This is a genomic window from Acidiphilium multivorum AIU301, from assembly GCF_000202835.1.
Taxonomy (GTDB): domain Bacteria; phylum Pseudomonadota; class Alphaproteobacteria; order Acetobacterales; family Acetobacteraceae; genus Acidiphilium; species Acidiphilium multivorum.
The window spans coordinates 3,617,944-3,673,138 of record NC_015186.1 but is presented as its reverse complement, the minus strand read 5'-3'; the positions used below and the strand labels follow the sequence as shown (position 1 = coordinate 3,673,138).

The following is a 55,195-nucleotide window of genomic DNA, read 5'->3' as shown; positions in this document are numbered from 1 at the left end:
CTGCCAGCGGGGATGATCGAAGCGATGGTCATTGTCGCAGGGCGGCGTCACCGCCTCCTCGAGGCCAAAGGCGACGCGCCAGACCGCCGCCCAGTCCTCCATCGCGCGGCGGGCAAGGTCCATCCGCCTTGTCGGCTGGTTGGCGAGATGCACGGCCCAGTCGCGCCAGGCGAGCGCGATGCCGGCCGGGGCGAGGCCTGCGGTCAGCCGTGCTTCGGCCGCATGCAGCGAGCGGTCGAGCGCATCGGTGGTGGAGACCGGCTCGTTCGGCGCCACCGAGGCGGGCGGCGCCGGCGGCGGCAGGGCCGAGACCCGGGCCCGGGCGGCTTCGGCCGGCGGTTTCGCGTGGCCGGTGGTGCGGGAGCGGCTGGTTTCGGTGGTCACTTTACACGTATCCTCGCAGGGTGGAGATCATCAGGCCATGATGTGCTGGCCGCCATCGACCGGGACGACCGTGCCGGTGATGCGGCCGGCGGCAGGACTGGCGAGGAAGGCGGCGAGGCCGCCGACATCCTCGATCGTCACCAGATGGTGTTCGGGCGCGAGGCGCGCGGCCTCGGCCAGAAGATCGTCGAAATGGTCGATGCCGCTGGCCGCGCGTGTAGCGATCGGACCTGGCGAGAGGGCGTTCACCCGGATGCCCTGCGGGCCGAGTTCAGCCGCGAGATAGCGTACGCTCGATTCCAGCGCTGCCTTCACCGGCCCCATCAGGTCGTAATGCTCGACCACGCGGATCGACCCCTCATAGGAAACGCAGAGCAGTGCCCCGCCGGCGCGCATCAGCGGCTCGGCAAGGCGCGCGCAGCGGATGAAAGAGTGGCACGAGACATCCATCGCCTGGGCGAACCCGGCGGTGGAGGAGTCGATCAGCCTGGCGTGCAGGTCGGCCTTCGGTGCGAAGGCGATGGAATGAAGAAGGAAATCGAGCTTGCCCCAGCGGCGCGCGATCGTGTCGAAAACGGTCTCGAGCGACCCCTCCTGTTGCACGTCGCAGGGCAGCAGCATCTCGCAGGGCAGGCCGCGCGTGACCGGTTCGACGAAGGGTTTCGCCTTGTCGTTCAAATAGGTTGCGCAGAACCGCGCGCCGGCGGCGGCAAAGGCGCGGGCACAGCCGGTGGCGATCGAATGCTCGTTGGCGATGCCGAGCACGAGCCCGACCTTGCCGGAAAGATCGACGACGGGAGGCGCCATCGGTTCAGGCCGCAGTCCGGTCGGTCTCCCGGCGGGCCGCGGTCGGCGGCTGCTGGCCGCCCGAAGACGGAATGCCGGCGCGGAGCATGGCCTCCATCACGCCGAACTGGGCCTGGAAAATCGCCTGCATCAGCGCGAATTCAGCTTCGGCCACGCGCATCATGCTGCCGGCCATCGTCTCGAACAGGACGGGCGAAAAGCTCGATGCGAGGAAGGCGCCCGAGGGTTCGCTCGCATGCTTCGAGTTGAGAGTGCTGGTCATTGTGAACCTCCTTCTTCCCCGAGGCGTCACTGGTGGCACGCAGTCTGGCTGGCGTCGTTGATGCAGGTCAAGCCGGGAACGGGCCTGTCCCGATATGTTCATATCGTCATGTTACACGAGTCCGCGGGACGCTCCGGCGGGCCGGCTGAAAGGAGGCATGATGGGGTGGCGCGCCGGGCTGCGGCGATTGGCGCCGGTCGTGGTGGGGCTGGGTCTCGGGCTCGGCTTCGCGGCACGGCTCGCGGGACAGGAGCGGCTTGCGGCCGGTCTGTGGATCGCGCCGGCCATTCTGGTCGCCGCCGAGGTCGCCGTCGATTTCGCGGCCGGGCTGCTGCGCGGCGCGCTGGGTGTCGACCTGATCGCGCTGCTCGCCATCATCGGCTCGATCCTGCTCGGGCAGAATCTGGCGGGCGTGATCATCGCGGGGATGGTGGCGGGCGGCGCGGCGCTCGAGGATTATGCCGGGGCGCGCGCCCGGCGCGAACTTGCCGCCCTGGTCGGACGCACACCCACCACGGCGCATCGCCACACGGATGGCACGATCGAGGACATTCCGGCCGGCGCCGTCGTCATCGGCGACAATCTGCTGGTCAAGCCCGGCGAGGTGGTGCCGGTGGACGGCGCGCTGGGTGACGCCGCGACGCTCGACGAATCGGCGCTGACCGGCGAGCCGCTGCCGGTGACACGGCACGCCGGCGATGCCGTGCGCAGCGGCGTGCTGAACGCGGGCGGGCCGTTCTCGCTCCGGGCGACGGCGACCGCGGATGCCAGCACCTATGCCGCGGTGATCCGGCTCGTCGCCGCCGCCGAACGCGAACGCCCGCCGATGGCCCGGCTGGCCGATCGCTGGGCGCTCGGCTTTCTCGGCGTGACCCTCACGGTCTGCATCGCCGCCTGGCTGGCGAGCGGCGATCCGGTGCGCGCGCTCGCCGTGCTGGTGGTCGCGACCCCCTGCCCGCTCATCCTGGCCACGCCCGTCGCGCTGATCTGCGGCATTTCGCGGGCGGCCGGGCGAGGTGTGATCGTCAAGGGGGGCGGCGCGCTGGAACGCCTTGCCCGCGCCGACATCGCCCTCTTCGACAAGACGGGCACGCTGACCGCCGGCACCCCGTCGATGACCGGGCTCGCGGCGCTGGACGGGTTTTCTCCGGCCGAGGTGCTCCGCCTCGCAGCCTCGCTCGAACAGGTTTCGCAGCACGGCGTGGCCGAGGGAATCGTCACCGCGGGGCGCGCGGCCGGCCGGCTGGTCACGCCCGTCAACGTGACCGAAACGCCGGGTCTCGGCCTCTCCGGCCTGGTCGGCGCCGACCAGGTGATGGTGGGCGGCGCCCGGATGTTCGAGACGGCGGGAATATCGCTGCCGCAAGACGGGCATGTCGCGGCGCGGGCCAATGGTGCCGAGGCGACCGCCTGGGTCGCCGTCAACGGCCAGCCGGCGGGCGCGATCACGCTGACCGACGCGATTCGGCCGGATGCGCGGCCGCTGATCGCATCGCTCCGCAATCTCGGCTTCCGCCGGCTGGTGATGCTGAGCGGCGATCGGCCGGAACCGGCGGCGCGGGTCGGCGCCGAACTCGGGCTCGATGCCGTTTATGCCGCGCTGTCGCCGGCGGAGAAGATCGGAAGGGCGCGGGAGGAACGCGCTCACGGCATCACGATGATGATCGGCGACGGGATCAACGATGCGCCGGCATTGGCGGCGGCGGATATCGGCATCGCCATGGGCGCGCGCGGCGCCGCGGCGGCGGCAGAAGCGGCAGAGGTGGTGCTGATGCTCGACCGGCTCGACCGCGTCGCCGAGGCGGTGTCGATCGCACGGCGCACGCGGTTCATCGCGCTGCAATCGATCGTCGCGGGCATGGGACTTTCGATGCTGGCGATGACGGTGGCGGCGGCCGGCTACCTGCCCCCGGTTGCCGGCGCGTTGCTGCAGGAGGCAATCGACGTGGCGGTCATCCTGAACGCGCTGCGCGCGCTCGGCGGCGGCGGGCGATAGCGGCCGGGCCGGATTGCCGCGCAGCCGGCCCGCCCTTCGGGTGCGTGATCCTTTGCGCGATCGCCCGAATTGTGGATCATGATATCTCCTGAACGGCGGAGCACCGATCGCGGGATCTGGGCGGAGACATGACGTGACGGCAGATGCGGGGCGATCCTCGGCGATGGGGTGCGACGTTGCGGCCGCCGGCACGCCGGCCGGGCCATGACCCTGCCCGCGCGCGAGGATCTCGAATTGCGGGTCGGCGGACGGCGCATCGCCGCGGCGCGCTGGCGGGGTCGTGACGACGCGCCGTCCATCGTCTTGCTGCATGAAGGGCTCGGCGCCATCACGCTGTGGCGCGATTTCCCGCCCGCCCTCGCGGCCGCGACCGGCTGTACGGTGCTCGCCTATGACCGGTTCGGCTATGGCCGTTCCGATCCCGCGCCGCTGCCCTGGCCGGTGCACTACATGCACGATGAGGCACTCGGCGTGCTGCCGCGCCTGCTCGACGCCGTCGGGATATCACGCGCAATCACGCTCGGGCATTCCGACGGCGCGTCGATCGCGCTCATCCATGCCGGGGGCATGCAGGATGGCCGGCTGTGCGGAACGATCCTGATCGCGCCGCATCTCTTCGTCGAGGATATCGCGATCGCGCGGATCGAGGCCGCACGCGGGTCCTATGAAACCACCGATCTGCGCGACCGCCTCGCCCGGCACCATCGCGACCCGGACAACGCCTTTTACGGCTGGAACCGCACCTGGCTGAGCCCGGCATTCCGCGCCTGGCGGATCGACGATCATGTGCCGGCGATCGGGGTACCCGTCCTCGCCGTCCAGGGCAGCGACGACGAATACGGCACGCCGGCGCAACTCGCGCTCCTGGCGGCGAATGCGCGCTGCCCGGTCGAGACCCATCTGATCGCCAGGGCAGGACACGCTCCCCACCTCTCGCAGCGCGACGAGGCGTTGCGCCTGATCATTCGCTTCCTGATGCGGATTTTCCGTCCGGAAAGGTGAACCCGCCGCGACAGCGACCATGCTGCGCGACGGTTTTCATTATGATATCGACACGTTACTGGGGCGGTCCATTAGGGCTTGATATAGTCAAAGCCGGCCTTTTCCAGTTGCATGATCCGGACAAGACCGCCCGGAACAATCATCGCCGTGGGCTCCAGTTTCGGCATGTGACCAAGCTTGCGCGCCATCGCCTCCATCGTCTTGTGGCATGCATCGAATTCGATTCCCTCCTGATCCATCGCCGCGACCCGCTTCGCAACGGGCGAGTGCGGAAACAGCATCTTCAATCCCGGGCCGTAGGTGACCACGACGATTTGCACCTTGTCATTACCGAATGCTTCCAGCAGGTTCTGTGCATTGTTCAGCACGAGATTCCAGCGTGCCAGATCGCCCTGGCTGACCTGGATCACCACGTGATGGGTGGCAAAGGCGTGCGGATGTTCGAAAGTCGGATGATCGAAGTTGAAGTTGTTCAGCATCGAGGGATTCGCCCGAGCAATGCCGCGCGACGCGAGAACGGCACAGGCGACGGCAAGCACGAGACCGAAAGCGGATTTCATGGACTGTTCCTCCCAATCCGTTTGTTGATGGAGAACTGTTCCGCCGAGGCAAAACTGTTCTGTTGTGGATCATAGGCGCAACATCGCCGGGGGAACAGCTTAATTGACGCTCCGGCTGGAGCAGTTTCTTATCGGCAAAAACAGGAACGGAATGGAGGAATGCCCATGGACGCAATGGTTTCACCCGCTGCAACCGCGGTTTCCGGCTGGCTCGCCGATTTCGAGGCCGCCCTGGCCAGCGGCGATGCGGCCAAGGTCGCCGCCCTGTTCGGGACCGAATGCTACTGGCGGGATCTGGTCAGTTTCACCTGGAACATCAGGACGATGGAAGGGCATGACGGCATTGCCGACATGCTTCAGGCGAAACTGAGCGAGGTGCAGCCACGGCATTTCGCGATCGACGACATCGCGACCGAGGCAGACGGCGTGACCGAGGGCTGGTTCACCTTCGAGACGGCAGTGGCGCGCGGGCGGGGTCATCTGCGCCTGAAGGGCGGCAAGTGCTGGACGCTGCTGACCACCATGACCGAACTGAAAGGCCATGAGGAACGGCACGGCCGCACGCGCCCGATGGGCGCCGAGCACGGCGTGCATCGCGACCGCAGCTCCTGGCTCGACCGGATCGAGGCCGAGCGCGCCAGCCTCGGCTACACCGAGCAGCCCTATGCCCTGATCATCGGCGGCGGCCAGGGCGGCATCGCCCTCGGCGCGCGGCTCCGCCGGCTCGGCGTGCCGACGATCATCATCGAGAAGAACGAACGCGCCGGCGATTCCTGGCGCCGGCGCTACAAGTCGCTCTGCCTGCACGATCCGGTGTGGTACGACCATCTGCCGTACCTGCCCTTCCCGGATCACTGGCCGGTCTTCTCGCCCAAGGACAAGATCGGCGACTGGCTGGAAAGCTACGTCAAGATCATGGAGCTGAACTACTGGACCCGCACCGAGGCGACCTCCGCGCGCTATGACCAGACGGCGGGCGAATGGGTGGTCGAGGTGATGCGCGAGGGCCAGCCTGTCACGCTGCGGCCGAAACAGCTCGTGCTGGCCACCGGCATGTCCGGCGTGCCGAACCTGCCGGACTATCCGGGCATGGACGAGTTCAGGGGCCAGCAGCACCATTCCAGCAAGCATCCCGGCGGCGAGGCCTGGCGCGGCAGGAAATGCATCGTCATCGGCTCGAACAACTCAGCGCACGACATCTGCGCCGATCTCTGGGAACACGGCGCGGACGTGACGATGATCCAGCGCTCGTCCACGCATATCGCACGCTCGGAAACACTGATGGATCTCGCTCTCGGCGGGCTCTATTCCGAACAGGCGCTGGCGAACGGCATCACCACGGAAAAGGCGGACCTGATCTTCGCCTCGATCCCGTACCGGATCATGGCCGACTTCCAGAAGCCGGTCTATGCAGAGATGAAGCGGCGCGACGCCAGCCTCTACGAACGGCTGGAGAAGGCCGGCTTCATGCTCGATTTCGGCGAGGACGGATCGGGCCTGTTCATGAAATACCTGCGCCGCGGCTCCGGGTATTACATCGATGTCGGCGCATCGGAGCTGATCGCCAATGGCAGCATCAAACTGAAATCGGGCGTCTCGGTGAAGGAAATCCGGCCCCATTCCGTCCTGTTCAGCGACGGCAGCGAATTGCCCGCGGACCTGATCGTCTACGCAACCGGATACGGCTCGATGAACGGCTGGGCCGCTCAGCTGATTTCGCAGGAGGTGGCGGACAAGGTCGGCAAGTGCTGGGGCTTCGGCTCGGACACGAAGAAGGATCCCGGCCCGTGGGAGGGCGAGTTGCGCAACATGTGGAAGCCGACGCAGCAGGACGCGCTATGGTTCCATGGCGGCAACCTGCACCAGTCGCGCCACTATTCGCTCTATCTCGCGCTGCAGCTCAAGGCGCGGATGGAAGGGATCGCCGGCAAGGTCTACGGGCTGCAGGAAGTCTACCACAAGGGCTGAGCCGGCTCCGGCACACCGGTGAATCGCCCGGACCGGGTCCGGACGGCTCACCGGCTGCGCCGTTTGCGGGAGGTCAATACCCCATCATGCCGGGACCATACCCGCCATAGCCGCCCATCATGCCCCAACCGCCACCGCCGAAGCCGGGATGGCCATACCCCATGCCGAAGCCGTAGCCGATGTTCGAAAGCCCCGGCAGCAGCACGCTGGCCTGGCCTTTCTGATAGTCGGTCAGATGCGGCAACAACGCCTTCGCGGCCGCCTGCTCTCTTTCATAAGCCTTCTTCCGCAGGTCGAACATCTGTTGCATCAAGGCAAGGCGCTGGTCCGGCGAGAGCGACCACATCATGCCTGGCCGCATCACCCCCCGCACGCCGTTCCACACGTTCTGCTGCGCGTCGGTCACGGCCTTGGCGTAGGCATCCCAGGCGGGGCGCTGGCCATCGGTGATCTTGAGCGTCTCGCGCAGCACGTCGAGCCTTGCGCCGGCGAACTGCCGCCCGGCCTTGCCGCTCAAACCGCCGCGCGCCCAGCCGTAGCCCTGCATCATGCCGGGTCCGTAGCCGCCTCCGGGGCCGTAACCGGCGCCCGGACCAGCGCCGGGCCCCTGCGCCACGGCCATCGCCGTGCCCGCCGCCAGCAGGCCTGCGGCGGCCATGGTCTTCCATACCTTGAACATGGACATGCTCCTTCATCGGATGCGGGACGCCAACGGCGTCCATCAACGCGAACAGGCTAGGAGCAAGATGATTTGCGGTCGTTGACCTCGATCAAGCGGCCGTGAGCGGGCGGTTGGCGCGGGCCAGAACCACGTCGAACAGGATCTGCGCGCCGGTCTCCGCCTGATCCTCGGTGATCGATTCCGCCTCGTTGTGCGACAGCCCGTCCTTGCAGGGCGTGAAGATCATGGCGCTCGGCACCACGCGGGCGATATGCACGGCATCGTGCCCCGCCCCGGAGACCATCTCCCGCGCCGCCAGCCCGCGCCGCCGGCAGGCCTCGCGGACGAGATCGACGCAGGCGGCGTCGAACGGCGTCGCCTCGACGCGGAAAACCGGGGTCACCACGATCCCGAGCCCGCGTGCCGCGGCGAGCGCCGCCGCCTGTTCGGGGAATTCCCGCGCGAGGCGGGCGATCTCGGCATCCGACGGGTTGCGGAACTCGGCGGCGAAACGCACCTCGCCGGGAACCACGTTGGGCGAGTTGGGATGAACGCTCAGCCGCCCGACCGTGCCGCGCCCCAACTCACCGCATTCGCGCATCAGCCGCTCGACCAGGAGAACGATCTCCGCGGCTCCGGCCAGCGCATCCCGCCGGGCGGCGGGCGGCGTGGTGCCGGCATGGGAGTCGCGGCCGGTCAGCACGATATCGAACCAGACCTGCGCCTGCGCGCCGGTGACGATGCCGACCGCCTCGCCTCCCGCCTCGAGCAGCGGCCCCTGTTCGATGTGCAGTTCGAAGAACGCATCGGCCGGGCGATGGGTCGCTGGTTCCGCTCCCTCGGCGCCGATCGCGGCCAGTGCCTCGGCGACGGTCACGCCCGAAGCGTCGCGCAGGGCACGGATCGCCGCCTCGGGCTGCACGCCGGCCCAGACCGCGCTGCCCATCATCGCGCGGCCGAAGCGGCAGCCTTCCTCATCGGTCCAGTTGACCAGCTCGAGGGGCGCCTCGGTGACGATGCCGAGCTCATCGAGCGTGCGCATCACCTCGAGCCCGGCAAGAACGCCGAGCGCGCCGTCGAACTTGCCGCCGGTAGGCTGGCTGTCGAGATGCGAGCCGAACATCACCGGCAAGCGGTTCGGATCGCGCCCTTCGCGGCGGGCGAACATGTTGCCCATCGTGTCGGTGCGCAGGCTGAGCCCGGCGGCGGCGCACCATTCGGCGAAACGGGCGCGTCCCGCGCGGTCCACCTCGGTCAGCGTCACGCGGTTGACCCCGCCTTTCGGCGTCGCGCCGATCTCGGCCATGTCCATCAGCGCGCGCCAGAGGCGGGCGCCATCGATCCGGTAATTCGTGCCTTGCGTCATGCCGGCATGATGGCCTCCGGCGCCGCCCGCGCGCAAGACCGCCCCTTGCGCAGCCGCGCCGACACGGAACATTATGACGCAACGGAAAACGGGGATACGCCATGAAAACAATCGGTCATTTCATCAACAACGAGACCGTCGCGGGCACGGGGGCGGAGCGTCTGCCCGTCTTCAACCCGGCGACCGGGGCGCAGACCGGCGCGGTGGCGGTGGCGACGGCGGCGGAAATCGAGGCGGCGATCGCCGCGGCGCGCGCCGCCTTCCCCGCCTGGGCCGCCACCCCGCCGCTGCGCCGGGCGCGGATCATGTTCCGCTTCAAGGAACTCGTCGAGCAGCACAAGGACGAGCTGGCGAAGGCGATCACGCTGGAACACGGCAAGGTCATTTCCGATGCCGGCGGCGAAGTGGTGCGCGGCCTTGAAGTGGTGGAATTCGCCTGCGGCATTCCCGAACTGCTGAAGGGCGATTATTCACGCAATGTCGGCACCAACATCGACAGCTACTCGTTCCGCGCGCCGCTCGGCGTCGTTGCCGGCATCACGCCGTTCAACTTCCCTGTGATGGTGCCGATGTGGATGTTCCCGATGGCGATCGCCTGCGGCAACTGCTTCATCCTCAAGCCCTCGGAAAAGGACCCCTCGCCCGGCCTGTTGCTCGCCGAACTGCTGAAGGAAGCCGGGCTACCGGCAGGCGTGTTCAACGTGATCAACGGCGACCGTACCGCCGTCGACGCGCTGCTGACCGACCCGCGCATCGCCGCCGTCAGCTTCGTCGGCTCGACGCCGATTGCCGAGCACATCTACCGCACCGCCTCGCATCACGGAAAGCGCGTGCAGGCGCTGGGCGGCGCCAAGAACCACATGATCGTCATGCCCGACGCCGATCTCGACCAGGCGGTCGACGCGCTGATCGGCGCCGCCTACGGCTCGGCCGGCGAGCGCTGCATGGCGATCTCGGTCGCCGTCGCGGTGGGCGGCATCGCCGACCCGCTGGTCGAGCGCATCGCGAGCCGGGCGCGCAGCCTGAAAGTCGGCCCCGGGCTCGACCCCGAGGCCGAGATGGGGCCGCTGATCACCAGGGAACACCAGGCGAAGGTCGAATCCTATATCGAGGCCGGCATCGCGGAAGGGGCGCGCCTCGTCGTCGATGGCCGCGGCCTGAGATTGCAGGGCCACGAGGACGGCCATTTCGTCGGCCCGACCCTGTTCGACCATGTCCGGCCCGGGATGAAGATCCACCGCGAGGAGATCTTCGGCCCGGTGCTCTCGGTGGTGCGCGAGGCGAATTTCGATGGCGCGGTGAGGATCATCAACGAGCACGAATTCGGCAACGGCACCTCGATCTTCACCCGCGATGGCGACGCCGCGCGCAGCTTCGCCGACCAGATCGAGGTCGGCATGGTCGGCATCAACGTGCCGATCCCGGTGCCGATGGCGTTCCACTCCTTCGGCGGCTGGAAACGCTCGGCCTTCGGCGATCACGGCATGCACGGCCATGAAGGCGTGCATTTCTACACCAAGCTGAAGACCATGACCTCGCGCTGGCCGACCGGCATCCGCGCCGGCGCCGAATTCGCGATTCCGACCATGCGGTAAGCAGAGCCACCAGCCCGATTGTTGCAGGGCCGGCCCTGTGCCGGCCCATCCGCGGCTTAACCAGCCTCAGATGACCGACGCGAAATCGGTCCGGTCAGGCGGACCGGGAGCAAAAAGGAAGCGCGCGCGTTCGCCGCCGAGACCGATCAGCGCCGAGGACACGGTGCCGAACCCGCCACGCGGGCCGACATTGAGCGCAGTGTCGGCGGGCGGGGCGCGATCCGCCAGCAGCGCCCGCCAGGCGGTCCACGCATCGGCGGCGGGATCGGGGCGGGGGGCAGCCTCGAACGCACCGCGATAGCGGGCAATGCGCGGGCTGTCCGGATCGTTCGGGTCGTGCGCGGTGATCATGGTGATGCCGGGGTCGAGCCGCATCGTCTCCGGCGCGCCGCGTTCCAACCCGCGCAGGACGTATCCGCCGGCGGCATCGGCGACGAGCAGGTTGAAGCTGCGGTAGCGCCCGGCATCCAGCCGGGCGAGCCGCGCCGCCGCCGCCGCCGCCGAGCGCTCCTCCAGTGCCATCAGCGGCAGCGCGCCCCGGCTCGCCTTGCCCGGCGTGGGGCCGAGGCTGCCGGTGCGGTTGAGCAGGGCGGCGACCACGCCGTGGCGGTTCAGGCCGAGCCAGGTGCCGCCGGCGGTGCGGTCGCGCCCGGCGATCACGCCGGGACGCTCCGGCCAGTGCGCGGCCGGCGGGTCCCACGGCCGCGCCAGCATCTCGTCGCGATTGGCGCCGATCACGACCGGCCAGGCATCGCCCGGCAGGAACGACAGGATCAGCGAGCACATCGCGCGCCGCCGGTCAGTGCGAGCCGAACACCCGGTCGAGAATGGAATCGACCCGGGCGAGATGCAGGCGCGGGTCCATCGCCGCGTCGATCGCCTCCGGGCTGATCCGGCCGGCCACGTCCGGGTCGGCCAGCAGATGGTCGCGGAAGCGGCGGAAATCCGGCTTGCCGAGCGCGGTCCAGGTCGCCATCGCGTTGCGCTGGATGATCCGGTAGGCATCCTCGCGGGAGATGCCGGCGCGGGCGAGCAGCAGCAGCACCTCGCCCGAATGCACGACGCCGCCGAGCGATTCGATATTTTCGGCCATCCGCTCCGGATAGACCGTCAGCTTCTCGATCATGCCGGCCAGCCGGTGCAGGGCGAAATCGAGCGTGATCGTCGCATCCGGCCCGATCACCCGCTCGACCGAGGAGTGGCTGATGTCGCGCTCATGCCAGAGGGCGACGTTCTCCATCGCCGGCACCACGTAGCCGCGCACGATGCGGGCAAGGCCGGTGAGGTTTTCCGACAGCACCGGGTTGCGCTTGTGCGGCATCGCCGACGAGCCCTTCTGCCCGGGGTGGAAGAATTCCTCGGCCTCGCGCACCTCGCTGCGTTGCAGGTGGCGCACCTCGGTCGCCAGCCGCTCGATCCCGGAGGCGATCACGCCGAGGGCGGCGAAGAAGGCGGCGTGGCGGTCGCGCGGGATCACCTGGGTCGAGACCGGCTCGGGCCGCAGGCCGAGCTTCTGCGCCACATGCGCCTCGATCGCGGGGTCGAGATGCGCGAAGGTGCCGACCGCGCCGGAAATCGCGCAGGTGGCGATCTCCTCGCGCGCGGCGAGCAGGCGGGCGCGGTTGCGGGCGAATTCGGCGTAGTGACCGGCGAGCTTGAGGCCGAAGCTGGTCGGCTCGGCATGGATGCCGTGGCTGCGGCCGATGGTCGGCGTGAGCTTGTGCTCGATCGCCCGGCGCTTGAGCGCCGCCATCACCGCGTCGATCCCCTCCAGCAAAAGATCGCTCGCCTGGGTGAGCTGCACGGCGAGGCAGGTATCCAGCACGTCCGACGAGGTCATGCCGAGATGGACGAAGCGCGAGTCCGGCCCGATTCCCTCGGCCAGCCAGGTGAGGAAGGCGATCACGTCGTGCCGCGTCTCGCGCTCGATCTCGGCGATACGCTCGACATCGGCCTCGGTCATCGCGGCGATCCGCGCGCCGCCCTTCTCGCGGATGGCGCGGGCGGCCTCGGCCGGCACGTCGCCGGTGGCGGCCATCGCCTCGGCGGCCAGCGCCTCGATCTCGAACCAGATCCGGTAGCGGTTCAAGTCCTGCCAGATCGCGACCATCTGCGGGCGGGCGTAACGCGGAACCATCGAATTCTCCCATCTTCCAGGCCGGCAGGCGGCGCGGCGCCGTTTTGGGCCGGGGCGGTCCGGTTGACAAGATGGGCCGGCTCCGCGAACCCGATGCAATGGAATTCATGCTCGCCGATGCGCTGGTGCTCGCGCAGGTCCTGATGATCGACCTCGTCCTCGCGGGCGACAACGCGATCGTCATCGGTCTCGCCGTGGCGCGGCTGCCCAAGGCGCAGCAGAAACAGGCGATCCTGATCGGCGTCGCGGCGGCCACCGTGATCCGCATCGCCCTCGCGCTGGTCGCGCTCCGGCTGCTGGCGATCATCGGGCTGACGCTCGCGGGCGGCATCCTGCTGCTCTACGTGGTCTGGAAATCCTGGCGGGAGTTCAACCACCAGCCGGAGGAGGCAGCGGGAGAAGCCCCCGGCAAGCTGCGCGACGCGGCGCTGCGGATCATCATCGCCGATATCTCGATGAGCCTCGACAACGTGCTGGCGGTCGCGGGGGCGGCGCGCGACCACCCCGCCCTGCTTGCCGCCGGCCTGCTGGTTTCGGTGGTGCTGATGGGCATCGCCGCCAACCTCGTCGCGCGCCTGCTCACGAAACGGCGCTGGCTGGTCTGGGTCGGGCTCGCGATCGTCCTATATGTAGCGCTTGAGATGATCCATGGCGGCATCCTTCAGGTAGCGGCGCGTCTGGGCTGGCACCTTCCGGCCTGGTTCGGATGAGCGAGGCCGCGGTCGAGATCGCGGGCGGCGCGGACGGGCCGGTGATCGCCCTGACCGGGCCGCTCACCGCCGCCGCGCTGACCGAGGCCTGGCCGCGCGCCATCGCCGTCGCCCGCGCGGCGCAGGGGGTGATGACGCTCGACCTCTCGCGCGCGGCGCGGATCGACACCTCGGGCGCGGCGCTGCTGCTCGCCCTCGAACGCGGCCATGACGGGGAAACCCGCTGGCAGGGGCTGACGCCGGCGGCCGAGGGCCTGATCGCCCGGCTGCGCGCCGCCCTGCCCGAGACCGGCGCGCCGCCGCCGCCGCCGCGCACGGTGCGAGGCCCCGGGCCGCTGCGGACGCTGGGCGTGCGCATCGCCTTCTTCGGCGAGACCATCCTCGCCACGACCGGCCTGCCGGCCCGGCGGCGCTTCCTGCGCGGCGGCAATTTCTTCCGCATCGCCGAGCGCGCCGGCGCGCAGGCGCTGCCGCTGGTGATCATGCTCGGCTTTCTCATCGGCATGATCCTCGCCTTCCAGTCGGCGATCCCGATGCGCCAGTTCGGCGCCGACATCTACGTCGCCGCCCTGGTCTCGCTGTCGCTGTTCCGCGAGCTCGGCCCGCTGCTCGCCGCCGTCATCCTCGCCGGGCGCACCGGCTCGGCCTTCGCCGCCGAACTCGGCACGATGATGGTCAACGAGGAAGTCGCGGCACTGACGACGATGGGAATCGACCCCGGCACCATGCTCGTCATCCCCCGAATGGCGGCGGCGATGCTGGTGATGCCGGCCCTCGCCCTCGGGATCGACGTTTCCGGCGTGCTCGGCATGGGCTTCGTGATGGGCATTCTCGGCTTTCCGCCCTCGGCGATCGTCGCGCAGATGCAGATGGCGGCTAGCCCGCACGACGTGCTGCTCGGGCTGATGAAATCGGTCGTCTTCGGTGCCGCGGTCGGGCTGATCGGCTGCCGCGCCGGGCTGACCGCCGGCGGCGGGCCGCGCGCGGTGGGCGAGGCCGCGACCTCGGCGGTGGTGGGCGGCATCGTCGCGACCATCCTGATCGACGGACTGTTCGCGGTGGTCCTCTACAGGCTTGGCCAGTGAACGGCGAGCCCTCCGCCATTCGCGTCGAAGCCGTCGCGCAGAGCTTCGATGCGCGGGTGATCTTCCAGGACGTGAGTTTCGAGGTCGCGCGCGGCGAGGTGTTCGTCGTGCTCGGCGGCTCGGGTTGCGGCAAGTCAACGCTGTTCAAGCAGATGATCGGGCTGCTCCGCCCCACCGAGGGGCGGATCACCGTTGCCGGGCACGACACGGTGGCCGAGGTCGAGGCGGTCCGCCGCGAGATCGGGGTGATGTTCCAGTCCGGCGCGCTGTTCGGCTCGATGACCCTGCTGGAGAACGTGATGCTCCCGCTCACCGTCTTCACCGACCTGCCTTCCGCCGCCCGCGCCGAGATCGCGCGGGTGAAGCTCGCGCTGGTCGGCCTCGCGGAAGCGGCGAACCGGCTGCCGGCGGAGATTTCCGGCGGCATGGCCAAGCGCGCCGCGATCGCCCGCGCGCTGGCGCTCGACCCGCCGATCCTGTTTCTCGACGAGCCTTCCGCCGGGCTCGACCCGATAACGGGCGCCGGGCTCGACCGGCTGATCCTCGACCTGCGCGCTGCCCTCGGCTGCACCTTCGTCGTGATCACCCACGAGCTCGCCTCGATCTTCGCGATCGCCGACCGCTGCCTGATGCTCGATCGCGAGGCGCGCGGCATGATCGCGCTTGGCGTGCCGCGCGAGCTCAAGGCCGCGGCCACGCATCCGCGCGTGCGCGCGTTTTTCAACCGCGAGGAGGATCCCGCATGAGCCGGATCACGGGAGGGCGCTGATGGAACCCAGAGGCGCCGCACTGCGCACCGGGCTGTTCGTGATCGGCGCCATCGTCGTGCTGGTCGGGCTCGTCTTCCTGCTGTCGGGCAACATGTTCCGGCCGGGCGCGGTCTATGAATCCTATTTCCGCGAATCGGTGCAGGGGCTCGATGTCGGCTCGGCGGTGAAGTTCCGCGGGGTGACGATCGGCAAGGTGAGCGAGATCGGCCTCGTCGCGGCGGACTATCCGCCACCCGACCCGAAGAACCTGAACGAGAAGGTCTATCACCAGGTCGTGGTCCAGTACCGGATCGACCCGCGCAAGCTCGGGCGCGATGCCGACATCCTCGAAGCGATCCAGCACGGGCTGCGCGTGCAGGTCGCGCCGCAGGGAATCACCGGCCTCGCCTATCTCGAACTCAGCTTCGTCAACCCGCAGAACAACCCGCCGCAGTCCGTGCCCTGGACGCCGCATCATCTCGTCATCCCCTCGGTGCCGAGCACGCTGACCGAGGTGCAGGACGCGGTGCAGGGCTTCCTCAACAACATGCGGCACGTGAAGCTCGGCCGGACGATCGACACGCTGACCTCGATGATCGACACCGTGAACCGCGAACTGACCACCGGCAGCGCTCACGAGGCGCTGGCCAATGTCAACGGGCTGCTGGTCGAGCTCAAGCACCAGGTCAGGCAGGCCGACCTGCCGGCGACGACCCGCTCGATGCGCACCCTGGCCGACGGCACGCAGACCCGCGAGATCCTGCAGCAGCTCGAAACCACGAGTGCCGCACTCGCGAAGGCGAGTGCGGCGATGCCGGCGCTGATCGCCCAGTCGGAGGCGACGATCCGCCACGCCAACGAGGCGACGGCGATGGTCGAGCGGCAGATGCTGCCGATCCTGCAATCGCTGAAGCAGGCCTCAGCCAATCTCGAAGACCTGTCCGACACGCTGAAACGCAATCCCGCCGCCGCGTTGCGCGGCAGGGAACCGCCGAGAGAGACGCCATGACCCCGATCTCCCGCCGCCTCGCCCTCGCCGCCCCGCTGGCCCTTGCCGGCTGCGGCACGGTGCTGTCGGAACAGCCCTACCGCCCGCGCACCGACTGGCCGCTCGCCCCGGCGCCGGATCTCCACCCGGCATCCCGCCCCTCACGCAAGGTGGTGAAGGTTCATGGCCTCGATGCCGGCCCGGCGCTGACCGATCGCGGGCTGATCACGCTCGAAGCCGATGGGAGCATCCATCGCGGCTATTACAACCGCTGGGCCACGGCGCCGGCGGATGCGGCGACCGCGGCGCTGATGACCTGGCTGCAGGCCTCGGGCGATTTCGCCGCGGTGGTGGGGGATGGATCGTCGGTGACCTCGGATCTGACGGTCGGCGGCACGCTCGACACGCTGCTCGCGGCACCCGCGCGGGGCGAGGCGCGGGCGGCGCTGACCCTGGTGGTCGCGAAGCCGGTCGGCATCGGCGAGCGGCCGCTCGCGCAGAAGCGCCTGACCGCGACGGCACCGCTCGCGGGCGCTGCCCCGGCCGACCTGGTGGCCGCCCAGCGTGCCGCCCTTGCCGGCGTGCTGCGCCAGGCGGTCGCCCTCGTCGCGCGGTTCCGGTAGGCCCGGCCGGTCAGCCCTCTTCCGCGGTATTGGGATCGAGCGTCGCGGCGATGGGCGTGGTGCGCGGCAGGATCTGGTAGGGCTGCTGCTGCTCGTTGGGCACCGGCTCGCGCACGCGCTGGCGCCAGACGCCGAAACCCACCGCCGCCGCGGCCGCGAGGGCCAGGAAATAGAACAGCCCGCCGGGGCCGATCCGCGTCATCGCCATCGCCGCGATGATCGGGCCGATTGCCGCGCCGATGGAATAGACCAGCACGAGGCCGCCGCTGGCCCCCACCCGCTGGTCGGGCTCGAGAAAGTCGTTCGTATGGGCGACGCAGAGCGGGTAGAGGGTGAAGACGAGGCCGCCGAACAGCAGGCCGAGCGTATCCACGATGTCCGGCCGCCGGGCCAGGAGGCCGAGCACGAGGCTGACCAGCCCGGTGCCGGCAAACGTGCCGATGATCACCTTGCGCCGGTCGAACCGGTCGGAAAGCCGCCCGATCGGGATTTGCAGCACCACGCCGCCCAGGATCACGAGGCTCATGAACAGCGCGGTCTGCGGCCTGCCCATGCCGAGCCCGTGCGCGTAGATCGCGCCGAGCGCGTAGAAACCGCCGAGCATCACGCCGGTCACCGCCGCGCCGATGATGCCGAGCGGCGAGATCCGGTAGAGACGGACGAAGGAGAGCGGCGTCGCCCCCCCCAGCGCGGGGCCGGGGATCCGCGTCAGCGCGATCGGGATCACCGCGAGCGAAAGCAGGATCGAGGCGGCGATGAACGGCAGCGCCGGGACGCGGTTGCCAAGGTCGAGCAAAAACTGTCCCGCCCCCTGCCCGGCATAGAGCGCGACCATGTAGAAGGCGAGGATGGCGCCGCGGGTCTGCGGCGTCGCCCGCTCGTTCAGCCAGCTTTCGATGCAGATGAACACGCCGGCAAGCGACAGGCCCTCGATAAAGCGCAGCACCGCCCAGAAGCCGAATTCCTGCCAGACCGTGCAGGCCAGCGTGCTCGCCGAGAACAGCGAGACGAAGGCGGTGAAGGCGCGGATATGGCCGACCCGCTCGATGATCCGCCCGGCGCGCAGCGCGCCCAGCGTCAGCCCGGCGTAATAGGCGGTGCCGATCAGCCCGATGAGCAGCTGCGTCGTGCCCGCGGCTTCGAGCCGCAGGCTCATCAGCGTCGCGAGGAAGCCGCTGCCGGCCATCAGCATGAAGATGGAGAACAGCAGACTGCGGACGGAAAGCAGCGAGGAGACCATCAGAACCTCATCCTGCCGCAAGGCAAAGGAGACGCCAAGGCGACCGACGATCCGTCCCGGACCGGCCCACCGCCTGGAGCACTTCCCGATCCTTCCGGGTCGGCTTTCGTGCTCTATTGTATTGATAAATAGAGCATCATCCGATCAGATGACTCCACCCGACCGGATGTTGCTCTAGGCGGTGGGCCGGCTGCGGTCAATGCCGCCGGTGCGGGTCAGCTTCGCCCGCATGCACGATCAGGCGGCGGTGCGTAGCGTCCCGCCCTTGCCATCCTGCGTCGCCCGGCATTCGACCAGGGCGGCGTGGAGCGCGCGGATCGCGTCGTCGAAGCGGTCGGTATCGAGAATGAACTGGATGTCGACATTGCGCATCTGGTGCTGCATCGCCTTGACCCCGATTCCCGCCGCGCCGAGCGCGTCGAGCGCGCGGCCGACACAGCCCTCCGCGCTGAGATCGCTGCCGATCAGCGCGACCATGGCGAGGCGCGGCGCCGAGACCTCGGCGTTCGGAAATCGCGCCTCCAGATCGGCGATCACCCGGCGCACCGTCGGCCCGCCGGCGGCGAGGTAATGGGTGATGGCGTTGGCGTTGGACGACTTGCTGACGATGCGCGCGCGGTGCTTCGTCAGCGTGTCGAGGATCGCCGCGTCATAGCCCTTCTTGCCGACCATGTCCTGCTCGAAGAACTGAAGCGCGCGCAGCTCGCGGATGCCGGTGACGATCTCGATGCGCGGCGCGGCTGAAACGTAGTCGGCGCAGATCAGCGTGCCCTCGTCGTGCCGGTCGAAGGTGTTGCGCACCCGCAGCGGAATGCCCGCCTGGCGCAGGCCGCGCGCCGCACCGGGATGGATGACCTCGACGCCGAGATTGGCGAGCTGGTCCGCCACGTCGTAATTCGTGCGGCCGATCTTGCGCGCCTTGCCGACGCCGACGACCTTCGGATCGGCGCTGGAGAGATGGAACTCCTTGTGGATGATTGCCTCGCGCGCGCCGGTGAGCACGGCGAGCCGGGCGAAGGTCATCTCGGTGTAGCCGCGGTCGTATTTGCGGACCATGCCGTCGCTGCATTTCGCATAGCCGGTGACGATCGGCAGGGTGGTCGCTGAGTCGATCCCGTCGAGCCCGGTGCGGATCCGCTCGTCGAGATCGAGGTTGCGCCCGTCCTGCCAGCCGGTCAGGTCGACGAAGGCCGCATTGACGCCGCGGGCACGCAGCAGCAGCGCGGTGTTGTACGCGCTGTGCGCCTCGCCTAGCCCGGCGAGCAGCTCGCGCAGGGTGGCGAGCGGTTCGTCGAGCCGGAAATGGCCGTGGCCGCGCAGGCGGTCGAGATCGTCGAGGCAGGCGCGGGTCTCGCCGATCCGGGCGGCGACGAAGTCATCCGCCACGGCGCGCTCGGGCGACGTGCCGAACACCTCCTCGTTGCGGGCGCGCATCGCGGCGGCGACCGCATCGAGCGCATCGCGCCAGTCGCCCTTCTCGCCATCGGCGGCGAAGCTGGCATACAGCCCGGGCGGTTTTGCGGCGTCGGTCTTCTTTTTCGGCTCCAGCAGCAGGTCGGTGATCCCGCCATAGGCAGAGACCACGAAGATCCGCCGGTAGAGATCGCGGCCGGCGCGGCCGGCGATCAGCACGTTGCCGACAACCGCGTCCATCGCCGCGATCGACGTGCCGCCGATCTTCTCGACACTCGGAGCCATGCTCATGCTGCGCGCTCGCGCCGCACCAGCGGGCCCTTCACGATGTCGACGGTCGTGAACGCGCGGTCGGCGATGAAGTCCGGCCGCCGCGATTTCGGGCCGAACGGCTCGACCAGGCTGTTCGCCTTCGCGTTGAACACGAAGAACGCGTTCGAGCGCGGGAACGGCGTGATGTTGCCGTTCGAGCCGTGCATCGTGTTGCAGTCGAACAGCACCACGGTGCCGGCCTTGCCCGTCGGCGCGACGATGCCGTGATCGCTGGCGAGCGCGGTCAGCATCTCGCGGTCGGGCACGCCGTATTCCTGCTTCTTCAGCGAGGAGCGGTAATGGTTCTCTGGCGTCTCGCCAACGCAGGTGAGATATTTGCGGTGCGAGCCGGGGATGACCATCAGCGGCCCGTTATTCGCGGTATTCTCCGCCAGCAGGATCGACATCGACAACGCGCGCATCCGCGGCATGCCATCCTCGACATGCCAGGTCTCGAAATCGGAGTGCCAGTAGAACTCCTTGCCATCGAAGCCCGGCTTGTAGTTGAGCCGCGACTGATGGATGTAGACGTCGTCATCCAGCAGGAAGCGCGCCACCCCGGCAATCCGCGAATCCGCGGCGAGACGGCCGAGCAATTCGTTCTGCGCGTGGATCGCGAAGATCGAGCGCACCTCGTCGCTGCCGCGCTCGGTGATGATGGTCTCGCGGTCGAGCCCGGCGGGGTTGGCCAGCAGATCCATCGACCCCGACTGCAGCAGCGCGATCTCGGCGGGGTCGAACACGTTCTCCAGCACGAGATAGCCGTTGGTGTCGTAGAACCGCGTCTGCTCGTCGCTCAGCGGCGCGCCGGGCGCCCAGCGCCCATGCACCACCGGATCGTGGCGCGGCAGCAGCGACGGGGTGGGTTCGCGGCGCGACGGATAGAGATCGTCCATTGTCTGTTCTCCCACGTTTCGTTCGTTGCGGACCGGGACCTCAGGCCGCCTCGCCGACCGGGGCGGGCGGATAGGCGCCGGACGCGTCATGCACCTCCTGCCCGGTGACCGGCGGGTTGAACACGCAGGCGGTGACGATATCGGTCTTCGGGCGCACCACATGGCGGTCGTGCCTGTTGAGCACATAGAGCACGCCCGGCTTCAGCTGGTGCGTCTCGCCGGCGTCGAGATCCTCGATGGCGCCCTCTCCGCTCAGGACGAAGACGGCTTCGTAATGATGCTTGTAGTGCATCGGCAGCTCCTTGCCCGCGTACATCGTGGTGATGTGGAACGAGAAGCCCATGCCGTCGTCGCGCAGCAGCATGCGCACGCTGTCCCAGCCATCGGTGACGACCTTTCGCTCCGAGGCCTGCGCCTCCTTCAGAGTCCGGATGATCATGTTTCTGCTCCTTGTTTCGTGTCGCGGCCCGTCACTCGGCGGCGACGCCGTAGGTGGGCGCGGTGGCCTCGTTCACGGCACGTTCGAGAATGTCGAGCCCGGCCGCCAGCAGGTCGTCATCGATGGTGAGCGGCGCCAGCACCTTGACGATCTCGCCATCGGCGCCGCTGGTCTCGATCACCAGCCCCTCGCGGAAGGCGATGCCGGTGATGCGCTCGGCCATCGCGCCGGTGCCGGCATCGATGCCCTGCATCATGCCGCGGCCGCGCGTGCCCATCCCATGCCGCGCCGCGATCGCATCGAGCCGGCGGCCAAGCAGGTCGCCGCGCCGGGCGATGTCGGCGGCGAAGGCGTCATCGCTCCAGAAATGGCGGATCGCCGCGGCGGCGGTGACGAAGGCGTGGTTGTTGCCGCGGAACGTGCCGTTGTGCTCGCCGGGCTTCCACTGGTCGAGTTCCGGGCGGAACAGGGTCAGCGCGAACGGCGCGCCGATGCCGGAGAGCGATTTCGCGAGGGTGATGATGTCGGGGCGGATGCCCATCTCCTCGAAGCTGAAGAAGCGGCCGGTGCGGCCGCAGCCGGCCTGGATGTCATCCACGATCAGCAGCGCGCCGTGGCGCTTCGCGAGCGCGGCGATCTTGCGCATCCATCCGGCGGAGGCGGCGTTCAGCCCGCCCTCACCCTGCACCGTCTCGACCAGGAACGCCGCCGGCGCGTCGAGGCCCGAGGAGCCGTCGGCAAGGCGCTGCTCCAGCAGGTCGGCGGTATCGATCTCCGGGCCGTAATACCCGTCATAAGGCTCGTGGCTGACATGGGCGAGCGGCACGCCGGCGCCGCCGCGCTTGCCCTCGTTGCCGGTGCAGGCGAGGGCGCCGAGCGTCATGCCGTGGAAGCCGTTGGTGAAGGCGATCACGGTCTGCCGGCCGGTCACCTTGCGGGCGAGCTTGAGCGCGGCCTCGACGGCATTGGTTCCGGTCGGGCCGACGAACATGGCGCGATAGTCCATGCCTCGCGGCTTCAGGATCACGGTTTCCAGCGCGTCGAGGAACTCGGCCTTGGCGTCGGTATGGAAGTCGAGTCCATGAGCGATGCCGTCGCGGGCGACATAGTCGATCAGCGCCCGTTTCAGCACCGGATGATTGTGGCCGTAATTCAGCGACGAGCAGCCGGCGAGGAAATCCAGGTAGCGGCCGCCGTGGCTGTCATGCAGCCAGGCGCCTTCGGCCCGCGTGAACTGGCGCGGGATCGCGGTGCAGTAGCTCCGCACCCGGGACTCCATGCGCTCGTAGATCGCGGTATCCGGCTTGCGCCGGGAGGGGCGCGGCAGATCGGTCATGAGATGTCCTTTCGTGCTGGTTCGGCGACGGGCTGGGGAAGGCCGATCGTCACCTCGAACTCGGTGTCGTGCAGGCCGGCGAAATGGGCGGCGCGGTCGAAGCGCACCGCCCGGGCGAACGAGCTGCCGCGCCGGCGGGCAAGGCTTTCGAACAGCCGCCACGACGCGGTGTTCGCCTCGGTAATGGTGGTGGTCAGGGCGCGAACGCCGGCCGTGGCGGGACGGTCGAGCAGCGCATCGAGCATCTGCCCGCCGAGGCCGATGCCCCGCGCCGCGGACGAGACCGCGACCTGCCAGACGAAGATGCGCGAGAGGTCTGACGGCGGGCGGTAGCCCGACATCCAGCCGACCACCGCGCCCTCGCGCTCGGCGAGCACGCAGGTTTCGGCGAAATCGGTGCATTGCAGCAGGTTGCAATAGGCCGAATTGGCATCGAGCGGCGGGCAATCCGCGATCAGCGCGGTCACCGCCGGACCGTCGGCCGCGGTCGGCCGACGCAGCGCCACCGCGCTGCCGCACGGTGCCGCCAGATTGTCGATATGGCCCGGAATTATTTCATCCTCCGAAGCAGATTTGTCCCGTATCGCGCCACCTCAGGCAGCGACATGAAACCAGAGATACGAAAATCTTTGAAAATATCAAGTTTTTTATGAATGTTTTTACCGGAGCGCCCATATGCCCATGAAATATCTTTCGATTATTAAAATATACTCCCGTTGCAAACGGCGCCGTTCTGAGGCTCCATGCGGGCATGGACGAAGATCTCACCAGCGCGACGCTGCGGGCCATCCGCCGCATCCTGCGGGCCACCGACCAGGGCAGCCACCGCCTCTACGCGGCGACGGGGCTGACCACCTCGCAATTCCTCGTGCTGCAGGAAATCGACCGCCGGGGCGACGCCACGCCGGGCACCATCGCCACGGCGCTGCAATTCGGCCAGGCGACCATCACCAATATCGCCGACCGCCTCGTTGCCGCCGGGCTGATCACCCGCCGCCGCGGCGAGCGCGACAAGCGCCAGGTGATCCTGGCGGCGACGGATGCGGGCCGCGCCGCGCTCGGGCGCGCGCCGGACCTGTTGCAGGAGCGCTTCCGCGACCGCTTCCAGGGCCTGCCGCTCTGGGAGCGGGCGATGATTCTTGCCGCGCTCGAACGTGTCGGCTCGCTGCTCGACGCCAGCGGAATCGACGCCGCGCCACTGATCGCCGCGGGTGCGATCGACCGCGCCGCCGGCCCTCCGGCGGAGGCCGAACCGGCGCCCCGCCAGGACGCGGCCCCGGCAATCGGGCATCCGTCCTGACTTTTTTCGGTCTCCGCCGGCGCCTGCCGGTGAAACAAGGTGATACAATCCATAGATGAGGGTGCGATACGCGGCCCCGGGTCTCGTCGGGCGCCGCTCCGGTCAACCAAGGAGGGGCCATGACCCGGAAGCTGGAACTCCACGTCAACGGGCGGGTGCATACGGTCGAGGCGGAGCCCGACAGCATGCTGCTCTACGCATTGCGCGACAATCTCGGCCTGCACGGTCCGAAATTCGGCTGCGGGCTTTCGGAATGCGGCGCCTGCACCGTCATCCTGAACGGCAACGCCGTGCATTCCTGCGTAACACCGCTGCAGGCGGCCGTCGGCCAGAAGATCACCACGCTCGAGGGGCTGTCCTCCGACGGCAAGCCGAACAAGTTGCAGCAGGCTTTCATCGACGAACAGGCCGCGCAGTGCGGCTACTGCATCAACGGCATGATCATGACCGCGCAGGCCCTGATCGATCGCAAGCCGCACGCCACGCGCGACGAGATCAAGACCGCGCTCGAAGGCAATCTCTGCCGCTGCGGCACGCACATGCGCATCCTGCGCGCGGTCGAGCGCGTCACCACGGGTCATGCCGCCCAGGGAGGCACCCCATGAACGCCGTCAACGGCGTCGGCCGCCGCGTCTTCCTGCAGGGCAGCGGCGGGCTGTTCATCGCCTTCAGCCTGTTCGGCCGCGCCGAGGCCGCCGAGGCGCCGCAGAAGATCGGCACCGTCCATGCCCCGCCGCCGGCAGATCGCCTCTATGCCTGGCTCGCCGTGCACCCGGACAACACGGCAACATTGTTCACCGGCAAGGTCGATGTCGGCACCGGCACCGAGACCGCCCTTGCCCAGATCGCGGCCGAGGAACTCGACTTTCCGGTCGATCGGCTCGGCGTGGTGATGGGCAACACCGCGGAAACGGTCAATCAGGGCCCCAGCTATGGCAGCCGCACCATCCGCTATGCCGGCCCGCAGATCCGCCAGGCCGCCGCCGCCGGCCGCGCCGCGCTGCTCGACCTCGCCGCCCGGCATTTCGGCACGAAGGCTGACGCGCTCACGGTGAAGGACGGCGTGGTGTCGGTGAAGGGCGCGCCCGGCAAGACCGTGACCTATGGCAAGCTCGTCGACGGCAAGCGGCTCGACATGAAGATCGGCGCCAGCGGCACCTCGTTCGGCATGAAGGTGGCACCGCAGGCGAAGCCCAAGAACCCGGCGGACTATACGGTCGTCGGCCGTTCGGTTCCGCGCAAGGACATTCCGGGCAAGATCCTCGCCGACTTCACCTATATCCAGGACGTCCGGGTGCCGGGCATGCTGCATGGCCGCGTGGTGCGCCCCTATGGCGTGCATGCGAAGCTGGAAAGCGTCGACGTCTCCGCGGTGAAGGACATTCCCGGCTTCGTGCAGCTTGTCCGGCGCGACAATTTCCTCGGTGTCGTGTGCGAGACCGAGTGGGGCGCCATCCAGGCCGCGGCGAAGCTCGGCTCGGTGCTGCATCCGAAGGGCCCCGATGCCTACCCGGCGAAATGGTCCAAATGGGACGGCCTGCCGCCGATGGACCGGATCTGGGACGTGGTGCGCGACGCCCCCGGCAAGACCACGATGGTCGCCAACCGCGGCTCGGTCGACAACGCGATGGCAACCGCCGCGAAGACGCTGAAGGCCACCTACCAGACGCCGTTCCAGATGCATGGCTCGATCGGCCCCTCCTGCGCGGTGGCCGATGTGAACAAGGAACGGGCGATCTTCTGGTCCGGCACGCAGATGCCGCACGAGGCGCGGCGCGACATGGCGAAGCTGCTCGGCATGAAGCCCGACCAGATCGAACTGCGCTGGTTCGAGGCTGCCGGGGCCTATGGCCGCAACGGGCTCGAACACGCCGTGGCCGACGCGGCGCTGATGTCGCAGGCGGTGGGCCGGCCGGTCCGCGTGCAGTGGATGCGCTGGGACGAGCACGGCTGGGAGCCCAAGGGGCCGCCAATCGCGCAGGACCTCGAAGCGGCGATCGACGCCAAGGGCAACGTCACCGCCTGGCGCCACCGGATGTGGATTCCGACCTTCCTCGACACCACGCTGATCGCCGCCGAGCTGATCGGCCGCCCGGATCTCGTTGGCTCGGTCGGCCACGGCCTGCCGGCGATCACCTATGCCTACCAGTTCGAGAACGCCGAGGTCTCCTCGCATGGCGATGGCAAGGTCGCGCTGCGCACCGCGTGGCTGCGCTCGCCCGCGCAGTACGAGACCACCTTCGCGATGGAATCCTTCATCGACGAACTCGCCGCCGCCACCGGGCAGGATCCGCTGGACTTCCGCCTCAAGCACCTCAAGGATCCGCGCGCGATCGACGTGCTGAAGGCGGCGGCGAAGCAATATGGCTGGAAGCCCCGCCCCGCGCGCGGCCGATCGCCACAGGGCGGCAAGCCCATCACCGGGCGCGGCATCGCCTGGGTGAACCGCGACGACAGCCGGGTCGCGACCATCGCCGATGTCACGGTCGATCCGCAGAGCGGGACGATCCGGGTCGAGCGCGTCGTCGTCGCGCATGATTGCGGGCTGGTGGTGAACCCCGACGGAATCCGCAACCAGGTCGAAGGCAACGTGATCCAGTCGATCAGCCGCACGCTGCACGAGGAGGTCACGTTCGACCGCTCGCACGTGACCAGCCGCGACTGGGTGGGCTACCCGATCCTGCGCTTCAGCGAGGTGCCGGACAGCATCGAGGTCGTGATCGTCAACAACGATCCGAAATACCCGATGCACGGGGCTGGCGAGCCCGCCACCTGCCCGACCGCGGCGGTCATCAGCAACGCGGTCTATGACGCGGTGGGCATCCGGCTCCGCGAACTGCCGTTCCGGCCGGACCGGGTGAAGGCAGCACTCGGCCGGGCCTGACCGCCGGCGCTTCCGCGAGGGCGGCGGGGCGGCCTAGCCGCCCTCCTCCTCCTCGCGGAAGATCGCCTTCGCCATGCGGAAGGCGGAATTCGCCGCCGGCACGCCGGCATAGACGGCAACCTGCATCAGCGTCTCGGCGATTTCCTCCCGGGTCGCTCCGGTGTTGCGGGTCGCGCGCAGATGCAGCTTGAACTCCTCCTCGCGCCCGAGTGACGCGGTGATCGCCAGCACCAGCAGCGAGCGCATCGCCCGCGGCAGGCCCGGCCGGGTCCAGACCTTGCCCCAGGCGGTTTCGGTGATGAAGCGCTGGAAGTCGCGGTCGAACTCCGTCGCCCCGTCCAGCGAACGGGCGACATGGGCGGGGCCGAGCACCGCACGGCGCACGCCGAGACCGGCCTCATACGCATCGCCGCCGCCGCGGGCGGCGAGGAAGTCGAGCATCGCGCGGGTAACGTCCGCTGACTTCTCGACGGTGGGAATATGCGCGGCATTCTCGATGACGGCGAAGCGCACATCCGGCGCCCCCGCCTCGACCAGCGCCGTCATCAGCGCCTGCGCGCTGGCCACCGGCGTCGAGACATCGCCATCGCCGACCAGCACCAGGGCCGGCACCTTGAGCCGGCGCGTCGTCGGCCCGAGATCGGCCATCGCGATCGCCATCGCGCAGCCCGCATAGCCATCGATGCTGGTGCCGCGCAGCATCGCGCGCAGGCCGCGCGCCGGCGGCGCGTCGATGAAGCCGGGCGTCACCCAGCGCGCCAGCACCCCGTCCTCGATCGCGCCGATTCCCTGCCCGCGCACGCTCGCCACCCGCTCGCGCCACGATTCGAGCGAGGGGATCGCCATCGCGGTGTCGCAGAGCATCAGCGCCTCGGTGCGGCCGGGATGCCGCGCCGCGAATTCCTGGGCGATCATCCCGCCGATCGAGATGCCGCCGATGACCGCGGCGCCCACGCCGAGGGCGTCGAGCACCGCGGCGACATCGCCGGCGAGTTGCGCCATGGTGTAATCGCCCGGCGTCGACTCGGTCAGGCCATGGCCGCGCATGTCCGGGCGGATGACCCGGAAGCTCCGCGCGAGCGCCGCGGCCTGGTCGTCCCAAACCCGGTGGTCGGTCCCGAGCGAATGCAGCAGAGCCAGCGGCGGCGATCCATCCCGCCCGTCGATCCTGACATGAACATTGATGTCACCCGCCATCACGAACATCGCCCGCTCCTTCCCTCGCGCCGTTGCCCGGACCATAGGGCCGGCGCGCGGCTCCCGGCAACCGCGGACGGGGCTTGATCGCCGCCGCGCCACGTGATCTTGTCATCAATGTGTCACGTTACTGTCATCGCCATGACATGCAGGCGCGTTAACTGGCAGCGCCAATTCAAAAAAGGGGACTCTGCATGAAACGCCGCACCCTGATCGCCTCGGCCCCGGCCACGGCGCTGGTCGCCGCAACCGCGCGCGCCGCAGCGCCCACCCGGGTCGTGCTCTGGCACGCCATGGGTGGCGCGCTCGGCGACAAGCTGCAGTCGATCGTCGACGCCTTCAACAAGAGCCAGGCGGATTTCGCCGTCGACGCAGTCTACAAGGGCTCCTACCCGCAGGTGCTGACGGCCACCATCGCCGCCTGGCGCGCCGGCAAGGCGCCCTCGATCGCCCAGGTGTTCGATGTCGGCACCGCCGACATGCTCGGCGCCGGCCGCGCCGTGGTCGATGTCTACAAGCTCGCGGAGATGACGGGCGTGCCGATCGAGGCATCCACCTATATCCCTGCGGTGCGCGGCTACTACAGCCTCAACGACGGCAAGATGGGCGCTGCCCCGTTCAACTCCTCGACCGCGCTGATGTGGATCAACGAGGACGCCTTCGAGAAGGCCGGGCTCGACCCCAAGGCCCCGCTCGCGACCTGGGACGACGTGATCAAGGCCGCCCGCGCGGTCAAGGCGAAGGGTGCCGCTGAAATCCCGGTGATGACCTCATGGCCGACCTGGGTGCATTTCGAGCAATTCGCCGCCATCCACAATGTCGAATACGCCACGCTGAATGACGGTTTCGGCGGCCCGAACCCGAAACTGCGGCTCGACTCGCATCCCTTCGTGCGCAATCTCGACACGCTGCTGACGATGCAGAAGGAAGGCTTGTTCCACTACGAGGGCCGCGACGGCAAGCCGAGCCCGATCTTCTATGCCGGCAAGGCGGCGATCACCTTCGACAGCTCCTCGATCTACGGCCAGCTGGTGAAGAGCGCGAAGTTCCGCTTCGCCAACGCCTACCTCCCCTACCATCCCTCGATCATCAAGAGCCCGATCAACTCGATCATCGGCGGCGCCGCCTTCTGGGCGATGACCGCGCCGGGCCGTGGCAAGGCGGAATACGAGGCCGTGGCGCGCTTCTTCAAGTTCATCTCCGAACCGCAGAACGATGCCGGCTGGGCCGAGGCCACCGGCTATGTGCCGGTAACGCTGGCGGGGAACGACTACATCGCCAAGCAGGGCTTTTACGCAAAGCAGCCGGGCGGCGACCTCGCGGTCAAGCAGCTCACCCGCACGGAGCCGACGAAGTATTCGCGCGGCATCCGCCTGGGCGGCATGCCGGAAGTCCGCGTGATCATCGAGGAAGAGTGGGAAAGCGCGATCCAGAACGGCACGCCGGCCCACAAGGCGCTGGCGCGCGCCCAGCAGCGCAGCCAGGCGGTGGTCGACCGCTTCGCCCGCGCCCTGCACGGCTGACCAGCCGGCGCGATGGAGAGACGCACCCTCTTCGGCGGCCGGCTGCTGCCGGCCGTCCTGGTGGCCCCGCAGCTCGCCATCACGATCCTGTTCTTCCTGCTTCCCGCCTGGCGCGCTTTCTCCGAAAGCGTCCAGGCGACGGACGCCTTCGGGCTGAACACCACCTTCGTCGGCCTCGCCAATTTCCGCGCGCTGCTGGACTCGCCGGTCTATCAGGCGGCGCTGCTGCGCACCGTCGCCTTCTGTGCCGCGGTCACCGTGCTGTCGATGGCGGGCGGCCTCGTCCTCGCCTGCTTCGCCAACCGCGGCATACGCGGCCAGTCGGTCTATCGCGTCCTGCTGATCTGGCCCTACGCGATCGCGCCGGCGCTGGCCTCGGTGATCTTCGTCTTCCTGCTCCAGCCGCAGATCGGGCTGCTCTCCAACGGCCTTGCCCGGCTCGGCATCGATTTCAACTACGCCACCAACGGCAACGACGCGTTCGGCCTGATCGTGCTGATCGCCGCCTGGAAGCAGGTGAGCTACAATTTCATCTTCTACCTTGCGGGCCTGCAATCGGTGCCCGCCTCGGTGATCGAGGCGGCGACGCTCGACGGAGCACGGGGCTTCTACCGGTTCCGCACCGTGATCTGGCCGCTGCTCGCCCCCACCACCTTCTTCCTGCTGGTGATCAACACCGTCTACGCCGCCTTCGACGCCTTCGCGCTGATCTTCGCGCTTACCGGCGGCGGCCCGGGCAGCTCGACGACGACGCTGGTGGTCAAGGTCTATCGCGACGGGGTGATCAATCTCGATCTCGGCGGCTCGGCCGCGCAATCGGTCATCCTGATGGCGCTGATCGTGGTCCTCACCACGATCCAGTTCCGCTATACCGGCAAGCGCGCGACATGAACCGCAAGCCCGACTACCTTGCCCACGCCGTGCTCATCCTCGGCGTGCTGATCTTCATCTTCCCGATCTGGGTCGCCTTTTCCGGCGCCACCCAGTCGGCCGGGGCGATCAATCGCGGCGACCTGTCGCTGATCCCGCGCCTCTCGGGCCTGCCCGTGTTCATAAATGCGCTCGGCTTCGGCAACACGGCGAAGGGTGGCGTGCCGATCTGGCACATGATGATGGTCAGCGCGCTGATGGCGCTCGGCATCGCCCTCGGCAAGATCGCGATCTCCTCGATCTCGGCCTTCGCCATCGCCTTCTTCCGCTTTCCCTTCCGCATGGTCGCCTTCTGGCTGATCTTCATCACGCTGATGCTGCCGGTCGAGGTGCGGATCATCCCGACCTATTCGGTGATGTCGGACTTCCACCTGATCAACACCTTCACCGGCCTGACCATGCCGCTGATCGCCTCGGCGACGGCGACGCTGCTGTTCCGCCAGGTCTTCCTCGCGGTGCCGGACGAGCTGGTCGAGGCGGCGAAGCTCGATGGCGCCGGGCCGATGCGCTTCTTCTTCGACATCCTGCTGCCGGTCTCCGGCGCCAATCTCGCCGCCCTGTTCGTGATCCTGTTCGTCTATGGCTGGAACCAGTATCTCTGGCCGCTGCTGGTCGCGACCAACGGGCGGCTCGACACGATCGTGCTCGGCATCGTGCAGATGATCACCTCGGACCAGCTCACGCCCTGGAACCTCGTCATGGCGGCGACCATCCTCGCCATCGTGCCGCCGGTCTTCGTCGTGGTGGCGATGCAGCGCTGGTTCGTCGCCGGCCTCACCGAAACGGACAAGTAATGGCAACGCTGGAACTGCAGGGACTGACCAAGAGCTTCGGCCGGACGACCGTGCTGCACGGCATCGACCTGCGCCTCGCCGATGGCGAGATGCTGGTCATCGTCGGCGCCTCGGGCTGCGGCAAGTCGACCCTGCTGCGCCTCGTCGCCGGGCTGGAGGCGCCGAGCAGCGGCCGCATCCTGCTCGATGGGCGCGACATCACCGATGTCGATCCCTCCAAGCGCGACATCGCGATGGTGTTCCAGAACTACGCGCTCTATCCGCACATGAGCGTGTTCGACAACATGGCCTACGGGCTTAAGCTGAAGGGCATGGCGAAGGCCGAGATCGCGCGCCGAGTGGAGGATGCCGCCGACACGCTGGGGCTTTCGGAACTGCTCGGCCGCAAGCCGCGCGCGCTCTCCGGCGGCCAGCGCCAGCGCGTCGCCATGGGGCGCGCCATCGTGCGCGAGCCGAAGCTGTTCCTGTTCGACGAGCCGCTCTCCAATCTCGACGCCCGGCTGCGGGTGCAGGTGCGCGCCGATATCCGCAAGCTGCAGAAGCGCCTCAACGTCACCAGCCTCTACGTCACCCACGACCAGATCGAGGCGATGACGCTCGCCGACCGGCTGATCGTCATGCACCAGGGCCGCGCTGCGCAGATCGCCCCGCCGGTCGAGGTCTTCGCCCATCCGGCCGATACCTATGTCGCCGGTTTCATCGGCGAGCCGGCGATGAATTTCTGCGCCGCCCGCCTCGGGCCCGAGGGCCGCAGCGCGCGGCTCGATGCCGGGCCGGAGATCGCGCTGCCCGCCGGCTCATGGGGGCGCGAGGGCGCGGGGGTGACGATCGGCATCCGCCCGCAGCACGTGACCCTCTCCACATCGGCCGATGCCTTGCGCGTCGCGATCGACCTGGTCGAGCCGCTCGGCTCGGAGACCCTGCTGCACGGCCATCTCGGCAATGGCGAAACCTTCGCGATCCGCGTCAGCGGGCCGGCGCCCGGCGCCGCCGAACTCGGCGCCGAACTGCCCGCCGAACAGCTCCATGTTTTTGACGGCGGGTCCGGCCGGCGCCTCGCGCCCGGCTGACCGTTCAGGCTTTCGGTAGCCGCCCCATCGCGAAGAATTCCGGATTGGGCTGCATCCCGGCCATGTTGGCGAGCCGGTTCGACATCGCGAAGAACGCCGCGATCGCGCCGATATCCCAGATCTCGTCGGCGTCGAACCCCTGTTCATAGAGTGCCGCGTGATCGTCCGGCCCGACCGTGTCCGAGGCGGTCGCGACCTTCATCGCGTAATCGATCATCGCGCGCTGGCGCGGGGTCAGCCGCGCCTTGCCCGGATTGACCGCCAGCCGGTCGGCGATTTCCGGATCCTTCGCATAGATCCGCAGGATCGCCCCGTGCGCCACCACGCAATAGAGGCAGTGATTGGCGCCCGAGGTCGCAACCACGATCATCTCGCGCTCCGCCTTGCTCAGCCCGGCCGGACGGAGCATCAGCGCGTCGTGATAGGCGAAAAAGGCGCGGAACTCGTCGGGCCGGTGCGCGAGGGCGAGGAACACGTTCGGAACGAAGCCCGCCTTTTCCTGCACGGCGAGGATCTTCTCGCGGATGTCCGCGGGAAGCGCGCCGAGGTCGGGCACCGGAAACCGGCTGATCGCGGCATGCCGCTTGTCGTTCATTGCCACAGCGCCCCTCTCCGGCCTCGTTTCGCGCCACCGCACATTCGGCGCGCTGGGTGGGAAAATCAACCTTGCCGCGGCGGCTCAGAGGCCCCGACCGGCGCGGCAGAGCTTGATGAACCCGGCGACCGCCGGGCCCTGCGGCCGGCCGGCGATCGCGGCGAGGCGCACCTCGCGGCTCAGCGGCGGCTCGGCGAGGCGGCAGGTCACCAGCGGCGAGGGCACCGCCATCCGTTCCGAAAGAAGGGCGATGCCAAGTCCCGCGGCGACGAGATCCAGCATGTGCCCGGTGCCGCCATCGCATCGGCGCAAACGGAACGCCCCGTCGCAGGCCGCGTACAGCGCCTGGGCGAAGCCGCCGCAGCGCTCGCCGTGCAGCAGCACCTCGCCGTTCAGGTCGGCGGCGGTGACGCTTGCGGCATTCGCCAGCCGGTGCTGCGGCGGCATGACCGCGACAGCCCCCTCCTCATAGAGTTTCCAGTGGTTGAAGCGTTCCGGCAGGGCGCAGTCGGCGGGCAGCACCGCGCAGTCGAGCATGTCGGAGAGCATCGATTCGACCAGCATCGCCGCGGCCGCTTCCTCGAAGCGGACCATCAGGTCGGGCATCAGCGTCGCGATCTCGCGCACCGCACCGGCGATCGCCGAGGCGCCGACGCCGGGGCCGAGGCCGATCTTCAGACTCGCCATCGGCTGCCGCCGCCGCGCCTCGGCCAGCGCCGCGGCATTGTCGGCCGCGGCCAGCATCGCATCGAGATGCGGCAGCATGGCCCGGCCGAGTTCGGTCAGTTGCGTCAGGTTGCGCTCGCGATAGACGAGCGGGCCGCCCAGCTCGTCCTCCAGCCGCTGGATCGCGCGCGTCAGCGCCGGCTGGCTGACATTGCAGGCCTCGGCGGCGCGCGTGAAGTTCAGCAGCCGGCTCAGCGCGACGAAATAGCGCACTTGGGTCAGCTCCATCGCGTCTACTCCCGTTCCGGCGCGGTGAGGCGGCGCAGCGCGGAGAGGATGCGCTCGGGGGCGGCGCGGCGGGTGAAGTCGACATTGACGAAGCGCCAGGCCACGCGGCCATCGGCATCGAGCAGGAACACCGCTGGTATCGGCAGAAATTCCGCGCCGTTGTCATGGCGGTCGGCAAAGTCGATCCCTGCCCGCATCAGCCGCGCCCGGTAGATCGGCGGAATCCTGAACACCACCCCGGCGGCGAGTCCCACCCCGCAATCGACGTCCGACAGCACGTCGAACATCGCGCCGTGGTTGCGCTTCGCCTCCCGCGCCCAGGGACCGATATCGGGGGTGAGGGCCATGAGCGATGCCCCCGCGGCCTCGATCTCCGGCAGGGCGCCCACCAGCGCATCAAGCATCAGCCGGCAAAACGGGCACCATTCGCCGCGAAAGAACTGCACGAGGACCGGCCCCCGCGCGAGGCGGCTGGCGAGCGAGACGAGCCGCCCCTCGGTATCCGGCAGCACGAAATCCGGAAACGTTGCCTCCTCCGGCAGAACGCTGGGCAGGAAGCCGTTGGTGCTGAGTGTGGTGAAGACTTCCTCGTAAGCGAGGCGCACCGCCTCGTCGGCGGTGCGGCGGTCGCGTTCTGCCTGGAGTTGTTCATCTAGGCCCATGGCCGGTTCGGTCTCCGTCACCTGCAGAGTGTAGCAAAGCCGCCATCCCGATCAATTCCCGGCCAGAGCCGGGACGACCGGGCGGCGGCTGCGATGCGTCGGGGCATCGTCCGATCCGACAGGATCGGGCGCGTCCTACGAGGCGGAGTGACCCATTGCGCTGTGACCCATCTTGTCGTGCCCCATCTTGTCGTGACCCATCGCGTTGTGACCCATGGCGGTGCCGTGGCCCATCGCATTGTGGCCCATGGCGGTGGTGTGGCCCATCGCGCTCTGGTGGCTCATCGTGTCATGCCCCATCGCGCTGGTGGTCTGCGCCTGGGCGACGCCGGCGACGAGGCCGAGGGCAAGGGCGGTCGTGGCGAGAATGCGGATCATGGTGGTCTCCTCTGTCTGGGGGGCGGCGCCCCGGTCTGGTTTCTCGCGGACCGGTGATCGTCGTCCGCCCCGCAAACATGACCGGCCCGGCGCAGCCGATCCAATGCCGTTTGGTCATCGTTTCGATACCTCGACCCGGGCACGGCGGCGGGCGCATCACGGCGTCATCGCAACAACAGGCGAGGAAACCGACAATGCGCCGACACCGCCCCATCCACCCCCTGCCGCTACGCGTCATGCACTGGCTGAACGCGGTCGCCATCATCACGCTGATCGGCAGCGGCTGGGAGATCTACGATGCCTCTCCCTTCCTGCCCTTCACCTTCCCGCAATGGGCGACGATCGGGCAATGGCTGGGCGGGGCGATCGCCTGGCATCTCGCCGCGATCTGGCTGCTGATGCTCAACGGGCTCGCCTATCTCGCCTGGGGCACGGCGAGCGGCCATTTCCGCCGCAAGCTCCTGCCGGTGACGCCCCGCGCCGTGCTGCGCGACATCTGGGCCGCGCTGCGCCTGCGCCTGCCGCACGAGGTCGGCGTCTACAACGCGGTGCAGCGGCTGCTCTATCTCGGCGTCATCGCCCTCGGCATTCTCGCCGTGCTGTCGGGGTTGGCGGTCTGGAAGCCGGTGCAGCTCTGGTATCTCTCCGATCTGTTCGGCGGATTCTTCGATTCCCGCATCGTCCACTTCATCGCGATGGCCGGGATCTCCGCCTTCCTGATCGTCCACGTCCTGCTGGTCGCCCTGGTGCCGCGCGTCCTGCCCGCGATGATCACCGGCGGCCGCCTGCCCGATCCCCTCCCCAAGATGACCGAAGCCGCGGAGTAAGATCCATGAACACGCGCCTCAACCGCCGCGCCCTGCTCGGCCGCAGCCTCGCCTTCGGCGCCGCCGCCAGCCTCACCGGCTGCGACTACGACAACCTCAAACACCCCGACCTCGCCGACCGCGCGCTCACCGCGATGTCCCGCTGGAACGACGAGGTGCAGGCCGCGCTGTTCGATCCGCACACGCTGGCGCCGACCTTCCCGGCCTCCGCCATCACCCGGCCGCCGCGCTTCAACGCCTTCTACGGCATCGACCAGGCGCCCCGCGTCGATCTCGCCACCTGGCGCCTCGGCCTCACCGGCCGCATCGGCGACAAGCGGCCCTGGCGCCTCGCGGAGCTGCGCGCCCTGCCGCAGGAAAGCCAGATCACCCGCCTCGTCTGCGTCGAGGGCTGGCGGGTGGTCGGCCAGTGGGGCGGCGTGCCGCTCGGCCATTTCCTGCGGCGGGTCAATGCCGACCTGAAGGCGCGCTATGTCTCGTTCCACTGCGCCGACGGGTATTACGAGAGCATCGACATGGCCTCCGCCCTGCACCCGCAGACGATCCTGGCGCTCGACTTTCTCGGCGCGCCGCTCACCGCCCCGTTCGGCGCCCCGGTGCGGCTGCGGATTCCGACAAAGCTCGGCTACAAGAACCCGAAATCGATCGTCGCCCTCGGCGTCACCAACACCTTCCCCAGCGGCTACTGGGTGCGGCAGGGCTATAACTGGTTCGGCGGCTCCTGAGCGGCGGCGATGTGTTCGAGCACCACGCGCCGCGGTTCCTCCGGAGCCGCGGCGATCGCCTCGGCCAGCGCGCGCATCCGCCGGCGGGCGTCGTAAAGCTGGTCGAGCAGCGAGAGCACCACCGGCATCGCCTCCTCGTCCACCCGCAGATCGGCGGCGAGCTCGTGGATCAGCCGCACCCGCGCGATGTCGATGCCATGGAACAGCCAGAGTCCCTCCGCCCGCTCCGGCCGCACCCATTCCAGCGCCACCCAGCGTTCGAGATCCGCCCGGGCCAGCCCCGCCACCTCGGCGATCACGACATCGATCGTCACCCCGTCGCTCATGGCGGCACCTCCGTCTCCGTCATCCCGGCGCGCGGATCGGGCGTCTCCTCCGGCGTCCAGCCGCGCAGGAAGGTTTCCAGCGCCGGGTCAGACTTGCCAATCACAACGCGCAGCGTGGCATAGAGATCGCCCGCGGCGGCGGCGCCATGCGCCGGCACGCCGCGCCCGCGCAGCCGCAGCACCGTGCCGCTGTCCGAGCCCGCGGGAATCCGCATCCGCACCGCGCCGCCCGGCGTCGGCACCTCGACCTGCCCGCCCAGCACCGCCTCGGCCAGCGTCACCGGCAGATCGAGCCGGATATCCTGCCCTTCGCGGGTGAAGAAGCGATGCGGCGCCACGCTGACGCGGATCAGCGCATCGCCCGCCGGCCCGCCATTCCATCCCACCCCGCCCTTGCCGCGCAGGCGCAGCAGTTGCCCGTCCTCGGTGCCGGGGGGAATCCGCACGTCGAGCGTGCCGCCATCGGGCAGCGACAGCCGCCGCGTGCCGCCGACCACCGCCTCGACGAAGCCGATCGTCATCGAATAATGCCGGTCCTGCCCGCGCCCCGGCCCGCCGCGCCGTCCGCCGCCGCCACCGAACATCGAGCCGAACATCGCCTCGAGATCGTCGGTGGTCCAGGCGCCGCCGCCGCCGTAGCGCGCGCCCTCGCCGGTCTCGGCATAGTCGCGCCAGGTGCCGTGCCGCGCGCGTTCCTGCCCCTCGGCATCGATCTCGCCGCGGTCGAAGCGGGCGCGCTGATCGGCGTCGGACAGCAGATGATAGGCCGCCGAGACCTCCTTGAACCGCGCCTCGGCCGCCGCGTTGCCGGGGTTGAGGTCGGGATGATGGTCCTTCGCCAGCCGGCGATAGGCCCGCCTTATGTCATCCTGCCCCGCATCGCGCGCCACACCCAGAACGTCGTAAGGATCCTTCACTCTGCCTCATCCCGGAACAGCGTCGTCTGTCGCGATCAAAGCACGCCGCGGGACGGCTGTCAGCCGCCCCGCCCGGCGGGGCGCACGAGGCTCGCCTGCGGCCCGTCCCGCCCCTCGGCCACGGCGAGGCGCACATCATCGCCCACGCGCAGCCGCGCGAACCCGTTTCCGGCCACGCTGTTGCGGTGGAAATACACCTCGCGCCCGTCATCCGTCGCGATGAAGCCATAGTCGGCATCGGCGACGAACCGGACCACCTGACCATGGACCAGCGCCTCCTCATGGTGCTTCACCGCGTCGTCGAGCCGCCGCGCATGGTCCTCCAGCTTGCGTACCGCGGCATCGAACGCGTCGCGAACCGCGACATACGGATCCTCATGCGCGTGGTTCTCCGGGCTTTCCCGGTTGATCACGATATCGCCCCGCGGCACCGCGATCTCGATCCGTGCGCGGTAGAGCTTGCCCTTGTGGTGATGCCGGTGCGGCGCCTCGATGATGACATGGCAGCGCAGGATCCGCGCCTCGAACCGGCTCAGCGCCTCCGCCTTCTCGCGGATGCGCGCCTCGAGCGCGGGGGAACGGTCGATGTCCTTGAAGGTGATCTGCAGCGGCACGGTCATTGCGACTTCTCCTTGGCTCTTGCCTGTCACATGAACAGCCTAGGCCTTCATCCGCCCGCCGCATTGACCGACGTCAAGACGCGTCCGCCATTCCCAATCTTTCGTTAAGGATTTTCTGTTTCCCTGCGCGCAGTGCACAGACATCGGGAGTATGGCGTGCTTCACAAGCTTTCGATTCGTCATCAATTCGCGGCGATCGGCCTTTTCGGTATCACCATGACGATTGCCGCCCTGGTGATCAGCCTGCTCGGCGCCTATCACCTCGAACTGAACGCGAAGAAGGCGGAAGTCCGCACCCTGGTGAACAATGCCGTCGCCCTCACCGGCTCCTTCGTCCGCCTCGCCAAATACGGCGCCCTGACCGAAGACCAGGCGCAGGGCCTGGCTCTCGAGATTCTCGGCGCCGCCAGGTTCGATCACGGCAACTACTATTTTGTGGACGACAAGGACGGCACGATCATCCAGCACGCCAACAAGGCCCTGATCGGCACGAACCGCAGCAACACCAAGGATGCCTACGGCACCTACATCATCCGGCCGATGCTGAAGGCGGCACTGGCGGGCCACCCGATCTTCCACGAATACTACATCCCGAAGGCCGGCTCGAAGACGCCCGAGGCCAAGATTTCCTACATGGCCAAGGTGCCCGGGTGGAACTGGGTGATCGGCACCGGCATGTATGTCAGCGACCTGCGCACCTCGTTCTGGAGCAACGTTGCCCGTTTCGTCGGCATCTTCGTACCGGTCTTCCTGCTCTTCCTGGTCGCGATGTATTTCATCCAGCGCAACATCGCCGGAATCCTGAAGGCCATGACCGGTGCGATGGCGCGGCTCTCGAAGGGCGACCTGAAGGCGGAGGTGCCCTATGTCGCGCGCGCCGATGAAATCGGCGGCATGGCCCGGGCCGTCGAGGTCTTCAAGGCGGCAGGCATCGAGAAAGCCAGGCTCGAAGCCGAGGCGGCCGCTTCACGCGCGGCGCGCGAGGCCGAGGCCGCACGAAGCGCGGCCGAGCGCGAACAAGCGGCGCAGCAACTCGCTTTCGTCGTCGAATCCATCGCGACCGGCCTTGAGAACCTCGCTGCCGGGCGAATTACCTATCGCCTCAACACGTCCTTCGCCGCCGAATACGAACGCCTGCGCACCGATTTCAACGCGGCGATGGAGAGGCTTCAGGACACGATGCGGGTGATCGCCGCGAACACCTCGGCAATCCGCTCCGGCACCGGCGAAATCGCCGCCGCCGCCGACGATCTGGCGCGGCGCACCGAACACCAGGCCGCAACGATCGAGGAAACCGCCGCCACTCTCAGCGAAATCACCGAAACCGTCAGCGGCACCGCAACCCATGCCGCCCATGCGCGCGAGGCCGTCAGTGCCGCCATGGCGGATGCCGGGCGCGGAGGCGCCGTTGTCGCCCGCGCCGTGGCCGCCATGGGCGAAATCGAGACCTCCGCCGAGCAGATCGGCAACATCATCGGCGTGATCGACGAAATCGCCTTCCAGACCAATCTCCTTGCGCTGAACGCCGGCGTCGAGGCGGCCCGCGCGGGCGATGCCGGGCGCGGCTTCGCGGTCGTCGCCTCCGAGGTGCGGGCGCTGGCCCAGCGCTCGGCCGATGCGGCGAAGGAAATCAAGGCGTTGATCTCGAAATCGAACCAGCAGGTCGCCGCCGGCGTCGATCAGGTCGGGCAGACCGGCAAGGCGCTGGAACGCATCGTGGCCCAGATCGCCGAGATCAACCAGGTCGTCAGCGACATCGCCAGCGGCGCGCAGGGCAATTCCGCCCGCCTGCTCCAGGTCAACGATGCCGTGAGCCAGATGGACCAGGCGACCCAGCAGAATGCCGCGATGGTCGAGGAGTCGACCGCGGCAAGCCACAACCTGGCGCGTGAGGTCAAGCAGCTCGCAGCCCTGATCCACCGCTTCGATATCGAGGAGTCTGCTCCGGCACCGGTGCGCTCTCCGGCTCCGGCCGAACGGCCGGCCGCGGCACCGCCCGCCCGGCGCATGCCGGAACCGACCATGGCCGATGAAGGCTGGGAGGAGTTCTGAGGCGAAGCCGCGCCATCACGCCTCGGCGCGCGGCGCATATCGCGCCAACGCGGCCGACCGGCGCATCACCGCGCGCGCGTCCCCCGCGTGGATGACGCCGAGAGCCTCGGCCTGCAGCAGCAGATTGCCAGAGGTCGTCGCCTCCACCGGCCCGGCCACGACCTCGAGCCCCACCGCATCGGCGATCGCCTGATTGAGCAGCGCCATGCGCGAGCCACCGCCGACGACATGCACGGTCCGGCTCCGCCGGTCCGCCACCCGGTCGACCATGCGCAGGGTGCGGGCGATCGCCTCGCCCAGGCTGTTCAGGATCACCCGCGTCGTCGCCGCCTCGCTATCGGGCGCGCGTCGTCCGTGCGCCGCGCACCAGCGCGCGATGCGCGCCGGCATGTCCATCCCCGGCTGCAGGAACAGCGGGTCCTCGGCGTCGATCACGGTGTCGGTCGCGACCTTTTCCGCCGCCGCCAGTAGCGCCTCGATCGGCGGATCGCCCCAGCCGCGCATCGATTCCTGCAACAGGAACAATCCGCTCGTGTTGCGCAGCAGCCGCGTCGTGCCCCGCACGCCCTGCTCGTTGGTCACGTTCGCCTCCCGCGCCGCCGCGGTCAGCACCGGCGCCGTCACCTCGATGCCGGTCAGGCACCAGGTCCCGCTCGAGACGTAGCTCCAGGGCAGATCGTCCGCCGCCGGAATCGCGGCGACGGCACTCGCGGTATCATGCGTCGCCGGGGCCACCACCACGGCGCCCTGCAGCCCTGTATCCGCCGCGATCTCCGGCAGCAGCGGACCCAGGACCGTTCCGGGCTCCACCAGTTCCGGAAACATCGCGGGATCGAACCCCGCCGCGGCGATCAGCGCCTCCGCCCAGCCGCGACGCACCGGATCGTAGAGCTGGGTCGTGCTCGCATTGGTATGCTCGGCGACGATCCGGCCGGTGAGCCAGAAGTTCAGCAGGTCGGGCAACATCAGCAGATGTGCCGCATGGTCGAACAGGCGGGGCGCATCCCGCCGCGCCGCGACAAGCTGCGGCAAGGTGTTGATCGGCAGGAACTGGATGCCCGTGGCGGCATAGATCGCCTCGCGCGGCAGCCGCGGCGCGATCAGGTCATAGGCCCCCGCGGTCCGCTCGTCGCGGTAGCAATGCACCATGCCGAGCGGCACCCGGTCGGCATCCAGCAGCGCGTAATCGACGCCCCAGGTCGTCACGCCGAGACTGGCGACCGCCCCCCCGCGCGCGATCTTGCGCAGTCCGTCCCGGATTTCCTGCCACAGCCGCAGCACATCCCAGTAGAGATGCCGGCCGAGGCGCACCGGCCGGTTCGGAAACCGGTGGACGATCTCGAAATCCAGAACGCCCTCCGTGACCGCGCCGCAGGCGACGCGCCCGCCGGAAGCGCCGAGATCGATCGCGACGTGGCGCGGCGCCTCAGCGGACATAGGCCGCCGGCACGCCGCCATCGACGGTCAGCACGCCGCCGGTCGTCTTCGCCGAAAGGCCGGAGGCGAAGAAGAACACGGCCTCGGCCACATCCTCCGGCAGAATGTTCACCTTCAGCGTGGTGCGCGCGCGGTAATGCGCTTCCAGCTCGTCATCGCTGATGCCATAGGTCGCGGCGCGATCCGCCCGCCAGGCGGAATTCCAGATCGAGGATCCGGCCAGCACCGCGTCCGGCAACACCGTGTTCACCCGGATCCCGGCGCCGCCGCCCTCCTCGGCGAGGCAGCGGGCCAGGTGCAGTTCCGCCGCCTTCGCCGCCGAATAGGCACCGGCATTGCGCCCGGCCGCGACCGCGTTCTTGCTGGCGACGAACACCAGCGACCCGCCGCCCGCCTGCGCGCGCAGGATGCGGAAGGCCGCGCGGGCGACGAGGAAGTAACCGGTCGCGAGAATGTCGAACTGCACCTGCCAGTCCGCGAGGCTGGTCTCCTCGATCGGCGCGCTGCGGCTGATCCCCGCGTTGTTCACCACGACATCGACGCCGCCATAGGCCAGCACCGTCTCCTCGAACGCCGTGCCGACGGCGGCCTCGTCGGTCACGTCCACGCTCGCCGCCATCGCCCGCCCCGCGCCGCGCGCCGCCACGATGGCGCCGGCGACCTGCGCGGCCCCCTCGCCATTGCGGTCGGCGATGACGACATGCGCGCCGTCGCGCGCGAGCCGCGCCGCCACCGCGCGGCCGATGCCGCTCGCAGCACCGGTCACCAAGGCGACATGCCCGTCCAGCGGCTTCGGCGGCGGCTTGCGCGAAAGTTTGTAGAGCTCGAGCGGCCAGTATTCGATGGCGTAGCTTTCCGCATCGCTCAGCGTCTCGAAACCGCCGACGCTGCCGGCATGCCGCATCACCGCGATCGCCCGGCGATAGAGCTGGCGCGAGACCTCGGCAGCTCCGATATCGGCGCCCGAGGTCACCATGCCGAGGCCCGGAACCAGCACGATGCGCGGATACGGCGCCGCCATGCGGTCGCCCACCGCCGCATGCGCCGCGAAATACGCCTTGTAGGCGTCGGCGAATTGGGCGATTCCGGCCTTCGCCGCGGCCAGCAGCGCCGCCGTGTCCCGCTCCGGCGTCCAGTCCAGCACCAGCGGCACCCGCTTGGTGTGGACCAGATGATCGGGACAAGCGGCGCCGCGCATCGCAAGGTCGCGGCATGCGGCGGCGCCGACGAACTCCAGCACCTCGTCATCATCGTCGACGCGCAGCACCACCTTCCGCCCGTCGCCCAGCACGCCGGCCATCGCGCCGCGCAACGCGGGCAGCAGGGCGGCGAACAGGTCTTGCCGGCGCGCCGCCGCCGCGGCCTCCACCCGCGCCGCCCCGAACGGCGCATCCGTGGCGCGGGCCGCAAGCCAGGCCTCCGCCTCCTCGATCACCGCGATCGTCTTCGCGTAGCATTCCGCCGAGGTCTCGCCCCAGGTGACCAGCCCGTGCTTGCCCATCACCACGCAGTCGAGCCCCGGATTGTCGCGCACCGCCGCGCCGATCATGCGCGAGAGCGAGAAGCCCGGCCGCACATACGGCACCCAGGCCGCGCGCGCGCCGAAGATCTCGCGCATCAGTTCCTCGCCGCGCGGCGAACAGGCGATCGAGATGATCGCGTCGGGATGGGTGTGATCGACATGCGGCGCCGGCACGAAGGCGTGCAGCAGCGTCTCGATGCTCTGCCGCGGCCGTCCGGGCTCGAACACGGTGCGTTCGAGATAGGCGGTCATCTCCTCATCCGACATCTCTTCGCGCGCGAACAGCGGGTCGATCTCGTCGAGCTTCAGCGCGGCGAAATCGGTCTCGTTTATGCTGCCGAGATCGCTGCCCGATCCCTTCACCCAGAGCACCCTTGTCTTCCGGCCAAGGTGATCGGTCTCGACCGATTTCACCGAGGTATTGCCGCCGAAGATGTTGACGATGCGGCGGTCGGCGCCGAGCAGGCGGGAGCGGTGCGCCAGCGCGGCGAGCCCCTCGCCGGCGGGCGGCGACGAGGCGGCCCAGCCTGCGCATCGTTTATCGGGCACGCGGCCCAGAACGTCCTTCATCGGCTCTCTCCTCAGTCCCCATAGCCGCTGGCGGCGGCGGCAGTGCCGCGGTCGCGGCGGATCTCGCGCAGATACGACCCGTCGCGATGCGCCATCACCGGATCCTCCGGGAGGTTGCGCCGGCGCCGCCAGCCGGCGAGCAGCGGGCGCACATCGGTGCGGAACGCCTCCATGACGATGCGATGCGCGCCCAGCACGTCCCCCGCTTCCTGGGCAGCGGCCAGTGCTGCGCGATCGATCAGCAGCGCCTTCGCATAGGCCTCCTGGCAGTTCAGCACGCTCAGGATCATGCCCTCGATCTTTTCCTCGATGTTGAAGCTCTGATCGATCATGTATGAAACCGTCCGGGCGCAGGCGGCGGTGCCCGTGTCCGCATCCGCCTCGGCGGCGACGAGCTCGGCATAGATCAGGAACAGTTCGAGCGGATTGACCGAGCCGACGATCAGGTCGTCATCGGCATAGCGGCGGGCGTTGAAGTGGAAGCCGCCGAGCTTGCCCTCGTCGAGCAGCACGGCGACGATCGATTCGATGTTCACGCCCTGCGCGTGATGGCCGAGATCGACCAGCACCGCCGCCTGCGGCCCGATCGCCCTGGCATGGGCGAGCGCCGCGCCCCAGTCGGCCAGATCGGTATAGTAGAAGGCGGGCTCGAAGAACTTGTATTCGATCAGCATGCGCGCGCCCTTGGGCAAGAGTGCCGCGCAGGCTTCGAGCCCGCCGCGCAGCCGCCGCCGGCGGGCGCGGAAATCGTCCTGCCCGGCATAGTTGGTGCCATCAGCGAACCACAGGCTGAGATCGGTCGAACCCGTCGCCTTCATGATCGCGATGCATTCCTCGAGATGCGCCGCCGCCTTCGCCCGTACCGCCGCCTGCGGGTGGGTGAGCGAGCCGAGGCGGTAGTCGTCGTCCTGGAACAGGTTCGGATTGATCGCGCCGATGCCGATCCCGCGCGATGCCGCGAAGCGGCCGAGCGCCGCCGGATCGTCCACGCGGTCCCAGGGAATGTGCAGGGCGACGCGCGGCGCGATGCCGGTCTGCCGGTGCACCTCGGCGGCATCCTCGATCTTTTCCCACACGCTGCGGGCCGCGCCCGGCAGCGGGAACGTCTTGAACCGCGAGCCGGTATTGCCGAACGCCCAGCTCGGCGTCTCGATCGCCTGCGCATCGAGCCGCGCCATCACTGCTTCCTGGTCCATGTGTCCTCCCTGCGCCGCCGGCGCGTTCACACCGCGACGATCACCCTGATGTCGGCTGCCTCGAGCGCCGCCATGTCCGCATCCGCCGGCGGCCGGTCGGTCACCAGCACGTCGATCTCGTCCATCGCCGCGATGGTCGCGAGCGCGCGGCGGCCGAATTTCGATGAATCCATCAGCGCCACGGTCATCGCGCCGGAACGCAGCATGGCGCGCTTCGCCCCCACTTCCGGCAGATGCGAGTCGGTCAGCCCCAGCGCGGCATGAAAGCCGCGCGCCGAAAAGAACACCTTGTCCGGATGCAGGCGCGACATCGATTCCTCGAACAATACCCCGGTGAACGAGCGGGCGGGCCCGTGGAACGCGCCGCCCACCATCACGAAGGGCACAGCACTCGCGGCCAGCGCATTGGCGGCGTCGAGCCCGGAGACGATCGCCGACACGTTCCGGTCATGCACCATGCGCACGAGGGCGAGCGCCGTGGTCGAGGCATCGAAGGCGACGGTGTCGCCCGGCGCGATGAGCGACAGCGCCGCGCGGGCGATCGCCGTCTTCGCCTCGGTGTTGCGGGCGGCCCGCAGCTGGTGGCTGATCTCCTCGCCCATCCGCTCGCGCAGCCGCGCGCCGCCGCGCACGCGCTCCATCAGCCCCTGGTCGACCAGCGCGTCGAAATCGCGCCGGATCGTCATTTCGTGAACCCCGAACTCCGCTGCGAGATCGCGCACACGCACCACGCCGCCGCCGAGCGAACGGCGCAGGATGTCCTGCTGGCGCTCCGAAGCCGGAATGTCCTGGCGTTGCGTTTCGCTCATCCTGCTGTTTGAAATCCCTGACAATCTAACATCATCATGTGCACTATAAGATCATCGCCGTTCAAGAATATCAAGGCTTGAGCATGAATTTTTCGATCTCGAATATTGCACCGCACCAAATCGGCACGAAACTCAGAAATGACTTGACAGATTTATGTGCGCCGATGTTTGCTACATGTGACATCTGGTCGGGCCGTCAATCCGGCGCCGGCCGGGAACGTCGTGGTCCAAGAAACAGAAAGGAAACGCCAATGACCCTCGCGGCCCGACTCCGCCACCAGACCGCCTTCCGGCTCGGCCTCGGCCTCGCCGGCGCGATGATCATCGCCGCCGGCGCGACGCCGGCCCGCGCCGCCGAGCCGACCATCGCCTTCGTGCCCAAGCTGATCGGCATCACCTATTTCACGGCGATGAAGCAGGGGCTGGATCAGGCCGGGAAGAAGTTCGGCGCGCACATCATCTACCAGGGGCCGACCACGGCCTCGGTCTCCGGCCAGTCGGAAATCGTGCAGAGCCTGATCAACAAGCACGTCACCGCGGTCGGCGTTTCCGCCAACAGCCCGACCGCGCTCGAGGCGCTCGCGAAGCAGGCGAAGGCAAAGGGAATCCTGTTCTATTCGAGCGACTCCCAGGTCGAGGGGCCGGATGTCGCCCTGCGCGTGCAGCAGACCAGCAACAAGGCGCTGGCCGACACGGTGGTCGACCAGCTCGCCAAGACGATCGGCGGCAAGGGCGATGTCGCCTTCGTCTCCGGCGGGCCGACCGCGACCAACCTGAACGCATGGATCGCGCTGATGAAGCAGCGCCTCGCCGCGAAATACCCGCAGATCAAGCTCGTCTCGGTCCAGTACGCCGGCGAGGACATCAACAAGGCGACGCAGGTCACCGGCCAGTTGCTGTCGGCCTATCCGCACCTGAAGGGCGTGGTCGGCATCAATTCGACCGCGGTGCCCGGCGCCGCCCAGGCGGTGCTGCGCGCCGGCCTCAGCGGCAAGGTCGCCGTGACCGGCATCACCGACCCGAACAGCATCCGCCCCTTCATCCTCGACGGCACGGTGAAGAGCGTGGTGCTGTGGAACCCGATTTCGCTCGGATACCTCACCGGCTGGGGCGTGATCCAGGAGCTGGAGCACAAGCCGTTCAAGGCGGAAAACACGGTGCCCGGCCTGAAGCAGAAGGTGAAGTATTTCCCGAAGACCCACACGCTGCTGCTCGGCAATCCGATGGTCATCACCAAGGCCAATGTGAGCATGAATTTCTGAGGCCGGGATGCCCACGCCGTCCTCACCCCGGGTCGAGGTCTCGGGAATCCGCAAGCGCTTCGGCGGTGTGACGGCGCTGGGCGGCGTCGATCTCTCGATTGGGCGGGGCGAGGTGCATGCCCTGCTCGGCGAGAACGGCGCCGGCAAGTCCACCCTGATCCGCGTTCTCACCGGCGCGATCATGCCCGACGAGGGCGAGATCCGGATCGACGGCGCGCCCCGCCGCTTCGCCCACCCGCGCGACGCGCAGGCGGCCGGGATCGCCGCGGTCTACCAGGAGCCGATGATCTATCCGCACCTGACGGTGCTGGAAAACATCTTCACCGGCAACGAGATCGCCTCCGCCGCCGGCATCGTGCGCCGGCAGGAGATGGCCGAGGCCGCGCTCCCCTGGTTCGACCGGCTGGAACTCGACCCCGCCCTGCTGCACCGCCGGATGGGCGAACTCAGCCTCGGCTATCAGCAGCTCGTGCTGATCGCCAAGGCGCTGGTGCAGGACGCGCAGGTGATCATCTTCGACGAACCGACCTCGATCCTGTCCCAGGCGGAGACCGACCGGCTGTTCACCATCATCGGCCGGCTGCGCGCCGACGGCCGCTCAATCGTCTACATCACCCATCGCCTCGACGAGATCCGCCGGATCTCCGACCGCGTGACGGTGCTCACCGATGGCCGCGTCACCGGCAGCGCGGCGGCGGACGATCTCGACGAGGAGCGCCTGCTCGACCTGATGGCCGGCAAGGCGCATCGCGATTACGGCAAGCCGCGCGAGGACCGGCGGATCGCCAACGATGCCGATCCCGCCCTCAGGATCGAGAAACTGACCAGGGCGGGACTTTATGACGGCGTGGACTGGTCGATCCCGCCGGGCACGGTCACCGGCGTCTACGGGCTGGTCGGCTCCGGCCGCAGCGAAGTGGCCCTCGCCGCGTTCGGCGCGCTCCCCGCCGACAGCGGCCGGGTCCTGCTGCACGGCCGGCCGATCAGCCCGCGCGATCCGGCGCAGGCCATCGCCCTCGGCATCGGCTACCTGCCGGAGGATCGCAAGCTGCAGGGCATCTTCGCCACCAAGCCCCTCGAGGCGAACCTGACCGTCAGCACGCTCGACCGTTTCCTCCGCGCCGCGATGAGGCTCGATTTCGCCGCCCTGCGCGGCGAGGCGGCGCGGCTGATCGCCCATTACCGGATCAAGGCGCGGGACGAGACGGTGGCGATCGGCACGCTCTCGGGCGGCAACCAGCAGAAGGCGCTGTTCGCCCGCTGGGCAGGGCAGTCCCTGAAGGTGCTCATCCTCGACGAGCCGACCCGCGGCATCGACATCGGCACCAAGGCCGAGATTCACGACTTCATCCGCAGCCTCGCCGCCGGCGGCCTCGCCGTCGTCGTGATCTCGTCGGACCTGCCGGAGGTTCTGGCGGTCAGCGACCGGGTGATCGTGATGCGGCGGGGCTCGGTCGTGCAGGTCGCCGAAGGCGAGGCGATGCAGGCCGAGACGATCCTCGCCGCCGCCGTCGGCGCCGCCGCGCGCGCGGCCTGACCCGGCGGCCCGGCGCAAGATGCAGGAAACGGACGCAAAACGCATGTCAGTCGACAACCCGGCGGGAACGCCGCGGACGATCGGGGCGTTCGGCCCCGCCCCCACCACCGGCCGCCCCGCCCCGCGGCCGCCGCGCGACTACCTGCCGCGCGGCCGCGAGGGGCTGCTGCTGGTCACGCTCGCGATCCTCGTGCTCGCGGCCGGATTCGGCTCGCACGGCGCCTTCTGGAGCCGGGTCAATCTCGACAATCTCCTGGTCGGCAGCGCGATCACGCTGATCCCGGCGATCGGCATGACCGTGGTGATCCTCACCGGCGGGATCGACGTCTCGACCGGCTCGATGCTCGGCCTCTGCACCGCGATCGGCGGCACCTGCTTCGCCGCCGGCTGGAGCATCGCCGCGACGATCCCGGTCTTTCTCCTCTCCGGCGCCGCCTTCGGCCTGATCAACGCGCTGCTGATCATCAACGGGCGCATCCCGCCGGTGATCGCGACGCTGGGCACGCTGAGCATCTACCGCATGTTCGTCTTCATCGTGCTCGGCGGCAACTGGATCACCCAGATTCCGCCGGCGCTGACGATGATCTTCGTGGTCGACCACCTGGCCTTCCTGCCGGTGGTCGCCGTCATCGCCCTCGTCCTGCTCGCCGCCGGCATGGTCTTCCTGCGGTATTTCCGCTGGGGCCGGCACGTCTACGCGCTCGGCAACAACGAGGAGGCCGCACGCCTCGCCGGAATCAAGCCCGAGCGGATCAAGCTCGCCGCCTATGTGATGCTCGGCCTGCTCACCGGCCTCGCGGCCCTGCTCACCCTCGGCCAGAGCCCGATGGCGCAGACATCGACGGGCAGCGGCTTCGTGCTGCAGGTGATCGCCGCCGTCGTGCTCGGCGGCACGGCGCTGAGCGGCGGCCGCGGCACGCTGCTCGGCACGCTGCTCGGCACGCTCATCGTGCAGGTCGTCGATGACGCGATCGTGCTGCTGCACATCCAGCCCTTCTGGGGCGGCGTCGCCCTCGGCGCGGTGATCCTGGCCTCGATCGGCGCCGGCGCGAAACGCGAAGCGATGGAGACACGCTGATGCACGCTTCCGGCTTCGAACGAACCCGCCCCGTCCTGCTGCTCGCCATGGCGGTGCTCGCCCTTCTCGGCTTCGCCATCGGCCACCCCGCGATCCTCTCCGGCGCCAATCTTTCGAGCATGGCGGTGTTCGGCGTCGAGATCGGCATGATCGCCCTCGGCCAGACCTTCGTGATCTGCGGCGGCGATACCGGGATCGATCTGTCGGTCGGCGCGACGATGGCGCTCTCCCAGGTGATTCTCGGCCGCCTGCTGCATGGCGGCCTGCCCTGGCCGGTGGCGGTCGGCGGCGCGCTGGCGTCCGGCCTGGCGCTCGGCGGGGTGAACGCCGCGGCGGTCAGCCGCTTCCGCATCCCGCCGATCATCGCGACCCTCGCCACGCTGTTCGCCTATGACGGGCTCGCGCTGGTGGTCACCGGCGGGGTGAATATCGACCTGACGAAATCGCCGCCCGCCTTCCTCGCCATCGGCCAGGGCACGCTGGCCGGCCTGCCCTTCCAGCTGCTGGCGCTCTACCTGCCGCTGCTCGCCGTCTTCGCCTTCGTCCAGCACGGCACACGCTACGGCCGCGCCCTCTACCTCACCGGCACCAACGACCGCGCGGCGACGCTCGCCGGCGTGCGCGTCGCGCGGGTCCGCGGCTGGGCCTATGTCGCCGCCGGGCTGGTCGCGGCGATCGCCGGCGTCGTCAGCGCCGCCCGGCTCGGCACCGCCCGGCCCGACGCCGGCGCGCAGGCGAACCTGATCAGCATCGCCATCGTCGTGCTCGGCGGCACCGGCATTTTCGGCGGCACCGGATCGGTGATCGGCACGGCGATGGCGACCGTCGTCATCGCCATCGTCGATTACGGCCTGAGCTACAACGACTTCAACCCGATCTATCAGGCCGGCGTGATCGGGACGATCCTGATCGCGGTCATCCTGATCGAAACCCCATTCGTCGCCTGGCGCGCCCGCCGCCCCCGCGCCTGAACGCGAGACGCAGCGCCCGATGGAACAGATCGCCTTCCGCATGCAGCTCGACCCCGCGCAGGCGGCGGAATACGAGCGCCGCCACGACGAGATCTGGCCCGAACTCGTCGCCGCGCTGAAGGATGCCGGGATCAGCGATTACAGCATCTTCCTCGACCTGTCGGACGGCTCGCTCTTCGCCGTGCTGCGCCGCCGCCCCGGCCATGCGATGGACGCGCTGCCCGAACAGGCGGTGATGCGACGCTGGTGGCAGGCGATGGCCGACATCATGCGGACCAACCCGGACGCCTCTCCCACCGCATCGCCGCTGCGCCGCGTCTTCCACCTGCCCTGAAGCCGGCGGCCGACCCGGAGCGCGTTAAGCGTTTCTTCAGACATTCGGCTTAGAACCAGCCGGGGCCGACCAGCGGCAGCGGAAGCCATGTTAGTATTATTTATCAAATTCAAAGCACTATGCGGCGACCGGCGCGGCAATATCGCGATCATCACCGCGCTTGTATCCCTGACCCTGATCTTCATCCTCGGCATGGGGATCGATTACGGCCTCGCGATCGACCGCAAGTCGCAGATGGAATCCTATGCCGACGCCGCGGCCCTCGCCGCCGTCACCCCCGCGATGGTCGCCGCCGGCCAATCCTCCGCCATCACGACGGCCCAGAACGTCTTCAACGCGCAGGCCCTCACGATGACCGGCGTGACCTACAACGCCAACGACGTCACCGTGTCGATCGCCACCAGCGGCGACAAGCGCACCGCGACGGTGCAATACCAGGCCCAGTCGCAAGCCATGCTGCCGGATGTGATGGGGTTCGGTTCCATCAAGATCGGCGGCCAGGCCACGGCGACGACGACGATCGCCCCGAACATCGACTTCTATCTCCTGCTCGACGACTCCCCCTCGATGGCGATCGCCGCCACCCAGAGCGGCATCAACACGATGGTCGCCAACACGACGGCGCAGGGCGGTTGCGCCTTCGGCTGCCATGAAGAGAACCCCTCCGCCGACAAACTCGGCAATCCCTACGGCGAGGACAATTACGCCCTCGCCCGCAGCCTCGGCGTGACCTTGCGGATCGACATGCTCCGCCAGGCCACGCAGGACCTGATGACGACGGCGCAGACGACCGAAACCCAGAAGGGCACCACCTACCGGATGGCGATCTACACGTTCGACATCGGGCTGAACACGATCGGCAACCTCACCTCCGACCTTTCCCAGGCCCAGACCGAGGCGGGCAACATCCAGCTGCTGGAAGTCTACTCCAACAACTGGCTGACCCAGAACGACTACAATGACGACGAGGACACCAATTACGACACCGCCCTGAACGGCATCAACGCGATCATGCCCAACCCGGGAAACGGCACCGGTGCCGCCGGCGACACGCCGCAGGAAGTGCTCTTCTTCGTGACGGACGGCGTCGAGGACGAGGACGTCAACGGCAACCGCCAGCAATCCCTCCTCAACACCGACCTCTGCACCGCCATCAAGAACCGGGGGATCAGGATCGCGGTCCTCTACACAGAATACCTGCCGCTGCCGACCAACAGCTGGTACAACACCTACATCGCGCCGTTCCAGAACAGCATCGCGCCAACCCTTCAGCAATGCGCCTCGCCCGGCCTCTATTTCGAGGTGAAATCCGGCGGCGACATTTCTGCCGCGATGTCCGCGCTGTTCCAGACGGCCGTGCAATCCTCCTATCTGTCGAGTTAGCGGAGCGATATCGTGCTCCGAAAGACGAGACGCGCCCCGAAGACCGGAAGATTCAAGCTGCCGGCCCGGCTCAGAACCCTGCTCGGCGATGGCCGGGCGGTCGCCGCCGTCGAATTCGCGCTCGTCGCGGCCCCCTATTTCGCCTTGCTGTTCGCCATCATCGAGGCCGGGCTGATCTTCTTCACCCAGGAAGTGCTGCAGAACGCGACAAACGACACGGCACGCCTGATCATGACCGGGCAGGCGCAGTCATCCGGCATGACCGCGCAGCAATTCCTTCAGGACGTCTGCACCGACGGTGTGCCCCTGATCACCTGCGCCAATCTCAACGTCAACGTACAGACCTTCCCGTCCTTCAACGCCATCACGCAGGTCAATCCGCTGACAAGCGGCAACTTCAATACGTCATCGCTGAGTTACAGCCTTGGCGGCCCCGGCGACATCGTGATGGTTCAGGTCTTCTACCAGCTGCCGGTCATGGCCAGCCTGCTGAATTTCAGCTTCGCGACGATGAACGGCAACTATCGCCTGCTGCAGGCAACAGCGGTCTTCCGAAATGAACCCTACTGACGGCAAGAGCGGCGCATGCACATGGGCACGACGCATCCTGCGCCGTCTCACCGCCGCGTCCCAACGCCGCCGCGCGGGTGTGGCGGCGGTCGAGTTCGCCCTCGTTCTGCCCGTGCTCCTGCTGTTCTTCTTCGCGACGACCGAGCTGGAACAGGCGGTGATCGTCAACCAGCTCGTCTCGCAAACGGGTTCGACCATCACCAACATCGTCTCGCAATACACCAGCATCAGCGCGAGCACGCAGCTTCCGGACATCTTCTCCGCCGCGTCGCAAATCCTCGCCCCCTACCCCGCATCGCCAGCCCAGATCGTCGTCAGCTGCATCTCGATCGACGATGATGGCGATGCCAGGGTCGCCTGGAGCGAGGCCTCGAACGCCACTGCGCTGCAACAGGGTCAGGTCGTCACCGTCCCGACCTCACTCGACGTGCCGAATACCAGCGTCATCCTCGGACAGGTCGATTACGCGTTCGAGCCGACGCTCGATTTTCTCAAGCTCGGCCCGTTCCATCTCCAGTCCTCCGTCTACATGCTGCCCCGCAATTCCTCGACGATCAGCTTGGTGCCGTAAACGACGCAGGGTCATCGCCTTCGGCGGGCAGATCCGGCAACTCATCAGGCCGTTCCCGGCTTCCGAAACGCCACCGCCGGCAACCGCGCTGGCATGGCACGGTCACGGCCGGAATGAGTGCCGCAGGCGGGACGACCCGCGGCACCCAGACCCACTCAGGACAGGTGATGCACCTCCTGCAGGCCATAGACGGGCGTTGGAATGCCGACCTGCCGCGCTTTCAGCTGGAGGGCGAGATACAGCGAATAATGGCGTGACTGGTGGAGATTGCCGCCGTGGAACCAGAGGTTTTGCTGCTGCGTCGGCTTCCACATGTTGCGCTGCTCGCCTTCCCAGGGGCCGGGGTCCTTCGGCGTGTCGGAACCGAGGCCCCAGACCTTGCCGACCTTGTCGGCGACCTCCTGGCTGATCAGATCGGCGGCCCAGCCGTTCATCGAGCCATAGCCCGTGGCGTAGACGATTAGATCGGCCGGGAGTTCCTCGCCATCCGCCATCCTCACGCCGGTTTCGGTGATCTCGTCGACCCCGACGCCGCTCTTGAGCTTGATGCTGCCGTCGATGACCAGGTCACAGGCGCCGACATCGATATAATAGCCCGAGCCGCGGCGGAGATATTTCATGAACAGGCCTGAATCGTCCGCGCCGAAATCGAGCATGAAGCCGGCCTTTTCGAGGGCGGCATAGAAATCGGCGTCCTTTTCGCGGATCGCGTCATAAACCGGGATCTGGAACTCGTGCATGATCCGGTAGGGCAGCGATGCGAAGATCATGTCCGCCTTGCGGGTGGTCACGCCATTGGCGACCGCCCTCTCGGAATAGAGCTCGCCGAGGCCGATCTCCATCAGCGAATCCGAGCGGACGATATGCGTGCTGGAGCGCTGGACCATGGTGACGTCCGCACCATGCTCCCAGAGGGCGGCGCAGATGTCGTGCGCCGAGTTGTTGGCGCCGATGACCACGACCTTCTTGCCCGCATAGGCATCGGGCCCCGGGTGCCGGGAGCTGTGGTGCTGCTCGCCGCGGAAGCGGTCCATGCCCTTGAACTGCGGGATATTCGGCTTGCCCGACATGCCGGTGGCGAGGACGAGTTGGGTCGGACGGAGCTCGATCTCCTCGCCATCGCGATCGACGACGACACGCCAGGTGCCGCTCGCTTCATCGAAGGCGGCGCTCTTCGCAGTGGTTCTGGTCCAGTAATTGATCTCCATGACCTTGGTGTACATTTCCAGCCAGTCGCCGATCTTGTCCTTGGGCGCGAAGACCGGCCAGTTGGCGGGGAAATCGATATAGGGCAGGTGGTCGTACCAGACCGGATCATGCAGGCAGAGCGACTTGTAGCGCTTGCGCCACTGGTCGCCCGGCCGGTCGTGCCTGTCGATCACGATGGCGGGCACGCCGAGCTGGCGCAGCCGCGCGCCAAGCGCGATGCCCCCCTGCCCGCCGCCGACGACGAGGACATAAGGCTGGGTTTCGTAGCCGAGCGTGCGGGCTTCCTCCTCGCGCCTTTCCTGCCAGCTCTGCCGGCCGCGGCGGACGCCGTGCTCGGCGCCCATTGGCCGGCGGATGCCCTTGGGCTCCTCGTGGCCCTTGAGTTCGGCGAGGGTGGTGAGCAGCGTCCAGGCCTTGCCGTCCTGCAGGCGGAGCAGCCCCTCCCCGCGGCCGATCTTCGTCT

Annotated in this window: 54 protein-coding genes (2 of these 54 running past the window's edge); 27 read left to right on the top strand and 27 right to left on the bottom strand. The window is 68.6% G+C overall.

Annotated features, from left to right (window positions below; all coding sequences use genetic code 11):
* The 3 genes in view from ACMV_RS16775 to ACMV_RS16765 are tightly spaced (at most 30 nt apart) and all read right to left on the bottom strand, a layout consistent with a single transcriptional unit that may run on beyond the window.
* Window positions 1-384: the 5' portion of a PHA/PHB synthase family protein gene (locus tag ACMV_RS16775; RefSeq protein ID WP_007424274.1), read on the bottom strand. It extends 1,437 nt beyond the left edge of the window; the window shows 384 of its 1,821 coding nt (coding positions 1-384); the start codon lies at window positions 382-384; its stop codon lies beyond the left edge, outside the window.
* 30 nt (window positions 385-414) lie between these two features.
* A complete protein-coding gene (fabI, locus tag ACMV_RS16770; protein ID WP_013641166.1) occupies window positions 415-1,191 on the bottom strand; it encodes an enoyl-ACP reductase FabI in 777 nt (258 codons plus the stop codon).
* 4 nt (window positions 1,192-1,195) lie between these two features.
* Entirely contained in the window at window positions 1,196-1,453 is a 258-nt protein-coding gene (locus ACMV_RS16765) for a hypothetical protein (protein ID WP_012040493.1), read from the bottom strand.
* Between the two features lie 160 nt (window positions 1,454-1,613).
* Here ACMV_RS16765 and ACMV_RS16760 point away from each other — a divergent pair, with 160 nt between their 5' ends.
* Window positions 1,614-3,449 carry a heavy metal translocating P-type ATPase gene (locus ACMV_RS16760; protein WP_007424271.1) on the top strand — a complete coding sequence of 612 codons (1,836 nt, stop codon included), beginning with the start codon at window positions 1,614-1,616 and terminating at the stop codon, window positions 3,447-3,449.
* Window positions 3,450-3,653: 204 nt separating this feature from the next.
* The gene (locus ACMV_RS16755) at window positions 3,654-4,451 is read left to right on the top strand and encodes an alpha/beta fold hydrolase (protein WP_007424270.1); all 798 of its coding nucleotides are present in this window, start codon (window positions 3,654-3,656) and stop codon (window positions 4,449-4,451) included.
* 71 nt (window positions 4,452-4,522) lie between these two features.
* Here ACMV_RS16755 and ACMV_RS16750 read toward each other — a convergent pair whose 3' ends face one another.
* Window positions 4,523-5,011, bottom strand: coding sequence for a DsrE family protein (locus ACMV_RS16750; protein ID WP_007424269.1), 489 nt, complete (start codon window positions 5,009-5,011; stop codon window positions 4,523-4,525).
* 165 nt (window positions 5,012-5,176) lie between these two features.
* Between ACMV_RS16750 and ACMV_RS16745 the strand changes: the two genes are divergently transcribed.
* Entirely contained in the window at window positions 5,177-6,979 is a 1,803-nt protein-coding gene (locus ACMV_RS16745) for an NAD(P)/FAD-dependent oxidoreductase (protein ID WP_013641164.1), read from the top strand.
* A gap of 73 nt (window positions 6,980-7,052) precedes the next feature.
* Here the strand turns inward: ACMV_RS16745 and ACMV_RS16740 are convergent, their stop codons facing one another.
* Both ACMV_RS16740 and ACMV_RS16735 read right to left on the bottom strand, forming a co-directional pair.
* Entirely contained in the window at window positions 7,053-7,658 is a 606-nt protein-coding gene (locus ACMV_RS16740; protein ID WP_007424267.1) for a Spy/CpxP family protein refolding chaperone, read from the bottom strand.
* 91 nt (window positions 7,659-7,749) lie between these two features.
* Window positions 7,750-9,078: a Zn-dependent hydrolase gene (locus ACMV_RS16735; RefSeq protein ID WP_012040489.1), complete on the bottom strand. Its 1,329-nt coding sequence runs from the start codon at window positions 9,076-9,078 to the stop codon at window positions 7,750-7,752.
* Window positions 9,079-9,107: 29 nt separating this feature from the next.
* Here ACMV_RS16735 and ACMV_RS16730 point away from each other — a divergent pair, with 29 nt between their 5' ends.
* Complete coding sequence (locus ACMV_RS16730; protein WP_007424265.1) at window positions 9,108-10,601, top strand: CoA-acylating methylmalonate-semialdehyde dehydrogenase; 1,494 nt, start codon at window positions 9,108-9,110, stop codon at window positions 10,599-10,601.
* A 66-nt stretch (window positions 10,602-10,667) separates the two neighbouring features.
* On the opposite strand, the gene ACMV_RS16725 is transcribed toward ACMV_RS16730, so the two are convergent.
* Window positions 10,668-11,387: an NRDE family protein gene (locus ACMV_RS16725; RefSeq protein WP_013641163.1), complete on the bottom strand. Its 720-nt coding sequence runs from the start codon at window positions 11,385-11,387 to the stop codon at window positions 10,668-10,670.
* A gap of 13 nt (window positions 11,388-11,400) precedes the next feature.
* Window positions 11,401-12,738, bottom strand: coding sequence for an adenylosuccinate lyase (gene purB, locus ACMV_RS16720; protein ID WP_012040486.1), 1,338 nt, complete (start codon window positions 12,736-12,738; stop codon window positions 11,401-11,403).
* 71 nt (window positions 12,739-12,809) lie between these two features.
* On the opposite strand from purB, the gene ACMV_RS16715 reads away from it, so the two are divergent.
* Genes ACMV_RS16715 through ACMV_RS16695 form a run of 5 tightly spaced genes read left to right on the top strand, consistent with a single transcriptional unit; the run spans window position 12,810 to window position 16,893 of the window.
* Window positions 12,810-13,448 carry a YjbE family putative metal transport protein gene (locus ACMV_RS16715; protein ID WP_007423711.1) on the top strand — a complete coding sequence of 213 codons (639 nt, stop codon included), beginning with the start codon at window positions 12,810-12,812 and terminating at the stop codon, window positions 13,446-13,448.
* A complete protein-coding gene (locus ACMV_RS16710; protein ID WP_013641162.1) occupies window positions 13,445-14,533 on the top strand; it encodes an ABC transporter permease in 1,089 nt (362 codons plus the stop codon). Before ACMV_RS16715 ends, ACMV_RS16710 begins: the two co-directional genes overlap by 4 nt.
* Window positions 14,530-15,279, top strand: coding sequence for an ABC transporter ATP-binding protein (locus ACMV_RS16705; protein WP_013641161.1), 750 nt, complete (start codon window positions 14,530-14,532; stop codon window positions 15,277-15,279). Before ACMV_RS16710 ends, ACMV_RS16705 begins: the two co-directional genes overlap by 4 nt.
* 22 nt (window positions 15,280-15,301) lie before the next feature.
* Window positions 15,302-16,291: an MlaD family protein gene (locus ACMV_RS16700; protein ID WP_007423491.1), complete on the top strand. Its 990-nt coding sequence runs from the start codon at window positions 15,302-15,304 to the stop codon at window positions 16,289-16,291.
* Window positions 16,288-16,893, top strand: coding sequence for an ABC-type transport auxiliary lipoprotein family protein (locus ACMV_RS16695; RefSeq protein ID WP_013641160.1), 606 nt, complete (start codon window positions 16,288-16,290; stop codon window positions 16,891-16,893). The genes ACMV_RS16700 and ACMV_RS16695 overlap by 4 nt, the downstream gene beginning before the upstream one ends.
* A 10-nt stretch (window positions 16,894-16,903) precedes the next feature.
* On the opposite strand, the gene ACMV_RS16690 is transcribed toward ACMV_RS16695, so the two are convergent.
* The 6 genes from ACMV_RS16690 to ectA form a co-directional block, all read right to left on the bottom strand.
* Entirely contained in the window at window positions 16,904-18,133 is a 1,230-nt protein-coding gene (locus tag ACMV_RS16690; protein WP_013641159.1) for an MFS transporter, read from the bottom strand.
* A gap of 237 nt (window positions 18,134-18,370) precedes the next feature.
* Entirely contained in the window at window positions 18,371-19,837 is a 1,467-nt protein-coding gene (locus ACMV_RS16685) for an aspartate kinase (protein ID WP_013641158.1), read from the bottom strand.
* A complete protein-coding gene (thpD, locus tag ACMV_RS16680) occupies window positions 19,834-20,754 on the bottom strand; it encodes an ectoine hydroxylase (protein ID WP_012040480.1) in 921 nt (306 codons plus the stop codon). Before thpD ends, ACMV_RS16685 begins: the two co-directional genes overlap by 4 nt.
* Before the next feature lie 40 nt (window positions 20,755-20,794).
* Window positions 20,795-21,193 carry an ectoine synthase gene (locus ACMV_RS16675; protein WP_013641157.1) on the bottom strand — a complete coding sequence of 133 codons (399 nt, stop codon included), beginning with the start codon at window positions 21,191-21,193 and terminating at the stop codon, window positions 20,795-20,797.
* Window positions 21,194-21,224: 31 nt separating this feature from the next.
* Complete coding sequence (ectB, locus tag ACMV_RS16670) at window positions 21,225-22,529, bottom strand: diaminobutyrate--2-oxoglutarate transaminase (protein ID WP_013641156.1); 1,305 nt, start codon at window positions 22,527-22,529, stop codon at window positions 21,225-21,227.
* On the bottom strand, window positions 22,526-23,035 hold the full coding sequence (gene ectA / locus ACMV_RS16665) for a diaminobutyrate acetyltransferase (RefSeq protein WP_013641155.1): 510 nt from the start codon (window positions 23,033-23,035) through the stop codon (window positions 22,526-22,528). The genes ectB and ectA overlap by 4 nt, the downstream gene beginning before the upstream one ends.
* A 245-nt stretch (window positions 23,036-23,280) precedes the next feature.
* On the opposite strand from ectA, the gene ACMV_RS16660 reads away from it, so the two are divergent.
* The 3 genes from ACMV_RS16660 to ACMV_RS16650 all read left to right on the top strand — a co-directional run bounded on the left by ACMV_RS16660 (window position 23,281) and on the right by ACMV_RS16650 (window position 26,713).
* On the top strand, window positions 23,281-23,829 hold the full coding sequence (locus tag ACMV_RS16660; protein WP_007424000.1) for a MarR family winged helix-turn-helix transcriptional regulator: 549 nt from the start codon (window positions 23,281-23,283) through the stop codon (window positions 23,827-23,829).
* Window positions 23,830-23,948: 119 nt separating this feature from the next.
* Window positions 23,949-24,434 (top strand): (2Fe-2S)-binding protein, encoded by a 486-nt coding sequence (locus ACMV_RS16655; protein WP_013641154.1) that lies wholly within the window; start codon window positions 23,949-23,951, stop codon window positions 24,432-24,434.
* On the top strand, window positions 24,431-26,713 hold the full coding sequence (locus tag ACMV_RS16650) for a xanthine dehydrogenase family protein molybdopterin-binding subunit (RefSeq protein ID WP_013641153.1): 2,283 nt from the start codon (window positions 24,431-24,433) through the stop codon (window positions 26,711-26,713). The genes ACMV_RS16655 and ACMV_RS16650 overlap by 4 nt, the downstream gene beginning before the upstream one ends.
* A gap of 33 nt (window positions 26,714-26,746) precedes the next feature.
* Here ACMV_RS16650 and pcaDC read toward each other — a convergent pair whose 3' ends face one another.
* Window positions 26,747-27,919, bottom strand: coding sequence for a bifunctional 3-oxoadipate enol-lactonase/4-carboxymuconolactone decarboxylase PcaDC (gene pcaDC / locus ACMV_RS22115; RefSeq protein WP_013641152.1), 1,173 nt, complete (start codon window positions 27,917-27,919; stop codon window positions 26,747-26,749).
* Between the two features lie 185 nt (window positions 27,920-28,104).
* On the opposite strand from pcaDC, the gene ACMV_RS16640 reads away from it, so the two are divergent.
* From ACMV_RS16640 to ACMV_RS16625, 4 genes are read left to right on the top strand one after another with little or no spacing between them, the layout of a single operon-like run.
* Complete coding sequence (locus ACMV_RS16640) at window positions 28,105-29,433, top strand: extracellular solute-binding protein (RefSeq protein WP_007424004.1); 1,329 nt, start codon at window positions 28,105-28,107, stop codon at window positions 29,431-29,433.
* A gap of 12 nt (window positions 29,434-29,445) precedes the next feature.
* Window positions 29,446-30,324 carry an ABC transporter permease subunit gene (locus tag ACMV_RS16635; RefSeq protein ID WP_007424005.1) on the top strand — a complete coding sequence of 293 codons (879 nt, stop codon included), beginning with the start codon at window positions 29,446-29,448 and terminating at the stop codon, window positions 30,322-30,324.
* Window positions 30,321-31,157, top strand: coding sequence for a sn-glycerol-3-phosphate ABC transporter permease UgpE (ugpE, locus tag ACMV_RS16630; RefSeq protein WP_007424006.1), 837 nt, complete (start codon window positions 30,321-30,323; stop codon window positions 31,155-31,157). The genes ACMV_RS16635 and ugpE overlap by 4 nt, the downstream gene beginning before the upstream one ends.
* A complete protein-coding gene (locus ACMV_RS16625) occupies window positions 31,157-32,227 on the top strand; it encodes an ABC transporter ATP-binding protein (protein WP_007424007.1) in 1,071 nt (356 codons plus the stop codon). Before ugpE ends, ACMV_RS16625 begins: the two co-directional genes overlap by 1 nt.
* 4 nt (window positions 32,228-32,231) lie before the next feature.
* On the opposite strand, the gene ACMV_RS16620 is transcribed toward ACMV_RS16625, so the two are convergent.
* The 4 genes from ACMV_RS16620 to ACMV_RS16605 form a co-directional block, all read right to left on the bottom strand.
* Complete coding sequence (locus tag ACMV_RS16620; RefSeq protein WP_041665161.1) at window positions 32,232-32,822, bottom strand: peroxidase-related enzyme; 591 nt, start codon at window positions 32,820-32,822, stop codon at window positions 32,232-32,234.
* 84 nt (window positions 32,823-32,906) lie between these two features.
* Window positions 32,907-33,776, bottom strand: a complete 870-nt coding sequence (locus ACMV_RS16615) for a LysR family transcriptional regulator (protein ID WP_007424009.1) — start codon at window positions 33,774-33,776, stop codon at window positions 32,907-32,909.
* Window positions 33,777-33,781: 5 nt separating this feature from the next.
* Window positions 33,782-34,438 (bottom strand): peroxiredoxin-like family protein, encoded by a 657-nt coding sequence (locus ACMV_RS16610; protein ID WP_012040470.1) that lies wholly within the window; start codon window positions 34,436-34,438, stop codon window positions 33,782-33,784.
* Window positions 34,439-34,573: 135 nt separating this feature from the next.
* Window positions 34,574-34,816, bottom strand: coding sequence for a hypothetical protein (locus tag ACMV_RS16605; RefSeq protein WP_007424011.1), 243 nt, complete (start codon window positions 34,814-34,816; stop codon window positions 34,574-34,576).
* A 194-nt stretch (window positions 34,817-35,010) separates the two neighbouring features.
* Here ACMV_RS16605 and ACMV_RS16600 point away from each other — a divergent pair, with 194 nt between their 5' ends.
* Window positions 35,011-35,643 carry a cytochrome b/b6 domain-containing protein gene (locus tag ACMV_RS16600; RefSeq protein WP_012040469.1) on the top strand — a complete coding sequence of 211 codons (633 nt, stop codon included), beginning with the start codon at window positions 35,011-35,013 and terminating at the stop codon, window positions 35,641-35,643.
* A 5-nt stretch (window positions 35,644-35,648) separates the two neighbouring features.
* Window positions 35,649-36,368: a molybdopterin-dependent oxidoreductase gene (locus ACMV_RS16595; protein ID WP_012040468.1), complete on the top strand. Its 720-nt coding sequence runs from the start codon at window positions 35,649-35,651 to the stop codon at window positions 36,366-36,368.
* Here ACMV_RS16595 and ACMV_RS16590 read toward each other — a convergent pair.
* From ACMV_RS16590 to ACMV_RS16580, 3 genes are read right to left on the bottom strand one after another with little or no spacing between them, the layout of a single operon-like run.
* Window positions 36,344-36,694 carry a chaperone modulator CbpM gene (locus tag ACMV_RS16590; protein WP_007424014.1) on the bottom strand — a complete coding sequence of 117 codons (351 nt, stop codon included), beginning with the start codon at window positions 36,692-36,694 and terminating at the stop codon, window positions 36,344-36,346. The genes ACMV_RS16595 and ACMV_RS16590 overlap by 25 nt on opposite strands.
* Complete coding sequence (locus tag ACMV_RS16585) at window positions 36,691-37,611, bottom strand: DnaJ C-terminal domain-containing protein (protein ID WP_013641150.1); 921 nt, start codon at window positions 37,609-37,611, stop codon at window positions 36,691-36,693. The genes ACMV_RS16590 and ACMV_RS16585 overlap by 4 nt, the downstream gene beginning before the upstream one ends.
* Window positions 37,612-37,670: 59 nt before the next feature.
* Window positions 37,671-38,231 (bottom strand): HPF/RaiA family ribosome-associated protein, encoded by a 561-nt coding sequence (locus tag ACMV_RS16580; RefSeq protein ID WP_012040466.1) that lies wholly within the window; start codon window positions 38,229-38,231, stop codon window positions 37,671-37,673.
* A gap of 156 nt (window positions 38,232-38,387) precedes the next feature.
* On the opposite strand from ACMV_RS16580, the gene ACMV_RS16575 reads away from it, so the two are divergent.
* Window positions 38,388-40,283, top strand: a complete 1,896-nt coding sequence (locus ACMV_RS16575) for a methyl-accepting chemotaxis protein (protein ID WP_007423431.1) — start codon at window positions 38,388-38,390, stop codon at window positions 40,281-40,283.
* A gap of 15 nt (window positions 40,284-40,298) precedes the next feature.
* On the opposite strand, the gene ACMV_RS16570 is transcribed toward ACMV_RS16575, so the two are convergent.
* The 4 genes from ACMV_RS16570 to ACMV_RS16555 are packed head-to-tail and all read right to left on the bottom strand — an operon-like array spanning window position 40,299 to window position 45,817.
* Entirely contained in the window at window positions 40,299-41,720 is a 1,422-nt protein-coding gene (locus ACMV_RS16570) for a rhamnulokinase (RefSeq protein ID WP_013641149.1), read from the bottom strand.
* Complete coding sequence (locus ACMV_RS16565) at window positions 41,710-43,812, bottom strand: bifunctional rhamnulose-1-phosphate aldolase/short-chain dehydrogenase (protein ID WP_013641148.1); 2,103 nt, start codon at window positions 43,810-43,812, stop codon at window positions 41,710-41,712. Before ACMV_RS16565 ends, ACMV_RS16570 begins: the two co-directional genes overlap by 11 nt.
* Window positions 43,813-43,823: 11 nt before the next feature.
* Window positions 43,824-45,008 (bottom strand): L-rhamnose isomerase, encoded by a 1,185-nt coding sequence (gene rhaI / locus ACMV_RS16560; RefSeq protein WP_013641147.1) that lies wholly within the window; start codon window positions 45,006-45,008, stop codon window positions 43,824-43,826.
* A gap of 26 nt (window positions 45,009-45,034) precedes the next feature.
* Window positions 45,035-45,817 (bottom strand): DeoR/GlpR family DNA-binding transcription regulator, encoded by a 783-nt coding sequence (locus tag ACMV_RS16555; protein WP_013641146.1) that lies wholly within the window; start codon window positions 45,815-45,817, stop codon window positions 45,035-45,037.
* Between the two features lie 251 nt (window positions 45,818-46,068).
* Here ACMV_RS16555 and ACMV_RS16550 point away from each other — a divergent pair, with 251 nt between their 5' ends.
* The 8 genes from ACMV_RS16550 (at window position 46,069) to ACMV_RS16515 (ending at window position 53,523) form a co-directional block, all read left to right on the top strand.
* Window positions 46,069-47,079 carry an autoinducer 2 ABC transporter substrate-binding protein gene (locus tag ACMV_RS16550; protein ID WP_013641145.1) on the top strand — a complete coding sequence of 337 codons (1,011 nt, stop codon included), beginning with the start codon at window positions 46,069-46,071 and terminating at the stop codon, window positions 47,077-47,079.
* A 7-nt stretch (window positions 47,080-47,086) separates the two neighbouring features.
* On the top strand, window positions 47,087-48,616 hold the full coding sequence (locus ACMV_RS16545; protein ID WP_013641144.1) for a sugar ABC transporter ATP-binding protein: 1,530 nt from the start codon (window positions 47,087-47,089) through the stop codon (window positions 48,614-48,616).
* Between the two features lie 43 nt (window positions 48,617-48,659).
* Window positions 48,660-49,694 carry an ABC transporter permease gene (locus tag ACMV_RS16540; protein ID WP_231295306.1) on the top strand — a complete coding sequence of 345 codons (1,035 nt, stop codon included), beginning with the start codon at window positions 48,660-48,662 and terminating at the stop codon, window positions 49,692-49,694.
* A complete protein-coding gene (locus ACMV_RS16535) occupies window positions 49,694-50,665 on the top strand; it encodes an ABC transporter permease (protein ID WP_012040458.1) in 972 nt (323 codons plus the stop codon). Before ACMV_RS16540 ends, ACMV_RS16535 begins: the two co-directional genes overlap by 1 nt.
* A 19-nt stretch (window positions 50,666-50,684) precedes the next feature.
* On the top strand, window positions 50,685-50,999 hold the full coding sequence (rhaM, locus tag ACMV_RS16530) for an L-rhamnose mutarotase (protein ID WP_012040457.1): 315 nt from the start codon (window positions 50,685-50,687) through the stop codon (window positions 50,997-50,999).
* An 87-nt stretch (window positions 51,000-51,086) separates the two neighbouring features.
* Window positions 51,087-52,382 (top strand): pilus assembly protein TadG-related protein, encoded by a 1,296-nt coding sequence (locus tag ACMV_RS16525; protein WP_012040456.1) that lies wholly within the window; start codon window positions 51,087-51,089, stop codon window positions 52,380-52,382.
* 12 nt (window positions 52,383-52,394) lie between these two features.
* Window positions 52,395-52,952 (top strand): TadE/TadG family type IV pilus assembly protein, encoded by a 558-nt coding sequence (locus ACMV_RS16520; protein ID WP_007423486.1) that lies wholly within the window; start codon window positions 52,395-52,397, stop codon window positions 52,950-52,952.
* Window positions 52,939-53,523, top strand: coding sequence for a TadE/TadG family type IV pilus assembly protein (locus ACMV_RS16515; RefSeq protein WP_013641143.1), 585 nt, complete (start codon window positions 52,939-52,941; stop codon window positions 53,521-53,523). The genes ACMV_RS16520 and ACMV_RS16515 overlap by 14 nt, the downstream gene beginning before the upstream one ends.
* A gap of 155 nt (window positions 53,524-53,678) precedes the next feature.
* Here ACMV_RS16515 and ACMV_RS16510 read toward each other — a convergent pair whose 3' ends face one another.
* On the bottom strand, window positions 53,679-55,195 hold the 3' portion of the coding sequence (locus tag ACMV_RS16510) for an NAD(P)/FAD-dependent oxidoreductase (RefSeq protein WP_013641142.1). 307 nt of this gene lie beyond the right edge of the window; 1,517 of the gene's 1,824 nt are visible here — the last part of the coding sequence; its start codon lies beyond the right edge, outside the window; its stop codon occupies window positions 53,679-53,681.

Excerpts from the sequence above, each read along its gene's own strand:
- fabI (WP_013641166.1), bottom strand. The coding sequence starts at position 1,191 with ATGGCGCCTCCCGTCGTCGATCTTTCCGGCAAGGTCGGGCTCGTGCTC.
- ACMV_RS16765 (WP_012040493.1), bottom strand. The coding sequence starts at position 1,453 with ATGACCAGCACTCTCAACTCGAAGCATGCGAGCGAACCCTCGGGCGCC.
- ACMV_RS16760 (WP_007424271.1), top strand. The coding sequence starts at position 1,614 with ATGGGGTGGCGCGCCGGGCTGCGGCGATTGGCGCCGGTCGTGGTGGGG.
- ACMV_RS16755 (WP_007424270.1), top strand. The coding sequence starts at position 3,654 with ATGACCCTGCCCGCGCGCGAGGATCTCGAATTGCGGGTCGGCGGACGG.
- ACMV_RS16750 (WP_007424269.1), bottom strand. The coding sequence starts at position 5,011 with ATGAAATCCGCTTTCGGTCTCGTGCTTGCCGTCGCCTGTGCCGTTCTC.
- ACMV_RS16745 (WP_013641164.1), top strand. The coding sequence starts at position 5,177 with ATGGACGCAATGGTTTCACCCGCTGCAACCGCGGTTTCCGGCTGGCTC.
- ACMV_RS16740 (WP_007424267.1), bottom strand. The coding sequence starts at position 7,658 with ATGTTCAAGGTATGGAAGACCATGGCCGCCGCAGGCCTGCTGGCGGCG.
- ACMV_RS16735 (WP_012040489.1), bottom strand. The coding sequence starts at position 9,078 with ATGTTCCGTGTCGGCGCGGCTGCGCAAGGGGCGGTCTTGCGCGCGGGC.
- ACMV_RS16730 (WP_007424265.1), top strand. The coding sequence starts at position 9,108 with ATGAAAACAATCGGTCATTTCATCAACAACGAGACCGTCGCGGGCACG.
- ACMV_RS16725 (WP_013641163.1), bottom strand. The coding sequence starts at position 11,387 with ATGTGCTCGCTGATCCTGTCGTTCCTGCCGGGCGATGCCTGGCCGGTC.
- purB (WP_012040486.1), bottom strand. The coding sequence starts at position 12,738 with ATGGTTCCGCGTTACGCCCGCCCGCAGATGGTCGCGATCTGGCAGGAC.
- ACMV_RS16715 (WP_007423711.1), top strand. The coding sequence starts at position 12,810 with ATGGGCCGGCTCCGCGAACCCGATGCAATGGAATTCATGCTCGCCGAT.
- ACMV_RS16710 (WP_013641162.1), top strand. The coding sequence starts at position 13,445 with ATGAGCGAGGCCGCGGTCGAGATCGCGGGCGGCGCGGACGGGCCGGTG.
- ACMV_RS16700 (WP_007423491.1), top strand. The coding sequence starts at position 15,302 with ATGGAACCCAGAGGCGCCGCACTGCGCACCGGGCTGTTCGTGATCGGC.
- ACMV_RS16695 (WP_013641160.1), top strand. The coding sequence starts at position 16,288 with ATGACCCCGATCTCCCGCCGCCTCGCCCTCGCCGCCCCGCTGGCCCTT.
- ACMV_RS16690 (WP_013641159.1), bottom strand. The coding sequence starts at position 18,133 with ATGGTCTCCTCGCTGCTTTCCGTCCGCAGTCTGCTGTTCTCCATCTTC.
- ACMV_RS16685 (WP_013641158.1), bottom strand. The coding sequence starts at position 19,837 with ATGAGCATGGCTCCGAGTGTCGAGAAGATCGGCGGCACGTCGATCGCG.
- thpD (WP_012040480.1), bottom strand. The coding sequence starts at position 20,754 with ATGGACGATCTCTATCCGTCGCGCCGCGAACCCACCCCGTCGCTGCTG.
- ACMV_RS16675 (WP_013641157.1), bottom strand. The coding sequence starts at position 21,193 with ATGATCATCCGGACTCTGAAGGAGGCGCAGGCCTCGGAGCGAAAGGTC.
- ectB (WP_013641156.1), bottom strand. The coding sequence starts at position 22,529 with ATGACCGATCTGCCGCGCCCCTCCCGGCGCAAGCCGGATACCGCGATC.
- ACMV_RS16660 (WP_007424000.1), top strand. The coding sequence starts at position 23,281 with ATGGACGAAGATCTCACCAGCGCGACGCTGCGGGCCATCCGCCGCATC.
- ACMV_RS16655 (WP_013641154.1), top strand. The coding sequence starts at position 23,949 with ATGACCCGGAAGCTGGAACTCCACGTCAACGGGCGGGTGCATACGGTC.
- ACMV_RS16650 (WP_013641153.1), top strand. The coding sequence starts at position 24,431 with ATGAACGCCGTCAACGGCGTCGGCCGCCGCGTCTTCCTGCAGGGCAGC.
- pcaDC (WP_013641152.1), bottom strand. The coding sequence starts at position 27,919 with ATGTTCGTGATGGCGGGTGACATCAATGTTCATGTCAGGATCGACGGG.
- ACMV_RS16640 (WP_007424004.1), top strand. The coding sequence starts at position 28,105 with ATGAAACGCCGCACCCTGATCGCCTCGGCCCCGGCCACGGCGCTGGTC.
- ACMV_RS16635 (WP_007424005.1), top strand. The coding sequence starts at position 29,446 with ATGGAGAGACGCACCCTCTTCGGCGGCCGGCTGCTGCCGGCCGTCCTG.
- ugpE (WP_007424006.1), top strand. The coding sequence starts at position 30,321 with ATGAACCGCAAGCCCGACTACCTTGCCCACGCCGTGCTCATCCTCGGC.
- ACMV_RS16625 (WP_007424007.1), top strand. The coding sequence starts at position 31,157 with ATGGCAACGCTGGAACTGCAGGGACTGACCAAGAGCTTCGGCCGGACG.
- ACMV_RS16620 (WP_041665161.1), bottom strand. The coding sequence starts at position 32,822 with ATGAACGACAAGCGGCATGCCGCGATCAGCCGGTTTCCGGTGCCCGAC.
- ACMV_RS16615 (WP_007424009.1), bottom strand. The coding sequence starts at position 33,776 with ATGGAGCTGACCCAAGTGCGCTATTTCGTCGCGCTGAGCCGGCTGCTG.
- ACMV_RS16610 (WP_012040470.1), bottom strand. The coding sequence starts at position 34,438 with ATGGGCCTAGATGAACAACTCCAGGCAGAACGCGACCGCCGCACCGCC.
- ACMV_RS16605 (WP_007424011.1), bottom strand. The coding sequence starts at position 34,816 with ATGATCCGCATTCTCGCCACGACCGCCCTTGCCCTCGGCCTCGTCGCC.
- ACMV_RS16600 (WP_012040469.1), top strand. The coding sequence starts at position 35,011 with ATGCGCCGACACCGCCCCATCCACCCCCTGCCGCTACGCGTCATGCAC.
- ACMV_RS16595 (WP_012040468.1), top strand. The coding sequence starts at position 35,649 with ATGAACACGCGCCTCAACCGCCGCGCCCTGCTCGGCCGCAGCCTCGCC.
- ACMV_RS16590 (WP_007424014.1), bottom strand. The coding sequence starts at position 36,694 with ATGAGCGACGGGGTGACGATCGATGTCGTGATCGCCGAGGTGGCGGGG.
- ACMV_RS16580 (WP_012040466.1), bottom strand. The coding sequence starts at position 38,231 with ATGACCGTGCCGCTGCAGATCACCTTCAAGGACATCGACCGTTCCCCC.
- ACMV_RS16570 (WP_013641149.1), bottom strand. The coding sequence starts at position 41,720 with ATGTCCGCTGAGGCGCCGCGCCACGTCGCGATCGATCTCGGCGCTTCC.
- ACMV_RS16565 (WP_013641148.1), bottom strand. The coding sequence starts at position 43,812 with ATGAAGGACGTTCTGGGCCGCGTGCCCGATAAACGATGCGCAGGCTGG.
- rhaI (WP_013641147.1), bottom strand. The coding sequence starts at position 45,008 with ATGGACCAGGAAGCAGTGATGGCGCGGCTCGATGCGCAGGCGATCGAG.
- ACMV_RS16555 (WP_013641146.1), bottom strand. The coding sequence starts at position 45,817 with ATGAGCGAAACGCAACGCCAGGACATTCCGGCTTCGGAGCGCCAGCAG.
- ACMV_RS16550 (WP_013641145.1), top strand. The coding sequence starts at position 46,069 with ATGACCCTCGCGGCCCGACTCCGCCACCAGACCGCCTTCCGGCTCGGC.
- ACMV_RS16545 (WP_013641144.1), top strand. The coding sequence starts at position 47,087 with ATGCCCACGCCGTCCTCACCCCGGGTCGAGGTCTCGGGAATCCGCAAG.
- ACMV_RS16540 (WP_231295306.1), top strand. The coding sequence starts at position 48,660 with ATGTCAGTCGACAACCCGGCGGGAACGCCGCGGACGATCGGGGCGTTC.
- ACMV_RS16535 (WP_012040458.1), top strand. The coding sequence starts at position 49,694 with ATGCACGCTTCCGGCTTCGAACGAACCCGCCCCGTCCTGCTGCTCGCC.
- rhaM (WP_012040457.1), top strand. The coding sequence starts at position 50,685 with ATGGAACAGATCGCCTTCCGCATGCAGCTCGACCCCGCGCAGGCGGCG.
- ACMV_RS16525 (WP_012040456.1), top strand. The coding sequence starts at position 51,087 with ATGTTAGTATTATTTATCAAATTCAAAGCACTATGCGGCGACCGGCGC.
- ACMV_RS16515 (WP_013641143.1), top strand. The coding sequence starts at position 52,939 with ATGAACCCTACTGACGGCAAGAGCGGCGCATGCACATGGGCACGACGC.